Source organism: Streptomyces sp. LUP30, from assembly GCF_001746365.1.
Taxonomy (GTDB): Bacteria; Actinomycetota; Actinomycetes; order Streptomycetales; family Streptomycetaceae; genus Streptomyces.
On sequence record NZ_MJAJ01000019.1, the window covers coordinates 57,672 to 115,342 of the forward strand.

38 protein-coding genes and 4 pseudogenes (2 of these 42 cut by a window edge) are annotated in these 57,671 nt (G+C 70.7%); 20 read left to right on the forward strand and 22 right to left on the reverse strand.

Annotation, left to right across the window (positions count from 1 at the left end):
- The 3 genes from BG482_RS17890 to BG482_RS17900 form a co-directional block, all read left to right on the forward strand.
- A protein-coding gene (locus BG482_RS17890; protein WP_069770055.1) for a DUF2264 domain-containing protein crosses the window boundary here: on the forward strand, positions 1-1,311 show its 3' portion. 444 nt of this gene lie to the left of the window's left edge; only the last 1,311 of its 1,755 coding nucleotides appear in the window; its start codon lies beyond the left edge, outside the window; it ends in the stop codon at positions 1,309-1,311.
- Between the two features lie 180 nt (positions 1,312-1,491).
- A complete protein-coding gene (locus tag BG482_RS44015) occupies positions 1,492-1,863 on the forward strand; it encodes a VOC family protein (protein WP_069770056.1) in 372 nt (123 codons plus the stop codon).
- Between the two features lie 163 nt (positions 1,864-2,026).
- Entirely contained in the window at positions 2,027-2,818 is a 792-nt protein-coding gene (locus tag BG482_RS17900) for an isocitrate lyase/phosphoenolpyruvate mutase family protein (protein ID WP_069770057.1), read from the forward strand.
- Between the two features lie 7 nt (positions 2,819-2,825).
- On the opposite strand, the pseudogene BG482_RS45235 reads toward BG482_RS17900, so the two are convergent.
- From BG482_RS45235 to BG482_RS17930, 7 genes and pseudogenes are all read right to left on the reverse strand, one after another.
- Positions 2,826-3,055, reverse strand: a pseudogene (locus BG482_RS45235) (TetR-like C-terminal domain-containing protein); the annotation flags it as partial.
- A 1,009-nt stretch (positions 3,056-4,064) separates the two neighbouring features.
- On the reverse strand, positions 4,065-6,974 hold the full coding sequence (locus tag BG482_RS17905; protein ID WP_069770058.1) for a glycoside hydrolase family 2 TIM barrel-domain containing protein: 2,910 nt from the start codon (positions 6,972-6,974) through the stop codon (positions 4,065-4,067).
- Between the two features lie 12 nt (positions 6,975-6,986).
- Positions 6,987-7,883, reverse strand: a complete 897-nt coding sequence (locus BG482_RS17910) for a carbohydrate ABC transporter permease (protein ID WP_069770059.1) — start codon at positions 7,881-7,883, stop codon at positions 6,987-6,989.
- On the reverse strand, positions 7,880-8,845 hold the full coding sequence (locus BG482_RS17915) for a carbohydrate ABC transporter permease (RefSeq protein ID WP_069770060.1): 966 nt from the start codon (positions 8,843-8,845) through the stop codon (positions 7,880-7,882). The genes BG482_RS17910 and BG482_RS17915 overlap by 4 nt, the downstream gene beginning before the upstream one ends.
- A gap of 20 nt (positions 8,846-8,865) precedes the next feature.
- Positions 8,866-10,122, reverse strand: coding sequence for an ABC transporter substrate-binding protein (locus BG482_RS17920; protein ID WP_079141881.1), 1,257 nt, complete (start codon positions 10,120-10,122; stop codon positions 8,866-8,868).
- Between the two features lie 570 nt (positions 10,123-10,692).
- Positions 10,693-11,946, reverse strand: coding sequence for an ROK family protein (locus BG482_RS17925; protein WP_069770062.1), 1,254 nt, complete (start codon positions 11,944-11,946; stop codon positions 10,693-10,695).
- 149 nt (positions 11,947-12,095) lie between these two features.
- Positions 12,096-13,340, reverse strand: coding sequence for an FAD-binding protein (locus BG482_RS17930; RefSeq protein ID WP_069770063.1), 1,245 nt, complete (start codon positions 13,338-13,340; stop codon positions 12,096-12,098).
- 150 nt (positions 13,341-13,490) lie between these two features.
- Between BG482_RS17930 and BG482_RS17935 the strand changes: the two genes are divergently transcribed.
- Both BG482_RS17935 and BG482_RS17940 read left to right on the forward strand, forming a co-directional pair.
- On the forward strand, positions 13,491-14,810 hold the full coding sequence (locus BG482_RS17935; RefSeq protein WP_069770064.1) for a radical SAM protein: 1,320 nt from the start codon (positions 13,491-13,493) through the stop codon (positions 14,808-14,810).
- A gap of 526 nt (positions 14,811-15,336) precedes the next feature.
- Positions 15,337-16,824 carry a cellulose-binding domain-containing protein gene (locus BG482_RS17940; RefSeq protein ID WP_069770065.1) on the forward strand — a complete coding sequence of 496 codons (1,488 nt, stop codon included), beginning with the start codon at positions 15,337-15,339 and terminating at the stop codon, positions 16,822-16,824.
- A gap of 309 nt (positions 16,825-17,133) precedes the next feature.
- Here BG482_RS17940 and rox read toward each other — a convergent pair whose 3' ends face one another.
- A complete protein-coding gene (gene rox, locus BG482_RS17945) occupies positions 17,134-18,561 on the reverse strand; it encodes a rifampin monooxygenase (protein WP_069770066.1) in 1,428 nt (475 codons plus the stop codon).
- A 621-nt stretch (positions 18,562-19,182) separates the two neighbouring features.
- Here rox and rsgA point away from each other — a divergent pair.
- From rsgA to BG482_RS17960, 3 genes are all read left to right on the forward strand, one after another.
- Positions 19,183-20,307: a ribosome small subunit-dependent GTPase A gene (gene rsgA, locus BG482_RS17950; protein ID WP_069770067.1), complete on the forward strand. Its 1,125-nt coding sequence runs from the start codon at positions 19,183-19,185 to the stop codon at positions 20,305-20,307.
- Between the two features lie 487 nt (positions 20,308-20,794).
- The gene (locus BG482_RS17955; RefSeq protein WP_069770068.1) at positions 20,795-22,180 is read left to right on the forward strand and encodes a DNA-3-methyladenine glycosylase 2 family protein; all 1,386 of its coding nucleotides are present in this window, start codon (positions 20,795-20,797) and stop codon (positions 22,178-22,180) included.
- 185 nt (positions 22,181-22,365) lie between these two features.
- A complete protein-coding gene (locus BG482_RS17960) occupies positions 22,366-22,863 on the forward strand; it encodes a methylated-DNA--[protein]-cysteine S-methyltransferase (protein ID WP_069770115.1) in 498 nt (165 codons plus the stop codon).
- Between the two features lie 273 nt (positions 22,864-23,136).
- On the opposite strand, the gene BG482_RS17965 is transcribed toward BG482_RS17960, so the two are convergent.
- Together BG482_RS17965 and BG482_RS17970 are read right to left on the reverse strand one after the other, a co-directional pair.
- Positions 23,137-23,619: a DUF456 domain-containing protein gene (locus tag BG482_RS17965; RefSeq protein ID WP_069770069.1), complete on the reverse strand. Its 483-nt coding sequence runs from the start codon at positions 23,617-23,619 to the stop codon at positions 23,137-23,139.
- A gap of 84 nt (positions 23,620-23,703) precedes the next feature.
- Positions 23,704-24,687, reverse strand: coding sequence for a helix-turn-helix domain-containing protein (locus tag BG482_RS17970; protein ID WP_069770070.1), 984 nt, complete (start codon positions 24,685-24,687; stop codon positions 23,704-23,706).
- Between the two features lie 1,800 nt (positions 24,688-26,487).
- On the opposite strand from BG482_RS17970, the gene BG482_RS45240 reads away from it, so the two are divergent.
- On the forward strand, positions 26,488-27,705 hold the full coding sequence (locus tag BG482_RS45240) for a protein phosphatase 2C domain-containing protein (protein WP_370745814.1): 1,218 nt from the start codon (positions 26,488-26,490) through the stop codon (positions 27,703-27,705).
- 62 nt (positions 27,706-27,767) lie between these two features.
- A complete protein-coding gene (locus tag BG482_RS17980; protein ID WP_069770071.1) occupies positions 27,768-29,510 on the forward strand; it encodes a pyruvate dehydrogenase in 1,743 nt (580 codons plus the stop codon).
- A 930-nt stretch (positions 29,511-30,440) separates the two neighbouring features.
- On the opposite strand, the gene BG482_RS46190 is transcribed toward BG482_RS17980, so the two are convergent.
- Both BG482_RS46190 and BG482_RS46195 read right to left on the reverse strand, forming a co-directional pair.
- Positions 30,441-31,118, reverse strand: coding sequence for a hypothetical protein (locus BG482_RS46190; protein WP_370745819.1), 678 nt, complete (start codon positions 31,116-31,118; stop codon positions 30,441-30,443).
- 558 nt (positions 31,119-31,676) lie between these two features.
- Positions 31,677-31,814: pseudogene (locus BG482_RS46195) on the reverse strand (helix-turn-helix domain-containing protein); the annotation flags it as partial.
- Positions 31,815-32,085: 271 nt separating this feature from the next.
- Between BG482_RS46195 and BG482_RS17990 the strand changes: the two are divergent.
- The 3 genes from BG482_RS17990 to BG482_RS18000 all read left to right on the forward strand — a co-directional run bounded on the left by BG482_RS17990 (position 32,086) and on the right by BG482_RS18000 (position 35,140).
- Complete coding sequence (locus tag BG482_RS17990) at positions 32,086-32,727, forward strand: hypothetical protein (protein WP_069770073.1); 642 nt, start codon at positions 32,086-32,088, stop codon at positions 32,725-32,727.
- Between the two features lie 410 nt (positions 32,728-33,137).
- On the forward strand, positions 33,138-33,647 hold the full coding sequence (locus BG482_RS17995; protein WP_069770074.1) for a hypothetical protein: 510 nt from the start codon (positions 33,138-33,140) through the stop codon (positions 33,645-33,647).
- Positions 33,648-34,642: 995 nt separating this feature from the next.
- Complete coding sequence (locus tag BG482_RS18000; RefSeq protein ID WP_079141883.1) at positions 34,643-35,140, forward strand: ATP-binding protein; 498 nt, start codon at positions 34,643-34,645, stop codon at positions 35,138-35,140.
- A gap of 168 nt (positions 35,141-35,308) precedes the next feature.
- Here the strand turns inward: BG482_RS18000 and BG482_RS18005 are convergent, their stop codons facing one another.
- Both BG482_RS18005 and BG482_RS18010 read right to left on the reverse strand, forming a co-directional pair.
- Positions 35,309-36,361, reverse strand: a complete 1,053-nt coding sequence (locus BG482_RS18005) for a DUF2637 domain-containing protein (RefSeq protein WP_069770075.1) — start codon at positions 36,359-36,361, stop codon at positions 35,309-35,311.
- A 426-nt stretch (positions 36,362-36,787) separates the two neighbouring features.
- Positions 36,788-37,588 (reverse strand): (2Fe-2S)-binding protein, encoded by an 801-nt coding sequence (locus BG482_RS18010; protein ID WP_069770118.1) that lies wholly within the window; start codon positions 37,586-37,588, stop codon positions 36,788-36,790.
- Between the two features lie 315 nt (positions 37,589-37,903).
- Here BG482_RS18010 and BG482_RS18015 point away from each other — a divergent pair, with 315 nt between their 5' ends.
- On the forward strand, positions 37,904-38,881 hold the full coding sequence (locus BG482_RS18015) for a GntR family transcriptional regulator (protein WP_256096399.1): 978 nt from the start codon (positions 37,904-37,906) through the stop codon (positions 38,879-38,881).
- A gap of 243 nt (positions 38,882-39,124) precedes the next feature.
- Here the strand turns inward: BG482_RS18015 and BG482_RS18020 are convergent, their stop codons facing one another.
- The gene (locus BG482_RS18020; protein ID WP_069770076.1) at positions 39,125-39,910 is read right to left on the reverse strand and encodes a hypothetical protein; all 786 of its coding nucleotides are present in this window, start codon (positions 39,908-39,910) and stop codon (positions 39,125-39,127) included.
- Between the two features lie 172 nt (positions 39,911-40,082).
- Positions 40,083-41,828 (reverse strand): PucR family transcriptional regulator ligand-binding domain-containing protein, encoded by a 1,746-nt coding sequence (locus tag BG482_RS18025; protein WP_069770077.1) that lies wholly within the window; start codon positions 41,826-41,828, stop codon positions 40,083-40,085.
- Positions 41,829-42,214: 386 nt separating this feature from the next.
- Here BG482_RS18025 and BG482_RS18030 point away from each other — a divergent pair, with 386 nt between their 5' ends.
- The 6 genes and pseudogenes from BG482_RS18030 to BG482_RS45250 form a co-directional block, all read left to right on the forward strand.
- Positions 42,215-43,105, forward strand: a complete 891-nt coding sequence (locus BG482_RS18030; protein WP_069770078.1) for a xanthine dehydrogenase family protein subunit M — start codon at positions 42,215-42,217, stop codon at positions 43,103-43,105.
- Complete coding sequence (locus BG482_RS18035) at positions 43,105-43,710, forward strand: (2Fe-2S)-binding protein (RefSeq protein WP_069770079.1); 606 nt, start codon at positions 43,105-43,107, stop codon at positions 43,708-43,710. The genes BG482_RS18030 and BG482_RS18035 overlap by 1 nt, the downstream gene beginning before the upstream one ends.
- A 2-nt stretch (positions 43,711-43,712) precedes the next feature.
- On the forward strand, positions 43,713-46,145 hold the full coding sequence (locus tag BG482_RS18040; protein WP_069770080.1) for a xanthine dehydrogenase family protein molybdopterin-binding subunit: 2,433 nt from the start codon (positions 43,713-43,715) through the stop codon (positions 46,143-46,145).
- Positions 46,146-46,299: 154 nt separating this feature from the next.
- Positions 46,300-47,757 (forward strand): NCS2 family permease, encoded by a 1,458-nt coding sequence (locus BG482_RS18045; RefSeq protein WP_069770081.1) that lies wholly within the window; start codon positions 46,300-46,302, stop codon positions 47,755-47,757.
- Between the two features lie 57 nt (positions 47,758-47,814).
- Positions 47,815-47,988: pseudogene (locus BG482_RS46200) on the forward strand (XdhC family protein); the annotation flags it as partial.
- Positions 47,989-48,753: 765 nt separating this feature from the next.
- Positions 48,754-49,464 (forward strand): annotated as a pseudogene (locus BG482_RS45250) (XdhC family protein); the annotation flags it as partial.
- On the opposite strand, the gene BG482_RS18055 reads toward BG482_RS45250, so the two are convergent.
- The 6 genes from BG482_RS18055 to katG form a co-directional block, all read right to left on the reverse strand.
- On the reverse strand, positions 49,416-50,708 hold the full coding sequence (locus BG482_RS18055) for a lanthionine synthetase LanC family protein (RefSeq protein WP_069770083.1): 1,293 nt from the start codon (positions 50,706-50,708) through the stop codon (positions 49,416-49,418). The pseudogene BG482_RS45250 and the gene BG482_RS18055 overlap by 49 nt on opposite strands.
- Positions 50,709-50,743: 35 nt before the next feature.
- Positions 50,744-51,184 carry an SRPBCC family protein gene (locus BG482_RS18060; RefSeq protein ID WP_069770084.1) on the reverse strand — a complete coding sequence of 147 codons (441 nt, stop codon included), beginning with the start codon at positions 51,182-51,184 and terminating at the stop codon, positions 50,744-50,746.
- 133 nt (positions 51,185-51,317) lie between these two features.
- Positions 51,318-52,106 (reverse strand): polysaccharide deacetylase family protein, encoded by a 789-nt coding sequence (locus tag BG482_RS18065; protein ID WP_079141886.1) that lies wholly within the window; start codon positions 52,104-52,106, stop codon positions 51,318-51,320.
- A gap of 178 nt (positions 52,107-52,284) precedes the next feature.
- On the reverse strand, positions 52,285-53,733 hold the full coding sequence (locus tag BG482_RS18070; RefSeq protein ID WP_176741407.1) for a family 43 glycosylhydrolase: 1,449 nt from the start codon (positions 53,731-53,733) through the stop codon (positions 52,285-52,287).
- Positions 53,734-53,765: 32 nt separating this feature from the next.
- Positions 53,766-55,274 (reverse strand): family 43 glycosylhydrolase, encoded by a 1,509-nt coding sequence (locus tag BG482_RS18075; RefSeq protein ID WP_079141887.1) that lies wholly within the window; start codon positions 55,272-55,274, stop codon positions 53,766-53,768.
- A gap of 221 nt (positions 55,275-55,495) precedes the next feature.
- A protein-coding gene (katG, locus tag BG482_RS18080; RefSeq protein WP_069770087.1) for a catalase/peroxidase HPI crosses the window boundary here: on the reverse strand, positions 55,496-57,671 show its 3' portion. The gene runs 47 nt beyond the window's last position; 2,176 of the gene's 2,223 nt are visible here — the last part of the coding sequence; its start codon lies off the right edge, out of view; its stop codon occupies positions 55,496-55,498.

Consider the following 57,671-nt stretch of genomic DNA (forward strand, 5'->3'; position numbering starts at 1 on the left):
AACTGGGAGCTGTTCCCGGTCACTGTAGGCGGTTTCCTGGAGGCGGTCGGTCACCGGCAGGAGGCCTCCCGCAAGGCGATCGACCGCGGCCTGGAACGCATCGAGCAGTGGTATGTCGGGGACGGCTGGTACACCGACGGGCCCGGCCGTGCCCTCGACTACTACAACGGCTGGGCGATGCATCTCTACCCGGTCCTGCACGCCTGGCTGGCCGACGACCCTGATCTGCTCAGCCTCTACGGAGGCCGGCTCAAGACGCACCTTGCGGACTATGCGCGCCTGTTCGGCGGCGACGGAGCGCCCCTGCATCAGGGTCGCTCCCTCACCTACCGGTTCGCCACCACCGCGCCGCTGTGGCTGGGCGCCCTGACCGGCCACACCCCGCTGCCACCCGGCGAGACCCGCCGTCTGGCCTCGGGCGCGTTGAGGTACTTCCTGGAGCGGGACGCGGTCGACGATCAGGGACTGCTGACGCTCGGCTGGCACGGATCCGACGAGTCGGTTCTGCAGGGTTACTCGGGACCGGCCTCTCCCTACTGGGCGAGTAAGGGCTTCCTCGGCCTGCTGCTTCCGGCGGACCACCCGGTGTGGACTGCACAGGAGGAAGCAGGTCCTGCGGAACGGCAGAACGCGGTTACACCTGTTGCCGGCCCCAACTGGCTTCTGCAGTCGACGAGTTCCGACGGCCTGGTCCGCTTGCACAATCACGGAAGCGAGGACGTCCGTTACGACCCCTTCTACACGCGCTTCGCTTACTCCACGGTAACCCGGCCGTTGATCTCGCCGCCGGACAACTCCGTCACCGTCGGGGGTGATCCGCACCGCGCGGGCATCGTCCCTCTCGGGGTCGGGGAGGGCTGGGCGGCCTCACGCCATGCGCTGAGGTCCGGCGCCGACCTCACTAGCCTGGTGGTGGCCGAGGGCGCGGTGGAGGTTCGGGCGCATCTGGTGTCCGGCGCGGCCCCGGGGACGGCCGTACATGTCACGGGATGGGCGCCGGCGGAAGGCGGAAACGAACGGGCCGAGCTGGTGGGCGTGTACGGCCTGACGGGCGACTCCACGCTTTCGGGCGCCGTGGGAGCCGGCCCGACGCTCTTCGTGGCCCTGGCCCGCCTCACCGCCGAGCACAACCCCCTGGCCCTCGCCGAATACGTGTCCGTAGAGGTGAAGGGGGCGACCGTCGATGACTCCCACGACGTCCATGACCTGACTGTCCGCTGGTCGAGCGGCTCGGAGCAGCGCTTCCGCTTCGGCCGCACGGCCCCGGACGAGGGGTCGGCCACGGCATCGTGGTCGGTGGCGCCTCGGTGAGTCCCGTCGCGCAGGTCGGCCTCACGGGGGCCGACGCACATGCCGGACGGTGTGCCTTGAGACCCCCAGGAACTTCCGAGAAACGAGTGGTTGGTCCGTGCTGCACGGCACCGCGTGGGCGTCGGCGTCTCTCGAAGGATTCCCGTTGCGGTGCGTAACCGCTTCCACAAGAATCCACGCATGACTTCTGCCCTCCGGCATGTGACGATCGACTGTTCCGACGCCTACGCCCTCGGTAGCTTCTGGTCCGAGGTGCTCGGACTGTCTCTCCACCAGGACGACAAACCGGGCGACGAGGAAGCGCTGATCGAGGATGCGGGCCTGCTCTTCGTCACGGTCCCGGAGGTCAAGAGCCAGAAGAACCGGATCCACTTCGACCTGCAGCCGCAGGACCGTACCCGCGAGGAAGAGGTCAAGCGCCTGCTCGCCCTCGGCGCCGTCCTCGTCGACGACCACCGGAAACCCGACGGCACGGGGTGGGCGGTCCTGGCCGACCCGGAGGGGAACGAGTTCTGCGTGGAACGCAGTGCGGGGGAGCGGGCGGCCGGATGAGACAGGGCGGTGGTGCGGCACGGGAACGGACTGTGCGGCACGGATCACCCTGACAGACGGAGACGGAGACGGAGACGGATACGGAGACGGAGACGGAGCCGGACATCGGCCGACGGTGTCTGTTCGGCGTCCGCCGAACAGACCCGCGCCTACCGTGAGCGGCATGCCTGCACCCGGTGCGACCTTGAGCCCCTTCTCCGACCTTCACCACGCCGACGCTCCGCTTCTCCTGCCCAATGCCTGGGATCACGCTTCTGCCGTGGCCATGGCACGGCAGGGCTTCCCGGCGATCGGCACGACGAGTCTGGCCGTGGCCGCGGCGGTGGGACTGCCGGACGGAGCTGCCGCGACTCGGGACGAGACGCTGAAGCTGGCGCTGGTCCTTGGTTCACAACCTTTTCTGTTGTCGGTCGACGCTGAAAACGGTTTCAGTGAAGATCCGGGTGCGGTGGCCGAGTTCGCACGTCAGCTGGCGGCAGTGGGCGTGGTCGGTATCAACCTCGAAGACGGGATGGGAGCGGTCGATCGGCACGCTGCGAAGATCACGGCCGTCAAGTCAGCCGCACCCGGCTTGTTCGTCAACGCGCGCACGGACACGTACTGGCTCGGTGAACACGATGGAGGCGAAACGCTGTCCCGGCTCGACGCCTATCAACAGGCCGGTGCCGACGGTGTGTTCGTCCCCGGGCTGGCCGATGACCGGCAGATCGCCGCGCTCGTCGCCAGGCTCGACGTCCCACTCAACGTCTTCTACTCGCCGACCGGGCTCACGGTCTCCCAACTCGCCGACCTGGGCGTAGGCCGCATCAGCCTCGGCTCGTACCTTTACCGGCGGGCTCTCGGCGCGGCGCTGGAGGCCCTGGACGAAATCGGTGAGGGACGTCGTGTCGGCGGTCGTACGCCGACGTACCAGGAGACCCTGAGTCTCAGTGCCACCGCGCCGCCACGTTCCTGACGTGACGCTACTCCCCGGGCCCGGTCTCCCACGACCAATGGGTGAGTGCCATGTGCAGCGCGTCGACCGCGTTGTCCCACGACCGCTGCACGTCCCGCGGAGCGCCGAAGCCGCCGCCGGTTCCAGCAGGCAGTAGCCGTGAAACGTGCTTCGCATCAGGCGGACGGCATCGGTGAGGCCGGGCTCGGCGATGCCGTAGGCGCGGAGCATCCCGTAGGTGATCTCGCTGGTCCGACGTTCTCGAAACCGTTTTCGTCGACCAGCTCGGCGGCGGCCTCGACCAGGCGGTCGGTGGTGAGGCCGCCGCGTGGCCTGGGGACGGCCTTGTGTACTGGACCGACAGGGTTCAGCCAGGATCCTAGGGGTTCGCAGGTGGGAGGCCGGACGGCGCGAGGGGAACAGGCCCGGCATCGCGAACGGATCGCCGTAACGCCTGAGGCCTGGGGTGGGATGCGACCGCGCACAGCGAGTTGGGTGGGAGACTGTTCCCGGGGGACTCCCGTTGCGTATCCGGTTTCCCAGCCCTCCACGTCGGCGCAAGTCTGCGTAACCGGTTTCCCCAGCCCTCGTCTGCGCGAGCTTGTGTAACCGGATTCCCGCAGTTTTCCGCCCTCTCTATACCCGCGCAATCCTTCGCAACCGGTTGCTCCCCCCCAGCGGCCCCTGACGTCCGGCCAGCAACGCGTTTCCTCAGGTTCGCCGTCCCGGCAGCCCTATCGCCGGGCAGCGCCAAAGCCAGTAGGGATGCCGGGACCAGTTACACGGTGCGGAAGCCTGAGGGATCCGGCCGGCCCGCACAGCCACAGCCACGGCAACAGCCACGGTGACAGTTGTGTAATCGCTTTCACCCCGATGCAGTGCCCGAGGCTCCACCGCCACAGCAGCCGTGAGACGACGTACGCCAACGGGCCCCGCAGGAGCGAGATCGCCGAAGCGCCAGGGGATGCCGGTGTCGTGCCCGTGGCGCCGTGGCAGGCAGAACAGCGGCCGCGGGATACGCGACGACCGCGAGGGGAGCGGCCGTGGATGAGAACACGCGCAACTGCAGCTGGAGGCGCACAGGCACGGGACGCACCGGACAGAGTGGCGTTCGGGCCGTCGATTCAGACCGGTCGCATGACGTCGCCGGAAGGGTCGGCCAGGCCGTGTCGGTCAGACCTGGCCGACACGGCCTGGCCGACCGAACCATGCCGGCACAGGACGTGGTTCGGCCGCTGGGGTCAGTCGGTGGGGCCAGTCAGTGCGGTCAGTCGGTGGGCGTGAAGACGAAGGAGAACTGTGCGGGCGCCGCGTTCAGGAAGTGCTGCGGCAAGGGGCCCGGGCCGCAGGACTGGGAGCCGAGGCCGTGCTGACCGTGGTCGAGGTTGACCCACACCGTCTCGCCCGGGACCAGGTCGGTGCGGTGGGCGGCGGCGTCGAGCTGCTCGGTCGTCCAGCGCCGCGCGGTGAACCAGAACGCGGGGTCCCCGTCGATGCGCAGTCCGCCGAGTTGCGCCCAGCGGACGTCGGCACGGGCGCCGTTCTCCTGGGGGCGGACGTACGGCGTCTGCAGGTCGTCCACGGTCGACTGCCAGCGGCCGACCGCCGCCGCCGACCTGCTGTCGGGATACGCCTCGCCGGGGCCGCCCCCGAACCACGTCACCCGGTCGGCCTCGGACAGCCCGAAGCGGACGCCGAGACGGGGGAGCGGCACCGTCCAGTCGCCCTCGGGGGTCACGGAAACGGTCAGTCGTACGCGGTTTCCGTCCGACGTCCACCGATAGGCAGTCGACAGGCCCACCTCCCAGCCGGCCGGCGCCACTCGGGTCCGTACCGTCAGCGCGTCGTCGCCGACTTCGACCGCGTCCAGCCGGTGCCGCATCCGGTGCAGGCCCAGCCTGCGCCAGAGCAGACCGTGGCGGACGTCCGACTGCCAGGGCGCGCCGTCGTCGTTGTCGGTGGTCGCCCGCCACACGTCCAGGCGCAGCCCGGTCACCGTCACCGGGCCGAGGGTGCGCAGCTCGCCCGTGCGGATGTCGAAGGAGGCAGGGCCCAGGGTGACGAGTCGTTCTCCGGTGATCGGTGCGATCGCCGGACCGTGCGACGGCAAGGTCCTTGGCGTTGCCGCCACTTGGCCCCAGGCGACCACGTGTCCCGCGGCCGCCCACGCGGTGTCCGCGGCCAGCACGGCCTGGACGGTCCAGCCCGTCCCCGCACCGGCCGGGGCGCCGGACGGCGTTTCCGGCAGCTTGACGTCGGCCGACTCGCCGGCCGCGAGCGGCGGCACCGCGAGAGGCCCGGATCCGACGGTCTCGCCGTCCGCCTGGAAGGACCAGGTGAAGGCCAGCGCCGAGAGGTCGGCGAAGTCCTGCTTGTTGGTGACGCGGACCGTGCCCTCGGCGGTGGCGTCCAGGACGACCGGCTCGATCACCTTCTTGAACTCGACGAGACCGGGGGAGGGGGTGCGGTCGGGGAAGACGAGACCGTCGCAGACGAAGTTCCCGTCGTGCAGTTCCTCGCCGAAGTCGCCGCCGTAGGCGTAGCCCAGCCGAGGGTGCCGGACTCCGTGGTCGATCCACTCCCAGACGAAGGCGCCCTGGAGCCGTTCGTGGGCCTCGAAGATCCGCTGGTATTCGGCCAGCCCGCCGGGGCCGTTGCCCATGGCGTGGGCGTACTCGCAGAGGATGAAGGGGAGTCGACGTCGTCCGAGGGTGCCGCCGTCCAGACCCTGTCCGATCCGCTCGACCTCCTCGTGGGAGGCGTACATACGTGAATAGACGTCCGTGTCACGGCAGTTGAGGTCGCCCTCGTAGTGCACGAGACGCGAGGCGTCGCGGGCGTGGATCCAGTCGGCCATGGCGGTCAGACCGCGCCCGGTGCCGGCCTCGTTGCCCAGGGACCAGACGACGACCGACGGGTGGTTCTTGTCCCGTTCGACCATGCGGGCGGCGCGGTCGAGGAGTGCGGGGGTCCAGCGGTCGTCGTCTACGGGGTTGTCCCGCCAGTCCTGCTCGACGAAGCCGTGCGTCTCCAGGTCGCATTCGTCGATCACCCACAGCCCGTACTCGTCGCACAGGTCGAGGAAGGCCGGGTGCGGCGGGTAGTGCGAGGTGCGCACCGCGTTGACGTTGTGCCGCTTCATCAGCAGCACGTCCTCGCGCATCGTCTCCGGATCGAGGGCGCGGCCCGTCTCGGGGTGCCATTCGTGCCGGTTGACGCCCTTGAAGAGGATCGGGCGGCCGTTGACCTTGATCAGCCCGTCTGCCAGCTCGACGGTGCGGAAACCGATGCGCAGGGGCACACGCTCGCCCTCCGTCACCAGCTCGCCGTCGTACAGCGTGGGCGTCTCCGCCGTCCACGGCTGAACCGGTGCGGTAACCGCTTCCCCGGTTGCTACGTCCATGTTCAGGGCGGGCACGGTCACCCGCCCGTCGACATCGGAGTCGACGCGCAGGCAGCCCTCGCCCGTGACGTGGTCGTAGGAAGCGTGCACGAAGAAGTCGAGGACACTGCCCGCCGGACGGTGCAGCAACGTCACGTCACGGAAGATGCCGGGCAGCCACCACTGGTCCTGGTCCTCCAGATACGAGCCCGCCGACCACTGGTGGACCCGGACCGCGAGGACGTTCCCACTCGGCCTGAGCAGATGCCCGACCGCGAACTCGTGCGGCAGGCGGGACCCCTTGAACTCGCCGATGTCCGTGCCGTTCAGCCAGACCCGCGCACAGGACTCGACGCCGTCGAAACGGAGGACGAAACCGCCTTCAGAAACCTCGGGCCATCCGTCGGGGAGGTCGAAGACCCGCAGGTGGTCACCTGTCGGGTTCTCCGTGGGCACCCGGGGCGGGTCGACCGGGAAGGGGTAGAGATGGTTGGTGTACACGGGCGAACCGAAGGCGCCGTCTCCCTGCAGCACCCAGTGGCCGGGGACCGTGACCTCGGCCCAGTCCCCGGCGTCGTACCCCTCCTCGGCGAACGCGTCGTCCTCGGCGTCGGCCGTCGCCGACACGCGCAGCCGCCAGCGTCCGTTCAGCGACAGGGACTTCGCGTCCGAGGCCGCGTACCAGGCCCGGGGCGCAAGAGCCCCGACGCCCGGCGAGACGTCCTCGACGTAGTCGACGGGGGAGGTGCCCTCCGCCCGGGCCGAACGGGGAGAGGGGGAGGTGCGGAAAGACATCGGTCTCCTAGGTCAGCCCTTGATTCCGGTCTGCGCGATCCCCTGGACCAGCCAGCGCTGGAGGAAGAGGAACACGAACACCAGGGGCAGGATGGAAAACGCCGTGGCCATGAAGATCAGATGGAAGATGACGGTCTGGTTGGTCATGTAGTTGGAGAGCGCGACCTGGACCGTCCACGAACCCGGGTCCTGGCCGATGACCAGCGGCCACAGGAACGAGTTCCAGCCGTTGATGAACGTGATGGTCGCCATCGCGGCGAAGAAGTTCAGCGAGTTGGGCACCACGATGCGCCAGTACGCGCCCCAGTAGCCCAGTCCGTCCACCCGCGCCGCCTCCTCCAGCTCCTTGGGGAACCCCAGGAAATACTGCCGGAACAGAAAACACGTGAAACCGCTGAACAGTCCCGGGATGATCAGACCTCGGTAGGTGTCCACCCAGCCGAGCGACGACACCAGGACGAAGCTGGGGACGAATGTGACCGCCGTCGGGACCATCAGGGTGCCCAGGACGGCGTAGAAGACCTTGTTGGCGTGCCGGTACGGGATGCGGGCGAGTCCGTAGCCGGCGAGGGAGCACACCAGCAGGACGCCGACGGTGTGCAGGGTGGCCACGACCGCGGAGTTCCACAGGGACTGACCGAAGGGCACCGTCTCGTCGGTGAACAGTTCGCTGACGTTGCCCCACTGCAGGTGCGTGGGGAAGAACTTCCAGTTCTCTCCGGTGATCTCGGCGTCGGTGGAGAGGGCGTTGCGGATCAGCAGGTAGAACGGGATCAGGAAGAAGAAGCCGGCGATGCCGGTGGCGACGTAGAGGCCGGTGGAGCTCATCACCCCGCCACCGCGTCGGTCCCGGCGGGGCTTGTCCGGCGGCGGCGCGGCTTCCCCCACCTCGGGCAGTGTGGTCGTCACTTGGAATCCTCCCCCCTTCCGAAGCCCAGGAACTTGCCCTGGAGCAGGGTCACGGCGCAGATCAGCACGGTCAGGATGACCGCGCCCGCGCTGCCCGAACCGTAGTCCTGGCTCTCGCCCAGGGCCTTGTAGTACAGCTCGACGAGGGGCGGACGGCCCCAGGTGGTCTTCGACAGGAGGTTGTAGAACTCGTCGAAGGCCTGGTAGGCCGCGATCAGCAACAGCAGGATCACCGCGGTGGACGTGGCGCGCAGCTGCGGCAACGTGATGTAACGGAACGTCTGCCAGCCGGGCTTGGCGCCGTCGATGGCGGCCGCCTCGTACAGCTCACCCGGAATGTTCTGCAACGCCGCCAGGAACAGGATCATGTAGAAACCGGACTGCAGCCACAGCCGGGCCGAGACGATCACGACCCAGTACCAGGGCGGATTGGGGTCGACCAGCCAGGCGATGTTCTCGATCCCGAACCAGCCCAGGACCGTGTTCATCATGCCGAAGCGGACCCCGCTGAAGATGGACATCTTCCAGATCAGCGAGGCGGCCACGTAGCTGCACGCGGTCGGCAGGAAGAAGACCGACCGGAAGAACGCCCGCATGAAGCGCAGCCGGTTCACCAGCAGGGCCAGACCCAGCGAGAGTGCCCAGGTGGTGGGCACGATGAACGCGGCGAAGGCGGTGAAGGTGCCGAGGGAGCCGACGAAGTCGTCGTTCGTCAGCATGTACGTGTAGTTCTCGAAGCCGACGAACTTGTCAGGTGTGACGGTGAAGCGGGCCTCGAAGAAGCTGAGCCAGATGCTCCACAGGATCGGGGCGTAGACGAAGATCGCCAGGCCGATGAGGAACGGGCCGGTGAAGAGCCAGAAGTTGACGGTGGGGCTGCCCCGCAGTCCCCGCCGCGGCTTGGCCGGTGAGGCCTTCGCCCGGGCGGGGCGCGCGAGGTCGCGCGTCTCGGTCGTCGACATGTCGTGGTCCGTCCCGTGGCCTATCCGAACAGCTTCTTGAGTTCCCGGTTGACGGCCGTGTCGGCCTTGTCCAGCGCGGCCTCCGGGTCCATGTCCTTGCGGACCGCGTTGGCGAAGACGTCCTCGAGCGAGGTGATCATGGCCTGGGTCCAGCCGATGTTGTCGAAGTGCCCGAACTCGTTGAACAGCCGGACGCCCTCAGCCGCGTTGCCCGACTTGAGCTTGGTGGCGGTCTGCGCGATCGAGGTGCGCGGCGGAATGTGGAAGCCGAAGGACGTGGCCCACTCCTCCTGGTACTTCTTCTGATCGATCCACAGCCACTTGACGTACTCCTTGGCCGCGTCGACGTTCTTGCCCTTGGCGTTGACGAACATCGACCAGCCGCCGTTGTAGACCGACTGCTTGCCGGAGTCGACGGTCTTGGGGAAGGGGAAGACGCCCCAGTCGTCGCCGAGCGCCTTCTGGATGGCAGGCATCGCCCACATGCCGCAGAACTGGATCGCGCACAGGCCCTGGTTGAGCGAGGAGGGGTCCCAGGACGCGGTCGGCGCGCCGAGGAGAAGGTGGCCGCTGGTGAACAGCTTGCGCATCTTCTTGATGCCCTCGATGACGCCCGGGGTGTGGTAGGCGATCTGGTTCTTCTCGTCGAGGGTGTCGGCACCTGCCGACCAGATCATCGGGTTGACGACGCTGTGCAGGTCGTCGCCCATGTAGAGGCCCTTGACCTTGCCCGTGGTGAGCTTGGCGGCGGCCTCCATCAGCTCGTCGAGCGTGGTGGGGACCTGGACCTTGGCCTTCTCCAGCATCGACTTGCGGTAGAAGAAGAACTGCGGGTCGTCGATCATGCGGACGCCGTATATCTTGCCGTCGACCGTGTGCGACTTGATGTCGGCCGGGTTGAAGTCGCTCTTGACGGGTTCGATGATGTCCGTCAGATCCGCGACCTGACCGCTCTTGATCATCTGGATCTGCGGGTGGAACTCGAACAGGTCGGGCGCGCTCTTGGTGAGCAGAGTGGCGAAGAGCTTGCTCTCGAAGTCGGCGCTCGTGATCCACTGCGTGGTCACGTCGGCCTTGTCGTAGGCCTTCGCGTACTTCTTGATCGCCTGCTCGGTGCCCGGCTCGCCGTACGCGTGGAAGAACTGCGTCAGGCCGACGCCCGAACCCGACCCCCCGCTCCTGCCGTTGTTGCTGCCGCAGGCGGCGAGCGTGCCGGCCGCGGCCATGCCCGCCGCGGCCCGGAAGAGGGATCGGCGGGACCAGTTGCTGTTGCTCATTGCCGACATGGTGACGTCCTTGTCTCGAGTACGGCTGCGGCTCGACGGCTTCGGGGCCGGATGGCTCAAATGACGCTGCGGAGCGGGACGTTAACCTTCGGCTAAGGCTTCGGCAAGGGGTTGGACGAAGTCTGTTCGAAGCGTTGTGATCGGTTCGGCATGACGAACGGGCGGGTTCCCGGCGGGCGTCACGGGGGAGCGGCGCGAGGCGCGAACCGGGAGCAGGGCGAGGGGAGGTGAGGGCCACCGGTGTCAGGAGCCGGCGGCCCTCGGTCCAAAGGGGTGTTCCCCGGGCGAACTACCGCCCGGCCAGGACCTCGTGGGCCCCGGCGGATCCGTCCTGCCTCCCGGAGCGCGTCACCGTTGCCCCTCCGGACGGTCGGGAAGGCGATGCGTTCTCCGGTCTCACGTTCGAGCACTCCGACTGGTTCTTCCGGCTGTGCCGGCGGATGAGTGTCACGGCCGCCCTCGATGTGAACGCACACGCGCATGAGTGCTCCGTCCCGGTCGGCCGTGGCCGGACGTTCGGCGCGCCTGCCCTTCCGGCCGCGCTGTCGTGCGGACGGCCGCTCATCCGGACGGCGCCGTACGGTTGCGCGCGCCCGCGGACGCGACGCGTCTGACGTTTCGCTGGCCGACGGACTGCAACGCCCCTTCCAGCGCGAACGTCGCCGCGCCCAGGCAGGCCGGGTCGGTCGGAATCGGGCTGACGACGATCCGGTTGGCCGCCAGCGGCCGCTTCAGGGCATGCCGCGCCACCGCCTCGCGCACCTCCTCGAGGAGGGGCTCGCCGAGCCGGGCGGCGACCCAGCTGCTCAATACGACCACTTCGGGATTGAGCACGTTGATGAGGTTGGCGATGCCCGCGCCGAGGTAGCGAGCCGTCTCGCGGACGACCTCGACGGCCGTCGGCTCGTTCGCCGCGACCGCGACCGCCAGCGCGTCGATGGTGGCGGTCTGGTCGTCGGGATGCAACAGCGGGCTGTCCGGGAAGAGTTCACCGAGGTTCTGCATGATGCCGGGTGCGCCGACGTAGGCCTCCACGCAGCCGCGATTGCCGCAACGGCACAACCGGCCGTCCAGCACCAGGGTGGTGTGCCCCCATTCGCCGGCGCTGTTGCTCACCCCCCGGTGCAGTTCGCCGCCGAGCACCAGGCCGGCGCCGACGCCGGTCCCGAGGTTGACCACCACGGCGTCCCCGTGCCCCCGCGCCGCCCCGAACCACAGCTCGGCGACCGCGCCGGCCCGCAGCGGATTGTCCAAGTACAGCGGATACGCGATGTGTTCGGAGAGCAGATCGAGCAACGGCACGTCGTGCCAGTCCCAGTTGGGCGCGTACTCGGAGATGCCCGTCGCGCGGTCCACCTGACCCGGCACGCTCACCCCGACGCCGAGCACCCGCGCGGCCTCGACCCCGGCCTGCGCGACCACCGAACCGGCGGCCGCCGCGACATGACTCACCACTTGCTGCGGACGGCTCTCACCGGGCCGCATGTTCTCCTCGGCGCGCGCAAGCACGTTCAGCGCCAGATCGAACAGCTCGACATGGACGTACGTCTCCGCGATGTCCACGCCGATCAACGCGCCCCCCGACGCGTTGACGGCCACGAGTCCCCGGGGGCGGCCGCCCGCCGAGTCCTCGAACCCGACCTCGGTGATCATGCGGAGGTCGAGCAGCTCGCCGACCAGGGTGGCGACCGTGGCGAGCGAGAGACCGGTCGCGGCCGCGAGCTCCTGCCGGGAGGTGGGCGACGCGGCGATGATCTGGCGCAGCACCTCGTAGCGGTTCGCGGTGCGGATGTCCCGTGACGTGCCGCGCTTCATGGAACGTGCCCCCTCATCCCTGCCGTCCCTTCGGTGCCGGGCGGGCCGGCACTGCGACGGCTCCGGCGCCGCGCCAGGTTATGGCGTGCCGCAGGGTTCGACAAGGGGTTAGGAAAGGGGCTTTATAAAGTCGCCGGGCCCGTCGGGCGTCAGCCGCCGAGAACGTCCCGCACGAATGCGTTGCTGAACTTGCCGGCGGGATCCAGCACGCGTGTCAGGGCGGTGAAGTCGTCGATCCGGGGATAGCGGCCGCGCACCACGTCGGCGGGCAGCTGGAAGACCTTGCCCCAGTGGGGGCGCGGCTCGAACGGCTCCAGCGCCGCCTCCACGGCCCGCACCACCGGCAGCACCGCCGTCGTGTCCTCGATCCAGGTGAAGTGGAGGGCCACCGTGTCCCGGCCGTAGGAGGGGCTCAGCCACTGCCCGTCGGCCGCCACGGTCCGCACCTCGCAGATCTGCAGCACGGGGGCGACCGTCTGCCGGATGCCCTCGATCGCTTGCAGCGCCCGGACGGCATGCGGACGTGGCAGCAGATACTCGCTCTGCAACTCGTTTCCGCTGCTCGGGGTGAACTCTGCCCTGAAATGCGGCAGCCTCTCGTGCCACGGACCCGGCACCCCGAACTGCGCGGTGCAGTTCACGGCCGGCATCCCCGGCACCGGATGCAGGGCCTCCACGGCGGGCGCGGCCCATGGGAAGTCGGCGAGCGGCTCGTCCGTGCGCCGCTTCATCCACACCTGCCGAAACCCCGGCGCACCCCAGTCGGTGAACAGGCTGACGCTGTACGCCGCACCCGCGACCGTCTCGAAGTCGAGCCCCTCCAGAGGGAGTTCGGTGAAGAGGTGCTGTTCCACCTCGTAGGCCGGCTCCAGGTCGAGCGTGAGCGCGGTCACGACGCCGAGTGCGCCCAGGGACGTGACAGCACCGTCGAACCGCCGGTCGCCGCGCCCGACGACGACGGTGGAGCCGTCGGCGGTGACGATCTCCACCTCCCGCACCGAGGCGGCCAGCGGACCGTTCGCGACCCCGGACCCGTGTGTGCCGGTCGCCACCGACCCCGCGACCGAGATGTGCGGCAAGGAGGCCATGTTCGCCAGCGCGAGCCCGTGCTCGTGCACCCGGCGCGCCAGCTCGGCGTACCGGACACCGCCGCCGACCCGCACGGTGCGGGCCGACGCGTCGACGTCGATCTCACCGGTCAGACCGTCCAGCGACAGCAGCACCCCGTCGCCGCCCGGCTCGGCGATCTTGTTGAACGAGTGCCCGCTGCCGAGCGCCCGCACCCGGGTGCTGCCCGCGACCAGCGAGCGCAGCTCGTCGAGGGAGCGCGGGCGGTGCACTTCCTTCGCGGCGAAGACGATGTTGCCGGCCCAGTTGGTAACGGTTTCCGTCATGCGACTGCTCGCCCCTTCCGAGGAGATCGAGAACCCTCGGTTCCCAGGTGGAACCTACCCTGCCCGCAACACGAGGCCCCCCGCCCCCGCCTTCGCGTCGGCAGGGGCATACCGTGAGGAGTCGTACGCCTGAGCCGGGAGGAGAGTCGGATGGACAGCCGTACCGCGCTGGTCGAGGATCTGATGGAGCGGTTTCCGCATGTGCCGCGGGAGGCCGTCATCAAGGAGGACCTGCTGCGCGGAGGCCTGGCCTTCGATGCCTCGGCCCTCAGCGACAACGAGTCGGGGGAGGTCAAGCCCAAGTCGTACTTCATCTTCTCCTTCGACCACGGCACCCTGCCCGAGCTCGGCGAAGCCGCGCTGCGCCGCCCGCCGGAGGAGATCATCCTCACGGGTGGCCCCTACGACCTGCGGCGCACGGTCGTCTCCGTCCGGGTGAACCCCGCCTCGCCGTATCGCGTCGCGGCGGACGACGAGGGTCTCCTCGGCCTGTACCTCGACGGGCAGCGCATCGCCGACGTCGGGGTGCCGCCGATGCCCGAGTACTACCGGCACAAGCTCTCCAACGGGAAGTCCGTCATGGAGGTCGCCCCCACCATCCAGTGGGGTTACCTCATTTACCTGACCGTTTTCCGCGTGTGTCAGTACTTCGGCGCCAAGGAGGAGTGCCAGTACTGCGACATCAACCACAACTGGCGCCAGCACAAGGCGGCCGGGCGGCCCTACACGGGCGTGAAGGACGTCGAGGAGGTCCTCGAAGCCCTGGAGATCATCGACCGCTACGACACCCAGAAGGCCTCCACCGCCTATACGCTCACCGGCGGCGCGATCACCAAGACCGTCGCCGGCCGCGACGAGGCCGACTTCTACGGCCATTACGCCAAGGCCATCGAGGAGCGGTTCCCGGGCCGCTGGATCGGCAAGGTCGTCGCCCAGGCGCTGCCCCGAGACGACGTCCAGCGCTTCAAGGACTACGGGGTGCAGATCTACCACCCCAACTACGAGGTCTGGGACCGCAGGCTGTTCGAGCTGTACTGCCCGGGCAAGGAGCGCTACGTCGGCCGCGACGAGTGGCACAAGAGGATCCTCGACTCGGCGGAGATCTTCGGCGCCCGCAACGTCATCCCCAACTTCGTCGCGGGAGTCGAGATGGCCGAGCCCTTCGGCTTCGGGACCGTCGACGAGGCCATCGCCTCCACCACGGAGGGCCTGCGCTTCTTCATGTCGCACGGCATCACGCCCCGCTTCACCACCTGGTGCCCCGAGCCCACGACCCCGCTCGGCAAGGCCAACCCGCAGGGTGCGCCGCTGGAGTACCACATCCGGCTGCTGCAGGCCTACCGCGCCGCCATGGACGAGTTCGGCCTCTCCTCGCCGCCCGGCTACGGCCCGCCCGGACCCGGCCGTGCGGTCTTCTCGGTGAGCTCTTTCATGGACAGCCTTCCGGTGCAGGACGCGGCGACCGTATAGTCCCCGGACGTATGGTCCTGGAACCGCTTTCGAAGCAACCCGGGGGCAGGCGGCGCGAGTCGAGACGACTCGTCCGGAACGACTCGTCCGGAACGACCCGTTCGGGACGGTCGGTTCGAGACGGTCCGTCCGACCCGTTCGGGACGGTCGGTTCGAGACGGTCCGTCCGATCCGATCCGAGGCGGTCGGTTCGGGATGGTTCGTTCGAAACGATCCGAGGCCGTCGGTTCGGGATGGTTCGTTCGAAACGATCCTTTCGGGGACGGTCGCGTGCTGGACGTCCGCGAAACCGGTCTCGAAAGTTTGCGTCGACGTTGAGCACGAAGCGGTCCGCGTCCGTACAACAGGTCGGAGTGGCGGGCGCGGCCGCCTTCTGCGTTCCTGTCCTGCTGTCCTGACATGACATCTGAACAGGGTGCTTGTCAGTTGTGCGGGAAACGTGAAAAGCTCTGCCCCTGCCGCGAGGTTCCCCCCAACTCCATTGCCGTCGTGGTGAGTTGACCTTGCTTGTGGATGCAGGAGACCCATGCCCGACCTGCCGACCCCGAAGGACGCCGCCGAGGCCGCGCTGTTCTCCGAGTGCTGGGACGCCGTCCTGTCGTACGCGGACCTGTGCACGTCCGGTTCGACCGCGGCGAACCAGCTGGCCCGAGAGGCGTTCGCGCTCGGCATACGCGAGGCCCGCGCCGCCGAGGACGGCATCGCGCGAGGTGCCGGCCGCCGCTCGTCCCGGCTGCCCCGGATCCCCCTGTTGCTGACCGCCGTACGCACCACGGCGGCCGCCTGGGAAGCCCAGGGCCAAGGCCACAAACTCGACCCCGACCTGCGTCTGTGGCTGAACTCCGGCAAGGCCGCACGCTACGTGGGACCGCCCCTGAGTCGTCCCATCGCCCTGCGCGGCCTGCGCGACATGCAGGAACCCGACGCCGCCCTGCTGTGGCTGGCGGAGGTCGAGGCGCTGCCGCTGCACGCCGTCGTCCGCCGTCAGGGCCTGGACCCGACCGCCGCCGTGGAAGAGCTCAACGAAGTCCGAGGCCTGTTTCGAGACCGCTGTCACCGCAACCATCTCGACACGCCGATGGACGCGGAGTGCCGCAGCTACGTCCGGCTGTTGGACGCCGTCACCCGCTCGCCCGCCGCCGACACCCCGGCGGACCTCTCCCGGCACCTCGCCACGTGCGTGGAGTGCGCGGAGGCGGCAGCCTGTCTGCGCCTGCACGGGGGTGGGCTGCCCGCAGCCCTCGCGCAGGGCGTGATCGGGTGGGGCGGCCTCGCCTATCTGGAGCGCCGCCGGCGCGCCGCCGAGGTGCGCCTCGGCCCCGGACGCCCCGACACCTCGGACCCCGAAGGCGCGGCCGAACGAGCCGCCGCGAGCAAGGCGCGCGTACGGCGCAACGCACTGCTCACCGCCGCCGTCCTCGTCTCCGGGCTGGCGCTCGCCGTCTCGATGATGCCGGGCGACAGCGGCGGCGACACCATCGCCAAGAGCGGCCCCACGGACAGCAGTCCGGTGGCCGGGCCGGCCTCCGCCCTGCCGTCCGCCTCACCGTCCACCTCCGCCGCGCCGTCCTCGTCCGGCCCGGTGCCGTCCGCCGACGGCACCCCGTCGGCGGACGGCACCGGCGCCGCGGGCAAGCCCGATCCCGAGCCCCAGGGGACCTCCTCGTCCACCGCGGGCGCCGGGGGGAGCGAGTCCGAGGCGGCCTGCGAGGTCCGGTACGACCTGGTCAACCAGTGGCCGGACGGCTTCCAGGCCACCGTCACCGTCACAACCGCCGACGCCCTCGACTCCTGGCGCGTCGCCTGGTCCTTCCGGGACGGGCAGCGGGTGGACCAGATGTGGGACGCGAGCCTCGCCCAGAACGGCTCCCGCGTCACCGCGACCGCCGCCGACTACAACCGGACCGTCTCCGCGAACGGAACCCTCACCTTCGGGTTCCTCGCCTCCTGGCAGAAGAAGAACTCGGCGCCCTACGCCTTCGCCCTCAACGGAAAGACGTGCACGGCTTCTTGAGGCAGACAGCCGACCCAGGCCGCCCGGCCTGGATGAGGTACGGGAGCCGATGCCTGCCGGTGTCGTGAGGGCGACGGACAACCGGTCCGCCGGGCTTGCTCTCCTTGCCACTCTCAACCTATGGCGCGAGCCGGTCGGGCCGGTCGGCACGCGGTTGTCGTCCGGGCACGTCGTCCGGCCGGGTATGTCAACCGGGCGCGTGCTCCGGCCGGACACGAGTCCCGGCACCTGTTCCGGTCGGGAAGGTGGTCCGGTCGGGCACGTCGTCCGGCAGCCGTTCCGGTCGGGCATCGTAGGCGGGCATCCGGTTCAGACGGCGGCGGCGCCGAACCACTTCTCCATCCTGCCGGCCAGCTCCTGCTGGTCTTCGCCGACCCACGCGACGTGGCCGTCCGGTCGCAACAGAACCGCGGGTACGTCCAGCTCCTCGCTGACGTCGACGACGTGGTCGACCCGGTCCGCCCATCCCTGCACCGAGAGCCGGCCGGTCTGGTCGAGCAGCAGGCCACGGCCGGCGTGCATCAGCGGGTACAGGCGCCCCCGTTTCAGTTCCACGTCGCGCAGTCGCCGTCCGAGCAGTTCATGGCCCTCACCGAAGTCGTAGCGGATATCGACCGCGGTGATCATCCCGGTCACGTACCGGTTCACCTCCTCGAAATCCATCAGCGTGGACAAGAGCCTCCGCAGCGCGATCGCACCCGGGTGGGTCCCCAACAGCGTGATCTGTGCCCGGGTGTTGTCGAGGACGCGGGCGCCCACCGGGTGCCGTTCCTCCTCGTAGCTGTCCAACAGGCTTTCCGGAGCCCAGCCGTTCACCTCGGCGGCCAGTTTCCAGCCGAGGTTGAACGCGTCCTGGACGCCGAGGTTGAGCCCCTGGCCGCCGGTCGGCGGGTGGATGTGCGCCGCGTCGCCCGCGAGCAGCACGCGGCCCACCCGGTAGCGCTCGGCCTGCCTGGCAGCATCGCCGAACCGGGACAGCCAGCGGGGTGAATGCATGCCGAAATCGGTTTCCGCCACGGCCCGCAACTGTTTCCTGAACTCTTCCAGGGTCGGCGGGGTGGCGCGGTCCTCGGCCACGCCGTCGGCGGGCACCACCACGCGATACGTCCCGCCCTCGAGAGGGATGACGCCGAACCGCGACTGAGTGCCGCGGACCTCCTCGACGACGGCCGCGATCGTCGCCGGGTCCTCGGTCGCCTCCATCTCGCCCAGCAGCGTCTCGACCGTTGCGGGCGTGCCGGGGAAACCGACGCCGAGCAGCTTGCGCACGGTGCTGCGACCGCCGTCGCAGCCTACGAGATAGCGCGAGCGCAACCGCGTGCCGTCCGCCAGCTCGACGGTCACCTCGTCCTCGTCCTGCCCCAGCCCGACGACTTCACATCCGCGGCGGATCTCGGCGTCGAGTTCAAGGACTCGTTCGTTGAGCAGTCGCTCGGTGTCCGGCTGGGGGATGGCGAGGCCGTAGGGGTGAGCCGTGTCCAGCCGCTCCGGCCACGGTTTGGCGATACCGCCGAAGAAACCGCCTACCCGGAATTTCTCCGTACTCGCGAGGAACCGGTCCAGCAGACCGCGCTGGTCCATGATCTCGACGCTGCGCACGTGCAGGCCCTGGCCGCGGGACTCCCCGGTCGGCTCGGCCAATTTCTCCAGGACGACCGTTCGGACTCCGGCCAGCCGTAGTTCGGCAGCCAGCATCAACCCGGTCGGTCCACCGCCGACGATGACAACGTCGATCATCACAACCCCAGGGTTCGTAGATTCCTGCCTCGACCGGGAATTCTCGGTGATGACGGGGGCCTTGCGGCAAGCCCCTCAGTGCGCTATAGGTTGAGAGTGGCAAGGAGAGAATCACTTCCTTGCCTTTCTTTTTGTCGCCTGTCACGCCGGATGGACGGTGGCCGACGCAGCCGTGGCGACATCTCTGCCGTTACTGCGCTCCTCGCCTTCATCGCCTTTGTTGTATCGGCCGCTTTCGTTGCGATGTCCGCCTTCGCGGCCTTCGCGGCATCCGATGCATGTGCAGTCCGTGCCAGTTGCGCTTGCTGCCGACACCGGATCCACCTGCGGTTTCGTGAGTCGGAAAATGAGTGGCAAGCGGCTACTGCCGTCCTTATCCTGAGTGAGTCCTACGCGGGGCCGAGTCGGCCGCCGCGGTGAGCCGTGCGAGGAACAGGGGGTGTGACCGATGACTGTCGCCACGAGGGGCGCTGCGCGCAGCGACCAGACGTTCGTTCACTCCACCTCCGCGGTCTCCGGCTGACCGAATCATCCGCTCCGTTCCCTTCTGCTTGATGTACGTGAACGCTTTCACGTGCTGGAGCGGAGCGCTGCCGAGGCTGCCCCTGTGAAGGGTCTCCCTTGCATTTCTCTTCTTCATCGGTTTCTTCCCACCCTCTCGCCGCCTATGGCTGGGACGAGGGCTGGGAAACCGAGTTCATCCCCTATTCGGTGCATAATCTGCTGCCCGGCCGCGTGGTGCGCGTCGACCGAGGTCTGTGCGACGTCGTCACGGCGACCGGCGTCGTCCGCGCCGACACCGAGTTCGTCGTGCCCCGCGATCCGATGAAGGTCGTGTGCACGGGGGACTGGGTAGCCGTCGACCCCGGCGGCAGCGATCCGCGATACGTGCGAACCCTCCTCCCGCGCCGTACCGCCTTCGTGCGCTCCACCTCCTCCAAACGATCCGAGGGACAGATCCTCGCCGCGAACGTCGACCACGCCGTCGTCGCGATGTCCCTGGCCGTCGAACTGGACCTCGGCCGTGTCGAGCGGTTCCTGGCCCTGGCCTGGGAGTCCGGCGCCCAGCCCGTCGTCGTGCTCACCAAAGCCGATCTGGTGCCCGACCCGGTGGCGTTGTCCCACCTGGTCGAGGACGTGGTGGCCAGTGCGCCCGGCGTGCCCGTGCTGACCGTCTGCGCTCGGGAGGGAGAGGGCGTAGAGGAGTTGGCGGCACTCGTCGGGCGGGGCACCTCCGTGCTGCTCGGGGCGTCCGGCGCGGGCAAGTCCACACTCGCCAACGCCCTCGTCGGAGACGAGGTGATGGACGTCCAGGCCACCCGCGACATGGACGGCAAGGGACGGCACACGACCACCACCCGCAACCTGCTGCCGCTTCCCGGCGGTGGCGTGCTCATCGACACGCCTGGGCTGCGAGGCGTCGGACTCTGGGACGCCGGTGGAGGCGTCGGCCAGGTGTTCTCGGAGATCGAGGAGTTCGCCCGGGACTGCCGGTTCCACGACTGCGCGCACGACGCCGAGCCGGGGTGCGCCGTGCGGGCCGCCGTCGAGGACGGCGACCTGTCGCTGCGCAGACTGGAGAGTTACCGCAAACTCGTCCGGGAGAACCAGTGGATCGTCGCCAAGTCCGACGCACGCAGGCGCGCCGGCGTCCGTCAGGACTGGAAGCGCAGGCAGGCGGAGGGGCGTGCGGCAGGGGAGGCGAAGCGGGGCCGGGGGCCGTGGCGGCCTGCACCACCGCAGTAACCGTGCGACTGGCGGTTCGCTAGCCGTAGTTTGCTGCGTAACCGGTTACTCCTCGGGAAGCGGTTACGCCGCGAGTCTTGGTCGGTAACCGGTTTCATCCCGGGTCGCGACGGGCCTTCGTTGCGAAGGCGGTTTCTTTTGCGTAATCGGTTTCCCTTTGCGTGACCGGTTACGCGCCGTTTCGCCCCGCTCGTGTGGGCAGGGTGGCTCAGGTGGCTCAGTGGCCCGGACGGTTCGGACGGTTCGTGCGGCGCAGGCGGCTCACCCGGCTCAGGCCCTGCCCACGCCTATTCCGGCCTTCAGGGATGCATGCCTTTCGCCGCGCCCCGGCGGCAGACGGAACGGATGGCAAAGTGGCAGAGCGGTGTCGATCGGGCAGGTGTCGTGTCGATCAAGCGACGAGGCCGGCGGTTGCCTCTCCGACGTCACCAACGTCACGTCCGATTTCCGCTAGCAGGGTGTTCGTCGCGGGCTGAGACTGGGACCCATGACGGACCAGGAAACCCGCTACGAAGCGGTCCGCAGCAGGGATGCCCGGTTCGACGGCGAGTTCTTCTTCGCCGTCGAGACCACTGGGATCTACTGTCGGCCCAGCTGCCCGGCCGTGACGCCGAAACGTCACAACGTGCGGTTCTTCGCGACGGCCGCCGCCGCGCAGGGCTCGGGTTTCCGGGCCTGTCGGCGGTGTCGTCCGGACGCCGTGCCGGGGTCGGCGGAGTGGAACGCGCGGGCCGACGTCGTCGGTCGGGCCATGCGTCTGATCGGCGACGGAATCGTCGACCGGGAGGGTGTCGGCGGCCTGGCCGACCGGCTCGGCTACAGCGCCCGTCAGGTGCAGCGGCAGCTCACCGCCGAGCTCGGTGCGGGGCCGGTCGCGCTGGCCAGGGCGCAGCGCGCGCACACCGCGCGGGTCCTGCTGCAGACGACCGGACTGCCGGTCACCGAGATCGCCTTCGCCGCCGGGTTCGCGAGCGTGCGCCAGTTCAACGACACGGTCCGGGCCGTGTACGCGACGACCCCGACCGAGCTGCGGGCCGCCGTGCGCGCCCCGCATCGTACGGCCACGCCCTCGGCCGGGATACCGCTGCGACTCGCGCACCGGGGCCCGTACCACGCACAGGCCGTGTTCGACCTGCTGCAGCGTGAGGCCGTGGGCGGGGTGGAGGAGGTGAGCGGGCCGGTCGGCCGGCGCACTTACCGCCGTACGCTGCGGCTGCCGTACGGCACCGGGATCGTCGCTGTGGACGAGCGGGCGGGGGCCCCGGGCCGGCCGTCGGCCGTCCATCCCGGCGGGTGGCTCGACGCCCGGCTGCACCTCACCGACCCGCGTGACCTCACCACTGCGGTCCAGCGGCTGCGGCGGCTCTTCGACCTGGACGCCGACCCGTATGCCGTGGACGAGCGCCTCGGCGCCGATCCGCGGCTCGCCCCGCTGGTCGCCGCCCGCCCCGGGTTGCGGGCGCCGGGGGCGGCCGATCCGGAGGAGTACGCGGTGCGGGCGCTCGTCGGGCGGGTCCCGGCTGAGCGGCTCGTGCGCGCCTACGGCAAGGTTCTCGACGCCCCTTGCGGGACTCTCACCCATCTCTTCCCCGAGCCGGCGGTCCTGGCGGAGTCCGAGCCCGGCGGCCCGCTGGGGGCTCTCGTCGCCGCCCTCGCCGACGGCGCCCTACGCCTGGACCCGGGCGTCGACAGGGACGACGCGCAGGCCGCGCTGCTGGCCCTGCCCGGGCTGGACGCTGCGGCGGTCGCGGCGATCCGTGCCCGCGCGCTTGGCGACCCCGACGTCGCGCCGCCCGGCGCGGACGTCCCCGACACCTGGCGCCCTTGGCGCACGTACGCCCTGCACCATCTGCGCGCCGCGGAGGAACGATGACCGACCTGACGGACCTGACCGAGCCGACCGATCTCTCCCAGCCGACCGAGCCGACCGAGCTTTGCCGGCCGACCGAGCCGGCCGACCTTTCCCAGCCGACCGAGCTGACAGACCCTGTCGAGGTGTCGGAGCCGACCGAGCGGCCTCACCCGAAGGTGGGAGACCCGGGGGAGCGGGCGGAGGAGCTGACGGCGTACTGGACGAGGGTGGAGAGCCCGCTCGGCCCGCTGCTGCTCACCGCCGATCCCGACGGTGCGCTGACGTCCCTTTCCGTGCCCGGGCAGAAGGGCGGGCGGTCCGTGCGGGCGGACTGGCGTCACGATGTCGGGCCCTTCCGCTCGGCACGGGAGCAGCTCGACGCCTACTTCGCCGCCGACCTCGAGGAGTTCACGCTTCCCCTGCGCAGCGACGGCACCGCGTTCCGCGAGCGGGTGTGGGCCGCCCTGGACTCGGTCCCGTACGGGGCGACCACTACGTACGGTGAGGTCGCCGCTCGGGTCGGCGCCTCGCGGATGGCGGTACGAGCGGTGGGCGGCGCCGTCGGGGCCAACCCTTTGTTGATCGTGCGGCCCTGCCACCGGGTCATCGGTGCTGACGGCTCACTGACCGGATACGCGGGCGGTTTGGACCGCAAGGTGCGACTGCTGACCTTGGAAGGCGTGCTCCCGACACCGTCGCTCTGACGGCGGAGCCCGTTCCGAGTCTGCGGAGCCTGTTGCGAGTCTGCGGAGCCCGTTCCGAACCTGTCGACGGTCGGCACGGCCACCGCGGTCGCCACGGCCGTCCGGCGACTGTCGGCCACCAGGGACAGTCCGCCATCTGGAGCCCTCCACTCCTCGCGACCCGCGACCCGCGACCCGCGACCCGCCACCTGCGACCTGCGACCTGCGACTGTCCACGGCGGGCGCCTGTCGGGGCGTCCACCGGGACCGGGGCAATTGCTGCGTCGACGTCAGTCAGCCCCACAGTTCCGCCCCCAGCCACGCCCCCGCGATCAGGAGGCAGGTGAACAGTTCTGCCAGTACGCTCCAGCCGCCGGAGTGCATCGCTGTGCGAAGGGCTGCGCGGGCCTCGCCGTGGCGGCCGAGGCGGAGGCGTTCGGAGAGGTAGATGCCGCCCATGAAGCCCGGGATCGCGCCGAGCACGGGCAACAGGAGAAATCCGAGAAACGCGCCGACTCCCGCGTACACCGCCATCCGCGGGGTCGCGCCGCTCGCCCGCAGCCGGCGAGGAGGGAGGGCCCAGCGCAGCACCTGGGACAGAAACAGCGTTACCGTCGCCCCGACCAGCACGAACCAGGAGACCGGGCGCGGATCGTCCAGCGCCCACCACAGGACCGCGGCCCATACCAGCCACGATCCCGGGACGCCGGGCACCAGCACTCCACACAGGCCGAGCAGAATGACCAGCCCGACCAGCAGGAGTTCCCACACTCCCATCTGCCCAGCCTGCCCGAGCCGGAGACAACGCGCAGGTCAAGGCGTACGGCTGTACGGCCGTGAAAACGCCGGCAAGCGGTGTCGTCACCGTTCCCGGGTCACCCAGCCGCGTTCATAGGCGTGCCAGCCCAGTTGCAGCCGGGTCGTCGCTCCTGTCAGTTCCATCAGCCCCTTCACCCGGCGCTGCACGGTCCGCAGCCCCAGATCGAGCTGTTTGGCCGCGCTCGCGTCGGTCATCCCGGCCAGCAGTAGGGAGAGGATTTCCAGATCGGCGGCGTCGGGCGTGGCCGGGTCCCGCTCGGCGACCCCCGCCGTCCCCAGGCGCAGCGGGAGCGCCTCCCGCCACACCGACTCGAACAGCCCCGAGAGCAACTCGAGCAGCCCGCTGGCGTGCACCACCAGCGCGGCAGGCTCCGCGGAGCGGCCGGTCAGCGGCACCAGGGCGAGCGAACGGTCGGCGACCACCAGCTTCGTCGGCACGGCCTCCACCACTCGCACCTGCTCGTCCCGGGCGAGCGCGGCGGTCAGTTCCCGCATACCGTCCGGCTGGTCGAGCACGGCCCGCTCCAGCACCACGCGGTAGCGCACGCCGCGGGCCGCGGCCCGCTCCTCGGCGTCGTTCTCGCTGCTGGTCACGGCCACCGGAGAGCCGGTGACCAGCGCGCACACCTCGTCGCTCGCCCCGAGCTGAAGCTGCAGGAAGCGCTGGGCGACGGCGGCGGCGCCCGTCACCACCTCGACCAGGTCGTGGACCGCCGGTTCGGCGGCGGCCGCCCGGTACTCCTCGGCCAGCAGGGCGGCCGCCAGCTCCGCCTTGTCGAGCTCATGCCGCTGGTGGGTGAGCAGAGCGCCCAGGGCGACGCCCGGCGGCGCGGCGACCCAGCGTCCCGGCCGGCCCGAGGACTGAGCCGCGAGGCCGTGCCGTTCCAGTCGGCGCAGCGCACGTTCCGTTTCGTGCTCGCCCAGGGTCAGTCGGCGTGCGAGATCCGGCACGTCCGCGGCGCCCACCGACACCAGCGCCCGGTACGCCGACTCGTGCGCCTCGTCGAGTCCTATCGCTCCCAGCATGGGTGCCGTCCCTCCTCCTGACGTCCCGTGACTGGCGGACCGACGTCCCGTGAGTGGCGGGAAGCAGCCACGGCGTAAACCCGCCGCCGCACATCATCGCCGTACCGACGGTCACTCTGCCAATGTGTGGCCACGGCGGGAACACGTGATCATCCATCGATCATCCACGGTGGGGGTCCGGAAACGCCGTGCACACCCGGATCGGCCCGGCCGCCACGCCGTGCTCCGAGGACTGCGAGACGTGATCCGGGTTCGTGACGCGCAGGGGCGCAATAGGGGACTCGAGCCCTGGTCACCCGCGTCGCCGGGCGGTTCTCCCGTGGGGGGTGGAACCGCCCGGCGGCCACCGTCACGCCTCGCCCGGCACAGCCGCCGAGCGCTGAATGCATCCCCCGCAAAATCGTTCGACACCCGTGGCGTGGCGCATTTTCCGGATGCCCCGTTTTCATACGGCCCGTGCGGTGGACAATTGGCGGCATGAGCCAGCAGGGGGGAAGGCCCACCGGTCGCGAGGACGACTGGTGGCGGCAGCTGTACGAAGACGCCACCGAGGACACGGGGCCCGCGCCCGCCGCCGACTCCCTGGACGACCGCTTCGCCTCGGCTGCCGGAGCGGTGCGTTCTGCGGGCGGGACGGACGGCGCGCGCCCGGGCGACGGCGACCGCGTCGACCGCGCCGGCCCAGGCGCCCCGGAGGGCGAGCGGGGCCCGGACGGCATACGGGAGCCGGAGGGCGTGCGGGATCCGAGAGGCATGCGGGACCGGGACGGCATGCGGGGCCCGTCGGCCGGACGCCACGCGGACGGGGTGCAGGGCCCGCCCGTCAGGCGCTACCCGGACGGCGACGAGGCCGACTCGTCGACCCCGCGTGATGCGACGGCCGATGCGGTGGGCGACATGGGCGACGTGGGCGAAGTGGGGGGCGGTACGGCGGACGGCGAGGCCGGCTCCAGCGCCGTCGATCCGCTGCCGTCGCCGCGCGCCGAACGGTCCGGCTCCGGCGCACCGGCCGATTGGTGGACCTCGCAGGGCATGAGGTCGTCAGGGCCGCCCTCATCGTCGGAGGCCACCGTTCCGCAGCCGAGAAGCCGACCGTCCGCCGCGCCCGCCGTCCCCGGCGCGCCCGGCGCGGGGCGCGACTCCGGCGGGCGGAACACCGGCGTGACGGACAGCGGCTCGGGCAGCGCGCCGGCCGCCGCCCCCCGCGGCGCCTACCGAGGCGCCGGAGACGACGGTCCGGACGCCCGCGGCGATGCGTGGACCGACGCCAAGGAGGGTGCGGGCTGGGGCGCCCGGGCGGAACCACCGCCGGACGGGCCGCCCGACCCCGGGGACCTCCCGCCGGATCCCCTGGACTTCCCGCCCGGTCCGCTGCCGCCGGGGTTCGCCGAGCAGCCGATCCGGGACGCAGGCCCCACGGCCTCCAGGTCCTCCACGGCCTCTGGGTCCTCCACGCCCTCCGGGTCCTCCACGACCGACGGCGACACGTCGCCGCACGCGGCGTCCACCGGCGTCGAAGGACGAACGTCGCAACCACCCTCACCTGCAGCACCTCCCTCACTCCAGGGACCCCCCTCGCCCCTGCGCCCGCCCTCGGCGACCCCTCCGCCCGCGACGCAGACGACCCCCCGGTCCGAGCCCGCTGTCGCACCCGCCGTCCCAGCCCCGCCAGCCGCACCTGGCACCCCGGCCGCTCCTGCCGCCCAGACCGCGCCTGCGACACCAGCCGTACCCCCTGCGCCCGCCACACCTCCTGCTCCTGCGGTCTCGCCCGCGCCTGCAGTCCCCCCTGTCCCCGCCGTGGCGCCGCCTCCACCCCTGCAGCCGCCCGTACCGGCCCATGCCCCGCCGCCCCCGACGGCCCCCACCGCGTACGCCGACGGCCCGGCGCCCTCCTTCAGCCCGGCCGGTTCGTCGTCCGCCGCCGCCCCGGACCGCGGCCAGGGCAGCGCACCTGCTCCGATCCCCGCCTCGGCCCGCGCCCACGACCGGGCTGCCGAGCCCACTCCGCCCGACCACCCGCCCACCGTCCTCGCCTTCCCCGTTCTCCCCGCCTCCAAGGACTACGTCGGTTCCGGGCCGCCCACCTACGACGCCGAGCCCACCGCTCTCCCGGCCGCCGACCCGGACGAGTTGGACGATTTGGTCGCCGACACCGTCCTGGACGGCGCCCGGTACGGAGCCTGGGCGCTGCGGGCGGCGTCGGTGCGGGGCGACTCCGCCCGGTACCGCGGAGAGCCACGCCGGGACTCGTTGCTCACCGCCCGTTTCGGGACGGGCGAGCACGCGCTCATCCTGGTCGCGATGGCGACCGGCGCCAGGGCGACTCCGGGCGCGCATCGTGCGGCCGCCGAGGTGTGCCGGTGGATCGGGCGGGCCGTGGGCCGCAGCCATGTCCGGCTCGCCGAGGACATCAGGGCGGCCCGGCGCGGCGATCTGAAATCGGGTCTGCACCGGCTCACCGACCGCAGCCTCGGCCGGCTCCGTGCCAGCGCCGCGGAACAGGGGCTCGAGCCCGAGGAGTACGCGGCCACCCTGCGCTGTCTGCTGCTGCCCGCCGACCCCGACTGCCGCACGCGCGTGTTCTTCGGGGTAGGAGGCGGCGGACTGTTCCGGCTGCGCGGCGGCGTCTGGCGGGACATCGAACCGCAGGTCGGTGAGGTGGCCGGCGAGCCGGTCGTCGGCTTCGGGTCGCTGCCGGCCGAGACGCCCGAGGGCGACCGGCTCACCATGGACCTGGGCATCACCACGCCCCCCAACCCCTACGATCCCGACCCCGGGCCGCCCCGGGCTCCCTTCCGCTTCCGGGCGTCCGTAGCCCGCCCGGGTGACACGCTCTTGATGTGCACCGGCGGACTGGCGGACCCCCTGCGCGGGGAGCCGGGACTGTCCGCGCACCTGACGGGCCGCTGGTCGGACCCCGCCCCGCCCGGCCTCGCCGCCTTCCTCGCCGACACCCAGGTGAGGGTGAAGGGCTATGCGGACGACCGTACGGCCGCGGCCGTCTGGGAGGCGTGAGCGCGCCGCCGCGCCCACTGTGGAGGGATCGACCCGAGGAAACCGAAGGGGTGCGTCGATCCATGGCCAAGCAGAATGTCGCCGAGCAGTTCGTGGACATCCTCGCCCGTGCGGGTGTCAAGCGCCTCTACGGCGTCGTGGGGGACAGCCTCAACCCCGTGGTGGACGCGGTGCGACGCCATCCCGGCGTCGACTGGATCCACGTCCGCCACGAGGAGACGGCCGCGTTCGCCGCTGGCGCGGAGGCCCAGATCACCGGGAGGCTCGCCGCCTGCGCGGGCTCCTGCGGGCCCGGCAACCTCCACCTCATCAACGGCCTGTACGACGCGCACCGCTCCATGGCCCCGGTACTCGCCCTGGCCTCGCACATCCCCTCCAGCGAGATCGGCCTGGGCTACTTCCAGGAAACCCACCCGGATCACTTGTTCCGCGAATGCAGCCATTACTGCGAGCTGGTCTCCAACCCGAAACAGATGCCTCGGTTGCTGCACACCGCGATCCAGAACGCCGTCGGCCGCAGCGGCGTCAGCGTCGTGTCCCTGCCCGGTGACATCGCCGACCGGCCCGCGCCGGAGAAAGCCGTCGAAACCGCTCTCGTCACCGCACGCCCCGCTGTCCGACCCGGCGACGCCGAGATCGACGCACTCGTCGAGATGGTCGACGCGGCCGGCAAGGTCACTCTGTTCTGCGGCAGCGGAACAGCCGGGGCGCACGCCGAGGTGATGGAGTTCGCCGGGAAGATCAAGTCTCCGGTGGGGCACGCGTTGCGTGGAAAAGAATGGATTCAGTACGACAATCCGTACGACGTCGGGATGAGTGGTCTCCTCGGGTACGGCGCCGCCTACGAGGCCACCCACGAGTGCGATCTGCTGATCCTTCTCGGAACCGATTTCCCCTACAGCGCCTTCCTTCCCGACGACGTGAAGATCGCCCAGGTCGATGTGCGGCCTGAACACCTCGGCAGACGCTCGAAGTTGGACCTCGCCGTATGGGGTGACGTGCGCGAGACCCTGCGCTGCCTCATCCCGCGCGTGCGGGCCAAGGAGGACCGGCGCTTCCTCGACCGGATGTTGAAGAAACACGCCGAGGCGCTGGAGGGGGTCGTAAAGGCGTACACGCGGAAAGTCGAGAAACACGTTCCCATCCACCCGGAGTACGTGGCGTCCGTCCTCGACGAACTCGCCGACGACGACGCCGTGTTCACCGTCGACACCGGTATGTGCAACGTCTGGGCCGCGCGGTACCTCACGCCCAACGGCCGCCGTCGTGTCATCGGCTCCTTCTCCCACGGCTCCATGGCGAACGCGTTGCCCATGGCCATCGGCGCGCAGTTCACCGACCGCGGCCGCCAGGTCGTGTCGATGTCCGGCGACGGCGGTTTCTCCATGTTGATGGGCGACTTCCTGACCCTCGTCCAGTACGACCTGCCCGTGAAGGTCGTACTGTTCAACAACTCCTCACTCGGCATGGTGGAGTTGGAGATGCTGGTCGCGGGACTGCCCTCCTACGGCACGAGCAACAAGAACCCCGACTTCGCCGCGGTGGCACGTGCGTGTGGCGCCCACGGTGTGCGCGTCGAGAAACCCAAGCAGCTGGCCGGTGCGCTGAAGGACGCCTTCCGGCACAAGGGACCGGCCCTGGTCGATGTCGTCACCGACCCCCATGCCCTCTCCATTCCGCCGAAGATCAGCGCCGATATGGTGACCGGCTTCGCGCTGTCGGCCTCGAAGATCGTCCTCGACGGGGGAGTGGGGCGCATGCTGCAGATGGCTCGCTCCAACCTGCGCAACATGCCCCGCCCCTAGTGCTCCGACTGTAGATCGCTCTTGGACCGCTGGTGGCTACGCTTTCCGCGGTTTGCGTCGCTTGCCCAAGCTGGCGTGGGGCCTGTCCCGGGCCGGTGTCGTCGCGTCGAACTGGGCTTTGCTGGACACGGTCCGTGGTTCAGGCACGAGCGTGGTCGCGGTCGACCGCTACGGACTGCCGAGGCCCAGCCGACCGTGGGCCTGGTCTCGTCGTAGTGCGCAGCGAATCGTGCGACTGTGATGGTGGGCGTCCGGTAGTTCAGGCTGCGGACGTGTTCGAGGAACGTCACGGGCAGCGAGACGTGGTGGGTTTGTCCGTCGATGACGTCGTGTCCGGCTTCCATGACGTCGATCAGGACGTGGCCGGCGTCCAGACAGGTCACCACGTCTGCCTCGTCCGGCGCGCCGATGGGCCGTACGGCATCGCGGATCTCCGTTCGGCCGGCCGGAGCGGTTGTCGAGTTCGTCGTAGAAGCCCAGCAGTCCCAGCACTGCTTTCCCTTCGACGAGGCTTTCTCTCCGGCGAGCCGTTCCGTCCTGGCACAGCGGCTGGTGCGGGCGCCGTTGGTCATCGGTGTGCGAGGACAAACGATCATACGGTGGCCGCAGGTCACAGCGCAGACCTGCCCGTCGGCAGGAGGTGTACGAGGACTTGATGGACCGCATCGCGGGCAGGTTCGCCGGGGACGATCCTCGACGCCTCCTCGACGCCGAAGACGGCACCTGGTGCTGGGGCTGCTCGCGGACGGTCCCCGGTACCCCTGACGCCTTGGTCCGGGTCGCGGGATCACACCCTCTCAACCGACGGCGGTCAACGGGCGGCGGTGAACCGACGGCGGTCAACGGGCGGCGGTGAACCGAGGCGGTCAACGGGCGGGGCTGACCGGTGAGGTCGAACGGTGGGGCCGACCGGCGGGGCGGTAGGTGAGGTCAGTCGGTGACCGGGAGCCAGTGGCGGTCGCCGTCGTCCGAGCCGTACCAGTAGCGGGGCAGTCCCTTGATGCTGGTGGTGCGGAACGGGCGGCCGTGGTCGTCGATGCGGACCGTGCCGCTTCGTCCCTCGGAGGACCAGTCGAGTTCGAGGTACCAGCTGCAGTCGCAGCCTTCCGTCCGTGCCGTGACCAGGAGCACCTCAGGATGCTTGCTGGACACGCGGTAGGGCAGGCGCACCGCCGGGATCGGCGTGTCGACGTCGGCGCCGGCGACCGACCGCGCACGGGGGCGGTCCTGGTCGAGGTCGACCGCGAAGTAACGCTTGCTCAACGAGCCCCCGCAGCCAAGCTCCATCGCGTACACGGTGCCGGGCGCCGGGGTCGCGCGTCCGACGACCTGTACGCGTAACGCCGTCAACGTGACGGCGGAGGTCCTGCGTCCCTGCACCGTGATCTCCACGTTCGTCTCCCGCCCGTGCACAGCGCCCTGCGCCGATGCCCAGGGGCCGGCGTCCTGCGCCACCGGAGGCGGCGGGACCTGCGCGGGCGCCTTGTCGATGACGTAGTCATGACCGCAGCCCTGCGCCCAGATCTGCGAGTCGACGGTCAAAGTGAGCGGTTCACCCGAGGCGGGGGCCGTCGGGGCGCCGCCGGCGGCCGGGGCTGCCTCGGCCACGGGCGAGGTCCTGTCGGGATGGGAAGGGCGTGAGGACGAAGGCGAGGGGATGGCGGGCGCCGCAGAGGCGGGAGCCGGGTTCGGAGTCGGTGCGGAGGAGCGGCCAGGGACGGCTGCGGGGAAGGAGACGGCGGGGGACGCGGCGGAGCGGGCCGCGTCGTCCGGCTTCGAGGGGAGGTTGCCGCCCGGTAGTGCCGACAACGTGCCCAGGGTGGCGAGGAGCGCGCACGCGGCGCCGACGAGGACGGGAGTGCGGCGGCGGTACCAGCGGTCCGGCGGTACTTGCGGCGAAGCCGGTTTCTGAGTTGCCGTGACCGCCGAAGTCCCGACTTCCGCGTCCGCCGAGGCCCCGCATGCGTCGGGTGCCGGAGGTGGTGCAGGCGCGCCGCCTCTTTCCGCTGTTTCAGTAGTTGCTGCCGTTCCCGCTTGCTCCGGTGTTTCTGCGGCCGTGTCCCGCGGCCGCTGTCGTGCCGCCGCTGCTCGAAGCCACCGTCGGTGCAGTTCGAGGCGTTCCTCGGGCGTCGCACCGCAGAACTCCGCGAGTCGTTCGACCGGGGCGAAATCTTGTGGAAGCGCTTCCCCGGCGCAGTAGCGGTGCAGGGTCGAGGTGTTCATGCCCAGGTGGCGCGCGAGGGAGCCGTAGCTGCGCTCGGTGCGTCCCTTCAGTTCCGTCAGCAGCGACGCGAACTCCGTCATATCGCTCACACAGTCGTCGGTCGACACCGGTCCCCCGTGCTCGTCCGGCCCGGGCGGTCATCCCAGGCACTCGTATACCTGCACGTCAGATGGCCTGGGATGGTTCCACCACGGCCGATCGGGCGAAGACCGTTGCAGCGCGCCGGGGAACCGCCGATGCTCTTGGTGTCGCACCGACCAGGGCCGGAACCGACCGACCGGACCTGCGGCGACCACCCACACCCAGGCACCCACTCAGCACTCACTCAGCACTCACTCACGGGGGACACCCATGCCCAAGCGCATCCGAGCGGCCACACTCACCACGCTCACCGGACTCACCGCACTCACGGGCACGGGCCCCGCCTTCGGCGCCGTGCTCTCCCCACCGGCGGGTGTCGCGGCCTCACAGCGGCCGGGCTTCCTTTCGGCTGCGGACCTCCCAGCGCGCCCTCGTTCCTCCTGGCGGGCGGGCAAGGTCACTGCCGGCGCGTCGCCCGACGTGGAGACGGACCGCTGCCTCGGCATGGCACTGGGCGACGGCTCCAATTCCTGGTACCGCGACTTCCGGACCGACCTCGACACGAGCGCCCGTCAGGTCAGCGTCCAAGCGCCGAGCGTCAGCGCGGCGAAGGGCCGGTACTCGCGGATCACCCATGACATCAAGTCCTGCGCCGGGCGCATCGAGCAGGCCGACCCCGAGGTCGAGGCCACGCTCAAGGACTACGGGCAAATCGACATCGAGGAGGGGGCCCACGTCTACGGGCTGCACACCGAGACGTCCTGGGGCGCGACCGACATCCGGCTCCTCTCCGTCGGCCGGGACGGCACGAGGGTGACGGTCGTGGACTGGGGCCAGATGGGCGGCTTCGGCGACGCCCCGGTGAAGGCGTTCAAGAAGACGACCGTGACGGCCGTCGCCAAGCTCCGCTGACGGTTAGGCGGGCAGCACGGTCCCACCGGCCGCCGCCCCACACCACCGACACCACACACCACCATCCGTAGGACCCGTACGACCCGTAGGACCCGTAAGCCCTGCGGGCCGGCGCGACCGAGACTCCGCACGACCCGTACGGCCTGTCCCGTGCGACCCGTACCGCCTGTCCCGTGCGACCCGCGCGGCCAGCAGGATCCGTGCGAGATGCACAACCGGGCGAGACGTACGAACCGTGCACTTCACGAGCCACTGAGAAGAAGGGGCCGCCGCCTCTCCCGCCACGGGGGTCGGGAGAGGCGGCGGCCCCGCACGACCGCATCACGAGCAACCGCACGACCACGCAGTACACAGACCACAGACCACAGACAAGCACAGACGACCACACGAGAAACACGGGGAAAACGGACATGACGAACGACGTCAACAGCCCGGCCGGCACCATCGGTAAGAGCGCCGCTCGCCTGCGCACCACCCGCCGTACCGCCGTCGCCGCCGGCCTCGCGCTGGCCCTCGGACTCGGCGTGACGGCACAGGCGTCCGCCGGCGGCCCGCGCAGTGTCAGCGGCAAGTCGTCGGACAACATCACCCGCGTCGCCGACTTCTACGGCGCCTACATCGACGCGGTGACCGACGAGGGCGGTGGCGACCTCGCGGACGCCCTGCGCAAGCACTACCTCACGCCGGCCTTCCAGAAGGAACTGAACGCCTGGGAGGAAAGCAACCACGCCGACGGTGTTCTGCAGGCCCAGAACGTCCCGCTCGCCTGGAAGGTCACCGACAACGGCACCGCCGACTACACGGAGGCCGTGGTCACCCTTACGTGGAGCAGGAACCAGACCACCAAGCTCATCGTCGACGTGACCCGCGGCACCCACAAGATCTTCCACATCGGCACCAAGGGCATCAAGGGCAGCTAGTCGCCGGAAGCGGCGCGCGAGGAACCGCAGAGATCAGGCCAACCTCGCGGCCGCGGGAACCGAGAAGGCTGTGGGGACAGAGGGGGACCCGTGGTCAGGCAGTCGGGGTGCGTCCCGGACGCCAGACCAGGGGTCCCCCTCATCCGCCCCTGATTCGCGCGCCCCTGATCGCCCCTGATCCGCCCCTGATCGGGAAGGTGCTCTTCGAACCGCTCTTCGTCCCGCGGTGTTCGCCACACTCCTTCCGCGCATACGCCGAGGTCGGTAGGGGGCCCTCGGCAGACAGAACGATCCCCGGCGGTCAGCGGGCCACCCGGGTGTGTACGTCTCGGGGGTGCTGACGGCCAGGTCGGAGGCCACACCGAGCGACCGATGCACCGGCTCACCTCCGCTTGCGAAGGAGGCGAGCGTCGGAGCCGGTCGCGCGGGCGCGCGCTCTTCAGGGGTACGCCCGCGCCGTCGTGCGACGTGCTCGCCGTCCGGACGCCCGGGCCGGCGGCCGCCGACTCCGCAGCGGGGCGCCATTTCCGTCCGTCGGCCGGACCGCCGTGCCAACAGTCGTCCCGTCAACCGGAATCGGCACCTCGACCAGGGCTTTCCCTCTGCCCCCGGTGCCGAGCTCGGACGGGCACCGAGCCGGCCCGCGCGTCGAGCGGCGCGGCAACCGCTCGCCCGGCGACCGTCACACGACGCCGCCTGCGCCCCACCGGCCCCGGTGACGCACCAGCCGCACCACGTGCATGAGCTGGAACATCGTTCCCCGCCCACTCGCTCGCACCATCGTTCGACGATCGCCCCCGCCCGCCGCGCTCCGCCCCGGACCGGGCTGCCGACCCGCCGCACGCTGTCCGGAGCCCTTCGACCGCTCGTCCGAACATGGCCGAACACCTGGTCGTTGATGATTCGACATGACTGGCGTGGTGTCGACCGGGCAAGGATCCACGTGAACGTGTTCGAGCAGGAGGGGAACCGACATCGACACGCGGGCGGGGGTCATGGAGAGGCAGGCACGGAGAAGCGGTCCGACGGCGGTCGTGGGCGGCTCGGCGACGAGACGGACGGGGAAGGCCGGGGAGGACACGACCGGAGACGCGACAGATCAGGACGGGGCGTCACAGCTCAATCGTCGGCTCGGGCGGGCGGACCTGCGGGCGGTGCCCGAGGCGCGCCGGGCGCTGCGGGAGCTGTTGGAGGGGTGGGGCAAGCCCGGCCGGTCGGAGACGGCGGAACTGCTGACCAGCGAACTCGTCACCAACGCGCTGGTGCACACCGACGACGACGCGGTCCTGACGGCCACGGTCTCGTCGTCCGGTCTACGGGTCGAGGTGCGGGACTCCGTCGCCCGCCGCCCGCGACCGACCGCGCCGATCGCCGACGAGGGGACGCACGGGCGGGGTCTGGTCCTGGTCGAGTCCCTCGCGGACACATGGGGCGTACGGGCCCAGGGCGGCGGCAAAGTCGTCTGGTTCGAACTGGGCGCCGGAGCCGCTTGAGGCCCGCGAAGCTCGACGGTGGACGCAGCGGACGTGACGAAGTCGCGGCGGCGGATATCACGCGACCGACGTCGAGCGACGGACGGGAAGCGACGGACGGGAAGCGACGGACGGGAAGGGGGCGCGACCGTTACGGTCGCGCCCCCTTCCCGTCTAGCTGCCTGGCCGTCAGCCGAACTGCTGCTCCAGGTCCTTGAGCTTGCGCTCCAGGGAGTCGAGGCGCGGCAGCGCCATGGTGTCGTCCTCCGCCGTGAGGTCGACGGTCATCGATTCGGAGCCGTGGCGAACAGGCTGCAGGGAGGGCCGTGACCGCACGGGCAGCTGCTCGGCCGAGTTCGCTATGGCAGGCTCCGCGGGGACACGCTCGGCGGTGGCCCGCTCCAGGGCTGCCTGGGCCTCGACCTGACGGCCGCCGCCGCGGCCGGGGAAGCGGCCGTGGCCGCGGCTGATCGCCTTCAACTGCGCCCGCTCGACCCGCTGCTGCTCGCGACGACGCAGCTTGGTCTCCTCCTTGCGGGCCTTGTCCTCGCGGACCTCCTCGACGGCCTCGTCCAGGCTGCGCACGCCCTCGAGGAGCATCAGCGACCAGGCCTTGTAGGTCTCACGGGGGGCGCGAACCCAGCGCACGACGCGGATCTGCGGCAGCGGACGGGGCACGAGACCCTGCTCGCGCAGCGCCGCCCGGCGCGTCTGCTTCAAAGCCCGGTCGAAGAGCACGGCCGCGGAAAGGGACATGCCGGAGAAGAACTGCGGGGCGCCGTCGTGGCCCAGGCCGCGAGGCGCGTGAACCCAGTTGAACCAGGCCGCAGCCCCCGCGAACGTCCATACGAGTATCCGGGAGCCGAGTGCCGCGTCACCGTGGCTGGCCTCGCGGACCGCGAGCACGGAACAGAACATCGCCGCGCCGTCCAGGCCGAACGGCACCAGGTATTCCCAGCCGTTGGTGAGTCCGAGGTTCTGCTGGCCGAAGCCGACCAGGCCGTGGAACGAGAGTGCGGCGGCTACGGCCGCACAGCAGAACAGAAGGACATAGGAAGCGGTTCCGTATATGGCTTCCTTGCGCCTGCGGCGCTCCTCGGTGCGCTCCCACGAGTCGTCCGCGCTCGCGCTCGCCCCGGAGGAGCGCTTGCCGCGCGCGAGCACCGCCACCGCCGCCAGCATGCCCAGGAGCAGTACGGCGCCCGGAAGCAGCCAGTTCAGCGATATGTCGGTAAGTCTCATCTGGGGTCCCTTGCATTGGGATAGGGCGTAACGCCCGCCATAGTGGCCCAATCCCGCCGTCCCTCAGGGGGTTTCGGGGCAAGAGGCCGCCAAGGAGGTGCAAGGGGATGCCCAGGGCGACGTTCTGCTCGAACTGCCGCTTGAGGGGCGGGAGTTGAGTTCGAATAAGACTACCCGTAAGGGTGGTTCCACGGAAAGTTCCCGTGGCACGTGAGGAATATGTGAATCGCCTGTAACCGTACGGGAGTCTCGTTCGGGTGATCTTACGGGACGCACGATACGGCCCCGTCCTCGGGGTCGCCCTTGAGGGGCGGTCAGGAGTCGAACACAAGCACGGAGCGAGGGCGCGCGACGGAAGGGGCGGGTGACGGCTGAGGGTGGGGCGAGTAACCGGGTGAGAGAAAGCCGGCAACAGCTGAGGCGACGTCAACTGGCGGCGACCGCGGCCATCGTCAGCTTGGCGACGCGGTCGGCGTCGCGGGTGCGCGGGCAGGAGACGCACGTGTCGTCGGGGCGCACGGTGTAGAACATGCAGCAGCTTGCCCGGTCCCGGGTGGGCAGGGATTCGCCGTCGGGGCCGGTCAGCTCGCGGAAGGCGGCCGAGCCGACGTAGGGCCGCGTGGCCCCTGGTGGCAGCAGCTCCAGCTCTCGACGCGCCCGCTCGTGTTCATCACTGCCGAACAACTGGGCGACGTACCAGAGCCCCTCCACGACCTCGTCGGTCACCATGCCCCACAGGGCGCGGCCGCGCCGCCGGGTGTGCGGGCCGAAAGCGGCGAGCAGCGGTTCGTGGTGCTCGGCTATCGCCGCCCGGACCTCCGCCCGCAGGGCCTCCTCGTCCGGGACCACCTGGGCGCCGGGTGCGAGGGCCGCCGGGTCGCCCGGCAGGCAGGCGAAAGAGGAGGGCGCGCGGACGGCCATCCGCATGCCGTCGCCGGTGCGGTCGTACGAGACGTGCGTCACAGGAAGTCGGGGCACTCGTCGGTGCAGAAACCACGGGACGGTGATCAGCAGACAGGCGGGCCAGGCGTAACGGTGCAGTCCGAAGCCGGCCACCACGTCCGGCCGGGCCTTCCGGCCGTAGTCCCGGACGACCTGAGCGTCGTCCCAGGCCAGAAACGTTTCCAGGGCTGCGCCACCCTCGGCCAGCTCGGCTGCGGTGACCCATCCGCCGCCCCGGGGAAAGGGTTCGGTGGGCTCCAGCTCCGTGACGGTCAGGCTCGGCATGACCTGCGCCAGGCGGTCGTAGGCCTCGGCCGTGATCGACGGTGCTGTGGCCGACGGCCGTGTGGCCGAGGGTCGGGTCGTCAACGATGCCGTGGCCGACGGGGCTGGGGGCATGCCGGTACCGCCGTTTCGAGAGCGTTTACAGGTAAGCCTTACCTTACTCACTCTTTGCCGGGGGTTCCCGGGGGTCCCCGTGTCCGGCCGGGGAAGAGCCCCCCATTACCCCCAAAGCGGGGTGTGCGCCTAAGGTGCTTGACGGACGAGTAACAACCAGTCGTAATGACCCCAAGTACCGACAAGGCCGGAGGAGGCCCCGTGGAGTCGAGCGTGCAGGGCTCCACCGGCACGGAGACCCCGGCCGCGCCCGGGGCCGACGGCCGTGCCCGGGTGCCGGCACAGTCGCGCTCCGGCTCCGGCTCCGGCTCCGGCTCCGGCTCCGGCTCCGTCGAATATGGCGGGTACGGAGGCCGCGGTGCGGACGGAGGGTACGGCGAGGGCCCTGACCGGGAACGATGCGAGCCGGTGGACGCCGCACGCGGTGAGCACACGCACAGTGAGACCCCTTCCCTGGCTCTCGGCTTCACTCCAGCGGCAGCGGCAGGGGCAGAGGAATCGACAGGGGCAGGGGCAGCGACAGGGGCAGCGGCTTCCGGGCCTTCCCGCCCTGTGATCCAGCGGGCTTCGGTGCGCGGTCAGATACTCGACGCCCTGCGCACCGCGCTCGTCACCGGTGAACTGCTCCCGGGCGAGGTGTACTCCGCCCCGGTCCTCGGCGAACGCTTCGGCGTCTCCGCGACGCCCGTCCGCGAGGCGATGCAGCAGCTGGCGCAGGAAGGCGCCGTCGAGGTCGTTCCCAACCGGGGGTTCCGGGTGATCGTGCGGGGCGCGCGCGAGCTGGCCGAGCTCGCCGAGGTACGCGCCCTGATCGAAGTGCCCGTGATGCTGCGGCTCGCCCGTACGGTGCCCGGCGAGCGGTGGACGGAGCTGAGGCCCCTCGCCGAGGCGAGCGTCCGTGCGGCGGCCACCGGCTGCCGCGCCACGTACGCGGAGGCCGACCGGATCTTCCATCGGGCGCTGCTCGCCCTCTCCGGCAACGAGCAACTGGTCGCGATCGCCGACGATCTGCACAGAAGGTCGCAGTGGCCGCCGGCCGGCGGGCCGACACGGCGCGGGCGGGCGGACCTCGTCGCCGACGCTGCCGAGCACATGTCCCTGCTGGAGGCGCTGGCGGCGGGCGAGTTGGACGTGGTGCAGACACTGGCCCGGGAACACTTCGCAGGCTCGAGCGGCTGAACGTCCCCTCCCTCGATGCGGCTTGACGCCCGGCCTCCTCGATGCGGCTGAACGTCCCCCGGGCATGGCTGAACGTTCTGAGAGCCGGAAACCATGGGCTGTACAGCGGGAGATCCGCGGCGCCGGAGACCGGAGATCCGCGGAGCCGGAGGCGGAGACCGGAGACCCGCGGAGCCGGATGCGGAGACCGGAGACCCGCGGAGCCGGAGTGCGCTGGAGCCCAAGGCTGCTGGGGTCGCGGGATCACACGCCCGACGGGCTCGGCGTCGCCGGAGGAGTCAACTGCCGTGCCAGCCAGGTCGGTACGCCGCCCAGCAGCCGGAACAGCCGTCGCGCCTCCTCCCGCAGCCGCGAGGCCTCCGGTTCGACCTCCGCGTCGGCCAGTGACGCGAGCGCCGGAGCGGTGCCCACCAGGTAGCCCAACTCCTCCCGGATGCGCAGGGATTCGGCGAAGCCGTGCCGGGCCTCGGCCACCTCGCCGTCCCGCAGGGCGAGTCCGGCGAGATGACGCCAGGTGAAGGACAGCAGCAGGGAGTCCGAGTGCGCGGCGGCCGCCGTGTGGGCGCGCCGGTACGCGGCCCTCGCGGCCTGCGGGGAGCGCGAGATGTTCTCCGCGAGCAGGCCCCGGCGGAAGTCCAGCAACGCCCGGCCCGTCGCGTCCGGCGGGATCAGCGCCGCCGCCCGGCCCAGCGCGGCCCGCGCCTCGTCCACCCGGTCGCGCACCCCGTGCAGCGTGGCCGCGTAGGCAAGTTGCCCGCGTTCACAAGCGGCCGCGCCGCGCTCCTCGTCGTCGTGGGCCAGCGCCTCGGCCGTGCGCAGGGCGTCCTCGGCGTCCTGCCAGCCCTGCTCGGTGTAGAGGCACCGTTCGACCAGCAGCGCGGCTCGCTGGATCGCGCCCGCGGCCGTGTCGGGTGGGATCAGGGCCGCCGCGTCGGCCCAGCAGGCGCGCGAGCGCAGCCGCCATACCGCGGTCTGGAGGGGATCGTCACCTGAGGTCGTTCCGGTACCAGACATGGCGGAATGCGCCACGTTGCCCTCCCCGAGCGCGCCGTCGAGCTTTGAGTGGTGGCCGCATCTCAGCACGGATCGCGGCACCGGGCCAAGGGGGCGGGTGAAGGATTTCACAAAGTCGTGGGACTCCGTGACGTCCCAGGCGCACGCGAGCGGTCGGCAACGAGGGGCAACCGGTGTCCGGTTGACGTCAGCTCATGCGCAGGGCCAGGAAGAAGTCCAACTTGTCCTCCAGCCGCGACAGATCACGACTCGTCAACTGCTCGATCCGCCCGACCCGGTAACGCAGCGTGTTGACGTGCAGGTGGAGACGGGAGGCACACCGGGTCCAGGAACCGTCGCAGTCGAGGAACGCCTCCAGCGTCGGGATCAGTTCGGCGCGGTGGCGTCGGTCGTAGTCGCGCAGCGGGTCCAGGAGGCGGGCGGTGAACGCCCGGCGCACGTCGTCGGGGACGAACGGAAGCAGCAGGACGTGCGAGGCCAGCTCCTGGTGTCCCGCCGCGCAGACCCGGCCGGGGCGGGCCGCGGCCACCCGGCGCGCGTGTCGTGCCTCCTCCAGCGCCCCCCGCAGTCCTTCCGCGGAGTGCACGGCCGCGCTGACGCCCAGGGTGAGCCGGCCGTCGCCGTCGAGACCGGCCGACAGCGGCTCCCGTACGGCGGCCAGCAGCGCGTCGGCGAGGACGCCGGTCTCGGCGCCGTCGTGCTCGCCGGACATCGCGGGCAGCGGGACGAGGGCGATGGCCTCGTCACCCGTATGGGCGACGGCGATGCGATCGGACGGCTCGGGGCCGGTGGACAGGGGGTCGACCAGGATCTCTTCCAGCAGTGACTGGGCGACCGGGCCGGCCTCCGGGCCGCCGTCCTCCCACTCCACGCGGGCCACCACGACCTGCCAGTGCGGTGCTGCCCCCAGGCCCGGCAGCAGCACCGGAGCGGCGACCCGCAGGCGGGCCGCGATCTCCGCCGGAGCCGCGCCCGTCTGAACCAGCTCCAGCACCTCCTGCGCGAGCCGGCGGCGCACCGTGCGTGCCGCGTCCCGGCGGTCCCGTTCGACCGCGATGAGCTGGGTGACGCCCTGAAGCAGGTCGAGGCGCTCGTCCGCCCAGTCGCCGGCATCGGCCTCGACGGCCAGCAGCCAGTCCGACAGGACGCCCTCGCGCACGTCCCGCGCCCCCGGCCCGCTCGGCGCCCCCGCCGGACTCTGCGCGGTGCGCGGCGCCTGGAGGGACGAGGGGATCGGCGGGGTCTGCGGTGAGCGGCCGCTGCTGCGGATCGGGAACAGCGAGAACGTCGTCTGGCCCACGAGCACCCGGTGCGGACCGCGCCGGCCGGTGCGGACGGCGGCCAGCTGCTCCGCCGCGAGCTTGGCGCAGACGTCGGCCGGCAGGCCCGGCCCCGCGTTCTTCGGGCCCGCGATGAGCCGGCCGGTGGGGGACAGGAGCCAGGCGCGCAGGTCCAGGTCGGAGCCGAGCAGGTCCAGGACGACGTCCGGGCCGCCGCCGGCCGGGCCCGAGGTCATCATCCGGCGGTGCCGGTCGACCACGGCCGCGAGGTCTCCGGCGCGCTCGCCGGAGACCTGGCGGACGACGTGCTCGGTGATGGTCGCGAAGGCCACCGACTCGTGCACCGCGAACAGCGGGAGACGGTGCCGGGCACAGGCCGCGACCAGGTCCTCCGGGACGTCGCCCAGCTCCGCCTCGCCGGCTGCGAGCGCGGCCACGCCGGCCTGCACCAGGATCCGCACGAACGGCTCGGAGTCCGCCGCGTCCCGGCGCCAGGCCAGGCCCGTCAGCACCAGCTCGCCCCCGGAGAGGTAGCGGCTGGGGTCCCGCAGGTCGGTGGTCATGACCCCGCGCACCGTGCGGTCCAGCTCGTCCTCGCCGCCGAGGAGCCCGAGGCCCAGCGCATCGGTGTCCAAAAGTGCGCGCAGCCGCATCTCGTCGCCGCCGTTCTCTGTCTCGAAATCTACGATGAATCTTGAAGGATGTGACGGAAAAGGGGCCGCCGCCGCTCCCACCCCGAAGCCCGGGCGGCCACGGCGGAACGTCGGAAACCGCATTCTTTGCCTGCCAGGCTGTTTCCCGCGTTTCTGCAGGAAAACGAGGAGGTTACCGAGAACCTCTGTTCATACGAATCTACAAGATGCCCGGACGGACCAGCCAACTCCTTCATGGTTTCGGTGACTGACCCGGTCGGAGCAAGCCGCTGTGTACTGGCCTCACTCCACGTGAACAGCACATGAACGAGCCGGGCCCGCCGCACCCGATTCTGGCTCGATAGAGACGACTCACGAGACTCACGAGACCAAGAAGAGAGCCGGTCATGGACTTCCTTCGCCCCGCCAGCTGGGAGGAGGCGCTCGCCGCGAAGGCAGAGCACCCCACCGCTGTGCCGATTGCGGGCGGCACCGACGTGATGGTCGAGATCAACTTCGACCACCGCAGGCCCGAGTACCTGCTCGACCTCAACCGCATCGGTGACCTCTACGAGTGGGAGGTCGGCGAGGACAGCGTCCGGCTCGGGGCCTCCGTCCCGTACTCCCGGATCATGGAGAACCTGCGCGCCGAACTGCCGGGCCTCGCCCTCGCCTCGCACACCGTGGCCTCCCCGCAGATCCGCAACCGCGGCGGCGTCGGCGGCAACCTCGGCACCGCCTCCCCGGCGGGCGACGCCCACCCCGCCCTGCTCGCCGCCGGCGCCGAGGTCGAGGCGGAATCCGTGCGCGGTTCGCGGCGGATCCCGATCGACGCCTTCTACACCGGCGTGAAACGCAACGCACTCGCCCCCGACGAGTTGATCCGCGCCGTCCACGTCAAGAAGGCCGACGGCCCCCAGCAGTACTCCAAGGTCGGCACCCGCAACGCCATGGTCATCGCCGTCTGCGCCTTCGGCCTCGCCCTGCACCCCGAGACCCGGACCGTGCGCACCGGCATCGGCTCCGCCGCCCCCACCCCCGTCCGGGCCAGGACCGCCGAGGAGTTCCTGGACGCGGCACTCGAAGAAGACGGTTTCTGGGACAACGGAAAAATCATCACCCCCTCGGTCGCCAAGCAGTTCGCCGACCTGTGCGCCGCCGCCTGCAACCCCATCGACGACGTCCGGGGCACCGCGAGCTACCGCCGCCACGCGGTCGGCGTGATGGCCCGCCGGACGCTCACCTGGACCTGGGAGTCGTACCGCGGCGCCCGCCGCGCCTCGAAGGGAGCCGCGTGATGCGCGTCAACTTCACTGTCAACGGACGCCCGCAGGAAGCCGACGACGTGTGGGAGGGCGAGAGCCTGCTGTACGTGCTGCGCGAACGGCTCGGGCTCCCGGGATCGAAGAACGCCTGCGAGCAGGGCGAGTGCGGCTCGTGCACCGTCCGGCTGGACGGCGTCCCGGTGTGCTCGTGTCTGGTCGCCGCGGGCCAGGTGGAGGGCCGTGACGTCGTCACCGTCGAAGGACTCGCCGAGCACGCCCGGCAACGCGCCGAGCGCGACCGTTGCGAGACCGCTTCCTGCGGCGGTCAGGCCACCGACCCGGGGACCTCCCTCGACGAGGCTCGGGCGTGGCAGGCCAAGGGCTCCGACTCCCAGGCCGGCGAGGGCGGCGAACTCGCCCCGATCCAGCAGGCCTTCATCGACGCCGGCGCCGTCCAGTGCGGCTTCTGCACCCCGGGCCTCCTGGTCGCCGCCGACGAGATGCTCGAACACAACCCGAACCCGACCGACGCGGACATCCGCGAGGCGCTCTCGGGCAATCTGTGCCGCTGTACCGGTTACGAAAAAATCATGGACGCGGTCCGCCTGGCGGCCGCCCGACAGGGAGAGGCGGTCTGACGATGCCTTCCTCCCCCACTCCCGGCTTCGCCCGAGCGGGCGGCGCCAACACCAGCGCCCCTCTCGGCACCCCCGTCAAGGTCACCCAGGGCTCCCGGACCAGGGGCGGCGTCGGCGAGTCCACGCTGCGCCCGGACGGCACCCTCAAGGTCACCGGCGAGTTCGCGTACTCGTCCGACCTGTGGCACGAGGACATGCTCTGGGGCCAGATCCTGCGCTCCACGGTCGCGCACGCCGAGATCGTCTCCCTCGACACCTCCGAGGCGCTGGCCACCCCGGGCGTCTACGCCGTCATGACGTACGACGACCTGCCGACCGACGTGAAGAACTACGGTCTGGAGATCCAGGACACCCCCGTCCTGGCGCACGGCAAGGTGCGCCACCACGGAGAGCCGGTCGCGATCGTCGCCGCCGACCACCCCGAGACCGCCCGCCGCGCCGCCGCCAAGATCAAGGTGGAGTACCGCGAACTGCCCGTCATCACCGACGAGGCCTCCGCGACCGCCCCGGACGCCATCCTGATCCACGAGAAACGCGACGACCACCACATCGGCCACGTCCCGCATCCCAACATCGTCCACCGCCAGCCGATCGTGCGCGGCGACGCCGACGCGGCCGCCGGGCGGGCCGACGTCGTCGTCAGGGGCGAGTACACCTTCGGCATGCAGGACCAGGCCTTCCTCGGCCCCGAGTCCGGCCTCGCTGTGCCCGAGGAGGACGGCGGCGTCCACCTCTACATCGCCACCCAGTGGCTCCACTCCGACCTCCGCCAGATCGCCCCCGTTCTCGGCCTGCCCGAGAGCAAGGTGCGCATGACGCTGGCCGGCGTCGGCGGCGCGTTCGGCGGCCGCGAGGACCTGTCGATGCAGATCCACGCCTGTCTGCTGGCCCTGCGCACCGGAAAACCCGTCAAAATCGTTTACAACCGCTTCGAATCCTTCTTCGGCCATGTGCACCGCCACCCGGCCAAGCTGTACTACGAGCACGGCGCCACCCGCGACGGCAAGCTGACCCACGTCAAGTGCCGCATCGTCCTCGACGGCGGCGCCTACGCCTCCGCGTCGCCCGCCGTGGTCGGCAACGCCTCCTCGCTCGGCATCGGCCCCTACGTCGTCGACGACGTGGACATCGAGGCCATCGCCCTCTACACCAACAACCCGCCCTGCGGCGCGATGCGCGGCTTCGGCGCGGTCCAGGCGTGCTTCGCCTACGAGGCGCAGATGGACAAGGTGGCGAAGGAACTCGGCCTGGATCCGGTGGACTTCCGGCAGCGCAACGCGATGGAACAGGGAGCCCTCCTGCCGACCGGGCAGACGGTCGACTCCCCGGCGCCGGTCGCCGAACTCCTGCGCCGCGTCAAGGCGATGCCGCTGCCGCCGGAGCGCCAGTGGGAGAGCAGCGAGGGCGCGGACGTACGGCAGCTGCCCGGCGGTCTGTCCAACACCACGCACGGCGAGGGCGTCGTGCGGGGAGTCGGTTACGCGGTCGGCATCAAGAACGTCGGATTCTCCGAGGGGTTCGACGACTACTCGACCGCCAAGGTCCGCATGGAGGTCGTCGCCGGCGAGCCCGTAGCGACCGTCCACACGGCCATGGCGGAGGTCGGCCAGGGCGGAGTCACCGTCCACGCGCAGATCGCCCGCACCGAGTTGGGCGTCGCGCAGGTGACCATCCACCCGGCCAACACGGAGGTGGGCAGCGCCGGTTCGACCTCGGCCTCCCGGCAGACGTACGTCACCGGCGGCGCGGTCAAGAACTCCTGCGAGCTGGTGCGGGAGAAGGTCCTGGAGGTCGGCCGCCGCAGGTTCGGCGCCCAGCACCCGGCCTGGGCCACCGCCGAACTGCTCCTGGAAGGCGGCAAGGTCGTCACCGACGGCGGCGAGGTGCTCGCCGACCTCGTCGACGTGCTCGGCGACGAAGCCGTCGAGGTCGAGGCGCAGTGGCGGCACCGGCCGACCGAGCCCTTCGATCTGCGCACCGGTCAGGGCAACGGCCATGTCCAGTACTCCTTCGCCGCGCACCGCGCGGTCGTCGAGGTCGACACCGAACTGGGACTGGTGAAGGTCATCGAGCTGGCCTGCGCACAGGACGTCGGAAAGGCGCTGAATCCGCTTTCCGTGATCGGTCAGATCCAGGGCGGCACGACCCAGGGTCTGGGCGTGGCCGTCATGGAGGAGATCATCGTCGACCCGAAGACGGCGAAGGTCAGGAACCCCTCCTTCACGGACTACCTGATCCCCACGATCCTCGACACGCCGACCATCCCGGTCGACGTGCTCGAACTCGCCGACGACCACGCCCCCTACGGGCTCCGTGGCGTCGGCGAGGCCCCCACCCTGTCGTCCACTCCGGCCGTCCTGGCGGCGATCCGGAACGCGACCGGGCTGGAGCTCGACCGCACACCCGTACGTCCGGAGCACCTCACCGGAACGTGACCCCTCCCGGAGTCACGACCAGCAGTTCCCCGGGGGCCTCCGCCCCCGGGCCCCCTTGTTCGTCTCGGGCCGTCCCCCGGGTCGTCCATTCCCAAATCCCGCACCCGGCCGCAGACGCCACGCGGGTGTCCCTATGAACCTTGGGAGATGGCCCATGACCCAGCAGTCACTGGAGCCGAGGACCACAGCCGACGACGCGGGCGAAGGCTCCCGCGTCCCGGCCGGACGGTCCTGGCTCGACAGGTACTTCCACATATCCGGGCGGGGCTCCACGGTCGCCCGCGAAGTGCGCGGCGGCGTCACCACCTTCATGGCGATGGCGTACATCCTGCTGCTCAACCCTCTGATCCTGTCCGGCAAGGACGCGGCCGGAGACACCCTCGGCCAGAAGGCCCTGATCACCGCGACCGCTTTCGCAGCCGCTTTCACCACGTTGCTGATGGGCTTCTTCGGCAAGGTGCCTCTCGCGCTCGCCGCCGGCCTGTCCGTCTCCGGGGTGCTGTCCTCCCAGGTCGCTCCCCAGATGACCTGGCCGCAGGCGATGGGCATGTGCGTGATGTACGGCGTCGTCATCATGCTGCTGGTCGTCACCGGCCTGCGCGAGATGATCATGAACGCGATCCCGCTCGCCCTCAAGCACGGCATCACCATGGGCATCGGCCTGTTCATCGCGCTCATCGGTTTCTACAAGTCCGGCTTCGTGCACCAGGGCAAGGCGACCCCGGTCACCCTCGGCCCGGCGGGCGAACTCGCGGGCTGGCCCGTGCTGTTGTTCGCCGGCACCCTGCTGCTGATCTTCATGCTCCAGGCCCGGAACGTCCCCGGCGCCATCCTCATCGGCATCGTCGGCGGCACGGTCGTCGCGGCGGTCCTCAACGCGGCCGGCGTCGTCGGCCCCGGGCAGTGGGCGGGCGGCGCCCCCGAACTGCACGGCAGCGCCGTCTCGATGCCCGACTTCTCGCTCTTCGGGGACGTGCGGTTCGGCGGCTGGGGCGAGGTCGGCGCGATGACCGTCGGCATGATCGTCTTCACCCTCGTCCTCGCCGGGTTCTTCGACGCGATGGCCACCATCATCGGCGTCGGCACCGAGGCGGGGCTCGCCGACGACAAGGGCCGCATGCCGGGCCTGTCCAAGGCGCTGTTCATCGACGGCGCCGGCGGAGCCATCGGCGGCCTGGCGGGCGGCTCGGGCCAGACCGTGTTCATCGAATCGGCGACCGGAGTGGGCGAAGGAGCGCGCACCGGCCTCGCCTCGGTCGTCACCGGGACCTTCTTCGCGGCCTGCCTGTTCTTCACGCCGCTCACCGCGATCGTCCCGCAGGAGGTCGCCTCGGCCGCCCTGGTCGTCATCGGCGCGATGATGCTGATGAACGCCCGGCACGTCGACTGGGCCGATCGGGCAACCGCTGTCCCGGTGTTTCTGACGGTCGTCCTGATGCCGTTCACCTACACCATCACCACCGGTGTCGCCGCGGGCGTCATCTCCTACGTCGCCATCAAGGCGGCGCAGGGCAGGGCGCGGGAGATCGGCGCCTTCATGTGGGGCCTGACGGTGATCTTCCTCGTCTACTTCTGCCTCCACCCCATCGAGGGCTGGCTGGGCGTGCACTAGCCGCACCGCTCGACGGGCACCCGTCCTCCACCGGACCGCGATCAAGGAGACCGAGACATGCTGGACATCGCCGAGGAGCTCGACCGGTGGGTCGGACAGGGCCGTGACTTCGCCGTCGCCACGGTCGTGGCCGTCGGCGGCAGCGCGCCCCGCCGGCCGGGCGCCGCCCTCGCGGTGGACACCGACGGCACGGCGATCGGCTCGGTCTCGGGCGGCTGTGTGGAGGGCGCGGTCTACGAGCTGTGCCGACAGGCGCTGGAGGACGGCGAGCCCGTCCTGGAGCGTTTCGGCTACAGCGACGACGACGCCTTCGCCGTCGGCCTCACCTGCGGCGGGATCATCGACATCCTCGTCACACCGGTGCGGACCGGCGACCCGGTCCGCCCGGTGGTCGCGGCCGCCCTCAAGGCCGCCGCGACCGGCGCGGCGGCCGCCCTGGCGCGCGTGGTGAGCGGCCCGCCCGGCCTCGTGGGCCGCGCGCTGCTCGTCCGTTCGGACCGCGCTCCCGACAGCGGTTCCCTCGACAGCCGGTCTTTCGAAAACGGTTCCACGGAGGGCGGGCGTTTCGAAAGCGGTTCCGGAGGAGGTAGCGGGCGTTTCGAGAAAGGTTCGGGAGGGGGAAACAGTTTCGAGAGCGGTTTCCGCGACGGGCCTGCGCATAAGGGCGGTTCGGGAGGGGGAGACGGTTTCGAGAGCGGTTTCCGCGACGGGCCTGCGCACAGGGGCGCCTCCACGGATGGCCGCCGTTTCGAGAGCGGTTTCCCGGACCGGCACGCGCACGAGAGCGGTCCCGGAGAGGGCGGCGGTTTCGAGAGCGGTTTCCGTGAGGGTCTCGTTCCCGAGGGCCGTTCCGGAGAGGCAGGTCGTTTCGAGAGCGGTTTCCGCGACGGACGCGTTCATGAAAGCGGCGGCGCAGGGGACGGCCCGTTCGAGAACGGTTACCGTGACGGCCGCTCGCCCGACGCCCGTCCCCGCGGCCGCGGTTCTTGCGAGACCGGTTTCTACCAAGGCGGCTTCGGCGCCCACCCCGAGCTGGACCGTACGGTCGCGGCCGAGGCGCGGGCGTTTCTCGACGCCGGTCGCACCGGCACGCTGGAGATCGGCGAGCGGGGCTCACGCTGTGGCGCTCCGATCACCGTCCTGGTGGAGTCGTCCGTCCCCGCGCCGCGGATGATCGTGTTCGGGGCGATCGACTTCGCGGCGGCGCTGGTGCGGGTCGGCAAGTTCCTGAACTACCACGTGACGGTGTGCGACGCGCGCCCCGTCTTCGCCACCGCGGCCCGTTTCCCCGAGGCCGACGAGATCGTCGTCGAGTGGCCGCACGAGTACCTGGAGCACACGCGGGTGGACGCGCGGACCGTCCTGTGCGTCCTCACCCACGACGCGAAGTTCGACGTCCCGCTGCTGCAGCGGGCGTTGCGTCTGCCGGTCGCCTACGTCGGCGCGATGGGGTCGCGCCGCACCCACCTCGACCGCAACCGTCGCCTGCGTGAAGTGGGCGTCACCGAGCTGGAGTTGGCGCGACTGCGGTCACCCATCGGTCTCGATCTGGGTGCGCGTACGCCGGAGGAGACGGCGCTGTCGATCGCGGCGGAGATCGTCGCCGAGCGGCGTGGCGGCAGCGGAGTGTCGCTCACGGGCGCGCACACGCCGATCCATCACGACGTGGCGTCCTCGTCGGCTGGGCGGATCGGCTCGGTCGCCTGAGGCGCCGTCACGCGAACGGCGGGCTGATCGGGCCAGGCGAACGCGTAGCGGGGGTCGCCGCCCCTGCTCGACCGGACGTGGCGCAGCAGTTCGCGTGCGATGCCGGCGTTGCCCATGGCCCACCCGGTGTGCGGCTCGAGTTCGCTCGCGGCGGCCCGGTGTTCGACGTTGTGCCAGCGTGCGTCGTCGGCGTCCCGCGTCGCGCGGGAGGCGAGGTCCGAGACGAGGGTCCGGGCGAAGTCGGGGGAGTCGCCCTGCTCGGCGATCCGGTCGCAGGCCAGCGCCAGCACGCCCGCGGTTCCGCAGCAGCGGCCGTTGGTGTCCCAGAAGCCGGGTCGCATCCAGCGCGGCAGACCGGAGCGGGTCACGGTGTGCCAGCAGCGGTCGGCGAGGTCCGACCAGGACGGTTCGCCGAGGACGTGCCGCAGCATGCGGAAGACCTGGGCGTCGCCGGTCGGGCCGTGACACCAGCCGTAGCTGTGGCGCTCGACGACGTCGGGGCGGTGCTGCGGGTCTGAGTGCGGGACGAGGAAACCCTCCGGTCCGGCCTCGTCGCGGGAGACGACCTCCGCGACCGCGGCCCGTGCGAGGCCGACGAGATCCTCGCGGGCCGTCGCCGCTCCGACGACCGTGAGCGCGTACGCGATGCCGAGAGCGCCGTGCGCGAGGTGGTGCAGCCGTGGCTCGGCGCCGCTGCACCATTGCCAGGTCACGCCCGCCGCCGTCGGCTCGGCCGTGCGCGCGTACGGTTCCAGCGCGGCGAGCGCGGACTCGGCGTCGCCGCACAGCAGGGCGCCCAGGCCGATGCCCGCGTTGCCGCCCATCAGCTCGAAGAGGTCGCTCCAGCGCGTCCCGTCGAAACGGGAGCGCACCCGTGCCAGGGCGCGGTCCGCGGCGGCGTCGGCCGCGGGCGACCCGAGATCGCGGTGCACGGTGCGCAGCACGAGGGCGATGCCGGTGAGGCCGAAGTACAGGGAGTCGTCGGGGTGGTCGTCGACGGCGTCCGCGAGGCTGCGGGCGGCGCGCAGGGCGGTGTCGGCGTAGGCGTCGTCGCCGAAGTGCCGCCAGGCCTCGAGGAGTACGGGTATCACCCCGGCCGTTCCGTCGTAGAGCGTGGGCTCGACCTCGTGGTCCGAGGGCCTGACGGGCCAGCCGAGACCACCGCCGCCGGTGTCCCGTGCAGTGCTCCGCATCCCGCGCAGGGCGTCCACCGCGAGGGCCTCGGTCTCGTCCACGGTCGTCATGTCCTCGGCCTCACACGGTGGTGGGGCCGACCCGGTCACGGGGTGCGCAGGAGGCGGTTGGCCGCCCGGCCGAACACCGAGCGCGCCGTCGCCCCGACGAGCGGGTCGAAGACGGACGGCAGGAAACGCACGTCGAGCTCCTCGTGCCAGCACACGTGGGTCCGTCCGCCCGGTCCCGGCCGCACCTCGATCTCCGCCCAGCCCAGGACGACCCGGCCGCGTTTCTCCAGTCGGCAGCGGCCGGGCTCGTCGCGGGCCGGCGGCTGCCACACGGTCACCTCCATCCTGTCGTCGAAGGACAGCGGGCCGAGGCCCGACCGGGCCACGAAGACCGTGCCCTCGTGGGTGGGAGGGGGAGTCAGCACGGAAACACGGGTAAGCGGTACCACGTCGCCGTGCCGGGACCATTCCGTGAGGCGACGCCAGGCGTCGTCCGGAGAAAGCGGTACCGCGCGCTCGAGCTGGAAGATGACCACCCGGTGATCGTAGGCACGCGGAGCGGGCGGACGCGGCGACACCCTCCGACCCACGGATGCGCAACTGCCGACGTGGCCTCGGCGGCAACCGGGCCCTCGGCGGCAGGCCAGGCGTCAGCGGTGGACCGGGCTTTCAGCGGTAGACCTCTCCCGGCACCGCTTCCCCGGGCGCCAGCAACTGGGGCACCGTCACGAAGACGAATCCGCGCTCTTTCAGCGCGTCGATGATCCCGGGCACGGCCGGCACGGTTCCGTCGTAGAGGTCGTGCAGCAGGATGATGCCGTCCCGGTCGGCCTGTGCGAGGACCCGGCGCCGGATGAGCGCGGAGTCGGTCGTCGCGTAGTCCTTGGCGGTCACGGTCCACAGGACCTCGGCGAGGCCCAGTTCGCGGGAGATCTCGTGCACGGTCTTGTCCGTGCGGCCCTGCGGCGGCCGCATCAGGGTGGGGCGCCGACCTGTGAGGCGCTCTATCTCGTCGTTGGGACGCCGGAGTTCCTCGCGTATCTCCTCCGGTGTGATCTGCGTGAGGATCTTGTGGTCCCAGGTGTGGCTGGCCACCTCGTGTCCCTCGGCCGCCATGCGTCTGACGAGCTCCGGGTACTTCTCGATGTGTCTCTTGCCCAGCAGGAAAAAGGTTGCTGGAACCTGTTTCTCCTTCAGGACGTCCAGCAGCCGGGCGGAGTTCTCGCTGGGGCCCGCGTCGAAGGTGAGGGCGATGCACTTCACCTCCCGGCAGTCGACCGCGCCGTAGCGGGTGGCCTGGGAGGTGGCGCCGGGACGGGTGCGGGCGCTGCTCGGAAGTGTGGTGTCGGCGCCGGCGCAGCCCGTGACCGCGGCCGCCAGGCAGGCGGCCGCCGCCGAGACGGCGAGGGCACGCAACCGGGTCCCTTTGTTCTTCGTCTTGCTGGTCGGAAAAGGCATGCCGAGACTATACAGAGAGGGTATACACCCCATGTATAGTCTCGGCGTCGTGCCACCGTCATGCCGCCCGCACCGCGCGGGCATCAGCGCGGCGAGGGCTTCAGCGCGATGAGGGCATCAGCGCGGCGAGGGCGTCACCGCGGTGCAGGCCTCGCTCGGGCGCTGGAGGGCGGGCGCCTCACTGGGCGTAGAACGTCGCGTCCCCCTTGTCCGTCGTGGTGCTCGGCGTCTGCACGTACAGCAGGTAGTTGTAGTGGCGGATGTAGCGGCCCGCGCCGGTGTACGACTCGTACGAGATCCCCGCGGCGTCGGCGAGTCCGGCACGCTGGTAGAACGTCGCGTCGGAGGCGAAGGCCGAGGTGCCGTCGTTCTTCTCCAGCCACACCTCGGAGTTCTTCTGACGCAGGTAGTAGCCGGGGAAGTTGGTCGCCTCCAGGGAGACTGTTGCGGTCCCGGCGAGCCCGGTCACCACGCGGAACTGCGAGTCGGCGAGCGGGCTGACGTTCGCCTCGATGCGGGCGCGGTAGTCCCAGTGGCGGATGAACCGGTCCGGGTAGTTGTAGGAGGAGAAGCGCTTCGGGGTCACCCCGTCGGCCACCGGGATGCCGAAGTCGGGCGTGCCGTCGGCCTTCCAGTACACCTTCTGCACACGGGTGCGGCGGTTGGGGTCGTTCAGTGGGTCGCCGGTGATGTCCCGGTAGCTGCGGTCGTGGTAGACGAGGACGTCGGACCTGCCGTCCTCGGAGACGGTGAACGAGTTGTGGCCCGGCCCGTACTGCGAGGTCGCGGCGTTCGTCCCGAAGACCGGCTGCGTGCCCTTCGACCAGGACGCGGGGTTCGTCAGGTCGGCGGTCGCGGAGGCGGTCAGCATGCCCAGGCAGTAGTTGGCGTCGGTCGCGCTCGCTGAGTACGTCATGAACACCTTGCCGCCGTGCTGGATCACCGCCGGACCCTCGTTGACCTTGAAGCCCACGGTCTCCCAGGACAGCGTCGGCTGTGAGATCTCCGCCGGAGTGCCGGAGATCGTCCAGGGGTTGGCGAGCTTCGCGATGAACAGGCTGGTGTTGTTGTCCTCCGACGGGTTGCGCTGGGCCCAGGCGAGATAGCGGACGCCGTTCACGACGAACGTGGTGGAGTCGAGGGAGAAGCTCTCCCAGGTGGTCTTGATCTGGCCCTTCTCGGTCCAGGCCGCGGTGAGGGGGTTGGCGCCGGAGCCTTCGAGGACGTACATCCGGATCGCCCAGACGTCGCTGGTGGAGCCGGCGGCGAAGTACACGTACCACTTGCCGTCGATGAAGTGGATCTCCGGTGCCCAGATGTGGGCGCCCATGACCCCGCTGCTGTGCTTGGTCCAGATGGTGACCTCCTGGGCCGTGGACAGGCCCTGGATGGTCGTCGCCCGGCGCAGCACGATGCGGTCGTACTCGGGGACGGTGGCGGTGAAGTAGTAGTAACCGTCTGTGTGCTTGTAGATGTGCGGGTCGGCGCGCTTCTCGGCGATCGGGTTGGTGTACGTCACCGCGGGGGAGTCGGGCACGGCGGCCTGGGCGGGGGCGACCACGCAGGCGAGGACGGCCGCGAGGGCGACGAGGCCGGCCAGGATCAGCCGAACGGCGTTGCGTCTCAAGGGGGTTCTCCAGGGGGGAAGGGGTGCGGGGTTCAGGTGGTGGGCACGAGGCGCCACTGCTGGCAGGTGTTGTTCAGCCAGGTCCACTGCCGTACGTCGGCGCCGTCGGCGGTTGCGCAGTTCGCCACGTCGGCGACTTTCGCGCTGTTCTCGCCCACGAGGCGGACGTAGTCGCCGCTCGCGGTGAAGACGAGGCGGAAGCGCTGGCAGGCGTTGTTCAGCCATGGCCACTGGCGTAGGTCGGCACCGTCCGCGGTGGAGCAGTCGGCGGTGTCCATCACCCCGCCGGTGGCCACGTTCACCAGGCGGCTGGTGTCGTCGCCCCGGTCCTCGATCCGCCACTTCTGGTCGGCCCCGCCGTTGCAGGTCCACTGGAGGATGTTCGCGCCGTCGGCGGTCGAACCGCCGGACACGTCGAGGCACTTGCCGCTGTTGCGGTTGACGAGGGTGTACGACGTCGGGGTCGTCGCCGTCTCGCCGGACGGGCCGGGGAGTGCCGTGCCGAGCGCGACCGGGGCGCCGAAGTCCGGTGTGCCGTCGGCGTTCCAGGTGAACTTCTGGGCGCGGGTCGTCCGGCCGTTGCCGCAGCCGCCGCTCGCGGAGGAGTCGGCGTGGTAGACGATCCAGTTCTCGGTGCCGTCGGGTGAGGTGAAGAAGCCGTTGTGGCCCGGTCCGTAGACGCCGGCCGTGTCGTTGCGCTGGAACACGGGTGTCTGTTTCTTGGTCCAGGACGTGGGGCTGAGCGGGTCCGGGCCGGTCAGTTCCAGCAGGCCGAGCTTGTAGTCCGCGGTCTGGCAGTAACTCGCGGAGAACGTGAGAAACGTACGTCCGCCGTGGTAGAGCGGCTCAGGACCCTCGTTGACCGGTGCGCCCGAGGTCTCCCAGCTCAGTGTGGGGCTGGAAATGACGGTGAACGTGTTGCTGGACAGGGTGTACGGGTTGCTCATCGGGGCGATGACCAGGCTCTGTCTGCTCCCGTTCACGGAACCGCTTCCGACGAGGAACAGCTTTCCGTTCGCCTGCAGCACGCTGGCGTCGATCAGCCAGCCGCCGGGCGTGAGGTCGGAGCCGGTGAGGGAGCCCTTGTAGGTGTACGGGCCGAGCGGGTCGGCGCCCGCGCTCTCCAGGACATGGGTGCGCTGGGAGTCGCAGCAGGCGGTGCCGCCCTGACCGGCCGAGTAGTACAGGTACCAGCGGCCGTCGAAGCGGTGGATCTCCGGCGCCCAGATGTTGGTGTTGCGGGTCGCGGTGGTGTCCGACCAGACCTGCACGGTGGGCGCGGTGGCGAGTCCCGCGAGCGTGGGCGACTTGCGCATGCCGAGGACGCCCGTGAACGTCGTGGTGATCAGGTAGTAGTCGCCGTCGTAGTACTCCAGCCAGGGGTCGGCGCCCTTGGCCGACTTCAACGGGTTGGTGTACGGGCGGCCGTCGGCCGCGGACACCGGCTGGGTCGCCGTGACCAGGGCGACCAGGGCGATCAGGGCGACAAGGAGTGCCGACACGCAGGCGAGCGGGGATCTGCGGTGGTACATCCGAGGCATACGGGACCGTCCCTTGTCCGTGCAGCAGCCCGTTCAACCTTGTTCGTCATGTCGAACGAGGTTCGTAACTTCGGCCAGAAGATAAGGGGTGCGCATGTCCTGGTCAATGGTTTGGACAGTCGTGCAACGCGCCGGGGCGCCCGGCTCGGCCCTGTGGACCGAGCTGGACGCCCCGGGTGTCCGGTGCTGGTGGTGCGGGCGGCAGGTGCGCCGGGATCGGATCAGACGAGGTCGAACCGGTCCAGTTCGGAGACCTTGACCCAGGCCGCGACGAAGTCCTTCACGAACTTCTCCTTCGCGTCGTCGCCGGCGTAGACCTCCGCGAGGGCGCGCAGCTCGGAGTTCGAGCCGAAGACCAGGTCGGCGCGGGTGCCGGTCCACTTGACCTGGCCGGTGGCGGCGTCCCGGCCCTCGAAGAGGGTCTGGTCCGCGGACGTCGACGACCAGGTCGTGCCGAGGTCGAGCAGGTTGACGAAGAAGTCGTTCGTCAGCGTGCCGGGGGTGTCGGTGAAGACGCCGTGCGAGGACTGGGCGTGGTTCGCGCCCAGCACGCGCAGGCCGCCGACGAGGACGGTCGTCTCGGGCGCGCTCAGGTTCAGCAGGTTCGCCTTGTCGAGCAGCAGGAACTCGGCCGGCAGGCGGTTGCCCTTGCCGACGTAGTTGCGGAACCCGTCGGCGGTCGGCTCGAGCGCGGCGAACGACTCGACGTCCGTCTGCTCCTGCGAGGCGTCGACCCGGCCCGGCGTGAACGGGACCTCCACGTCGTGGCCCGCGTCCTTGGCGGCCTTCTCGACGGCGGCGGCGCCGCCGAGGACGATCAGGTCGGCCAGGGAGACCTTCTTCGCGCCGGAGTTGAACTCCGCCTGGACGCCCTCCAGTACGCGCAGCACCTGGGCCAGCTCGTCCGGGTTGTTGACCTCCCAGCCACGCTGCGGCTCCAGGCGGATGCGGGCGCCGTTGGCGCCGCCGCGCTTGTCGCTGCCGCGGAAGCTGGACGCCGACGCCCAGGCGGTGGACACCAGCTGAGAGACGCTCAGCCCGGAGGCGAGGAGCTTGACCTTGAGGGCCGCGATGTCCTCGGCGTCGATCGTCTCGCCCTCGGCCTGCGGCAGCGGGTCCTGCCACAGCAGGGTCTCCGCCGGGACCTCAGGGCCGAGGTACAGGGACTTCGGGCCCATGTCGCGGTGGGTCAGCTTGTACCAGGCGCGGGCGAAGGCGTCCGCGAACTGGTCGGGGTTCTCGTGGAAGCGACGCGAGATCTGCTCGTAGACCGGGTCGAAGCGCAGCGCCAGGTCGGTCGTCAGCATCGTCGGGGCGTGACGCTTGGACGGGTCGTGCGCGTCGGGGACGGTGCCGGCGCCCGCGCCGTCCTTGGCGACCCACTGCTTTGCGCCGGCCGGGCTCTCGGTCAGCTCCCACTCGAAGCCGAAGAGGTTGTCGAAGAAGCCGTTGCTCCACTGCGTCGGCGTAGAGGTCCAGGTGACCTCCAGACCGCTGGTGATGGTGTCGCCGCCCTTGCCGGTGCCGAAGCTGCTCTTCCAGCCGAGGCCCTGCTCGGCCAGCGAGGCGGCCTCGGGGTCGTCGCCGACGTGGTCCGCGGGGCCCGCGCCGTGCGTCTTGCCGAAGGTGTGACCGCCCGCGATCAGGGCGACCGTCTCCTCGTCGTTCATCGCCATCCGGCGGAACGTCTCGCGGATGTCGCGGGCCGAGGCCAGCGGGTCCGGGTTGCCGTTGGGGCCCTCGGGGTTGACGTAGATGAGGCCCATCTGGACGGCGCCGAGCGGGTTCTCCAGCTCACGGTCGCCGCTGTAGCGCTGGTCGTCGAGCCAGGTGGTCTCGGGACCCCAGTAGACGTCCTCCTCCGCCTCCCAGACGTCCTCGCGGCCGCCGGCGAAGCCGAAGGTGGTGAAGCCCATCTGCTCCAGAGCGACGTTGCCGGTGAGGATCATGAGGTCGGCCCACGAGATGGACTGGCCGTACTTCTTCTTGACCGGCCACAGCAGACGGCGGGCCTTGTCCAGGTTGGCGTTGTCCGGCCAGCTGTTGAGCGGGGCGAAGCGCTGCTGCCCGGCGCCGGCGCCGCCGCGGCCGTCGCTGATGCGGTAGGTGCCCGCGCTGTGCCAGGCCATGCGGATCATCAGCGGGCCGTAGTTGCCGAAGTCGGCGGGCCACCAGTCCTGCGAGGTGGTGAGCACCTCGGCGATGTCCTGCTTCACGGCGGCCAGGTCGAGCGCCTCGAACGCCGCGGCGTAGTCGAAGTCCTCGCCGAGCGGGTTCGCCACGGCCGGGTTCTTCGCGAGGATCTTCAGGTTGAGCCGCTCCGGCCACCACTGGCGGTTTCCGCCGCCCTGGGTCGGGTGCAGGGCGCGGTCGTGTGCGACCGGGCAGCCACCTGCC

What these genes read in the sequence shown, in the direction of transcription:
- BG482_RS17980 (WP_069770071.1), top strand. Translation starts at nt 27,768, where the DNA reads ATGGCCAAGCAGAATGTCGCCGAGCAGTTCGTGGACATCCTCGCCCGT.
- BG482_RS18030 (WP_069770078.1), top strand. Translation starts at nt 42,215, where the DNA reads ATGGACTTCCTTCGCCCCGCCAGCTGGGAGGAGGCGCTCGCCGCGAAG.
- BG482_RS17940 (WP_069770065.1), top strand. Translation starts at nt 15,337, where the DNA reads ATGCCCGACCTGCCGACCCCGAAGGACGCCGCCGAGGCCGCGCTGTTC.
- BG482_RS17900 (WP_069770057.1), top strand. Translation starts at nt 2,027, where the DNA reads ATGCCTGCACCCGGTGCGACCTTGAGCCCCTTCTCCGACCTTCACCAC.
- BG482_RS17990 (WP_069770073.1), top strand. Translation starts at nt 32,086, where the DNA reads ATGCCCAAGCGCATCCGAGCGGCCACACTCACCACGCTCACCGGACTC.
- BG482_RS18010 (WP_069770118.1), bottom strand. Translation starts at nt 37,588, where the DNA reads ATGCCGAGCCTGACCGTCACGGAGCTGGAGCCCACCGAACCCTTTCCC.
- BG482_RS44015 (WP_069770056.1), top strand. Translation starts at nt 1,492, where the DNA reads ATGACTTCTGCCCTCCGGCATGTGACGATCGACTGTTCCGACGCCTAC.
- BG482_RS17935 (WP_069770064.1), top strand. Translation starts at nt 13,491, where the DNA reads ATGGACAGCCGTACCGCGCTGGTCGAGGATCTGATGGAGCGGTTTCCG.
- rox (WP_069770066.1), bottom strand. Translation starts at nt 18,561, where the DNA reads ATGATCGACGTTGTCATCGTCGGCGGTGGACCGACCGGGTTGATGCTG.
- BG482_RS18075 (WP_079141887.1), bottom strand. Translation starts at nt 55,274, where the DNA reads ATGCCTCGGATGTACCACCGCAGATCCCCGCTCGCCTGCGTGTCGGCA.
- BG482_RS18025 (WP_069770077.1), bottom strand. Translation starts at nt 41,828, where the DNA reads ATGCGGCTGCGCGCACTTTTGGACACCGATGCGCTGGGCCTCGGGCTC.
- BG482_RS18005 (WP_069770075.1), bottom strand. Translation starts at nt 36,361, where the DNA reads ATGAGACTTACCGACATATCGCTGAACTGGCTGCTTCCGGGCGCCGTA.
- BG482_RS17970 (WP_069770070.1), bottom strand. Translation starts at nt 24,687, where the DNA reads ATGCTGGGAGCGATAGGACTCGACGAGGCGCACGAGTCGGCGTACCGG.
- BG482_RS17920 (WP_079141881.1), bottom strand. Translation starts at nt 10,122, where the DNA reads ATGAGCAACAGCAACTGGTCCCGCCGATCCCTCTTCCGGGCCGCGGCG.
- BG482_RS18000 (WP_079141883.1), top strand. Translation starts at nt 34,643, where the DNA reads ATGGAGAGGCAGGCACGGAGAAGCGGTCCGACGGCGGTCGTGGGCGGC.
- BG482_RS17930 (WP_069770063.1), bottom strand. Translation starts at nt 13,340, where the DNA reads ATGACGGAAACCGTTACCAACTGGGCCGGCAACATCGTCTTCGCCGCG.
- BG482_RS17995 (WP_069770074.1), top strand. Translation starts at nt 33,138, where the DNA reads ATGACGAACGACGTCAACAGCCCGGCCGGCACCATCGGTAAGAGCGCC.
- BG482_RS18065 (WP_079141886.1), bottom strand. Translation starts at nt 52,106, where the DNA reads ATGCCTTTTCCGACCAGCAAGACGAAGAACAAAGGGACCCGGTTGCGT.
- BG482_RS18045 (WP_069770081.1), top strand. Translation starts at nt 46,300, where the DNA reads ATGACCCAGCAGTCACTGGAGCCGAGGACCACAGCCGACGACGCGGGC.
- BG482_RS17905 (WP_069770058.1), bottom strand. Translation starts at nt 6,974, where the DNA reads ATGTCTTTCCGCACCTCCCCCTCTCCCCGTTCGGCCCGGGCGGAGGGC.
- BG482_RS18055 (WP_069770083.1), bottom strand. Translation starts at nt 50,708, where the DNA reads ATGACGACCGTGGACGAGACCGAGGCCCTCGCGGTGGACGCCCTGCGC.
- BG482_RS17915 (WP_069770060.1), bottom strand. Translation starts at nt 8,845, where the DNA reads ATGTCGACGACCGAGACGCGCGACCTCGCGCGCCCCGCCCGGGCGAAG.
- BG482_RS17965 (WP_069770069.1), bottom strand. Translation starts at nt 23,619, where the DNA reads ATGGGAGTGTGGGAACTCCTGCTGGTCGGGCTGGTCATTCTGCTCGGC.
- BG482_RS17955 (WP_069770068.1), top strand. Translation starts at nt 20,795, where the DNA reads ATGACGGACCAGGAAACCCGCTACGAAGCGGTCCGCAGCAGGGATGCC.
- BG482_RS18040 (WP_069770080.1), top strand. Translation starts at nt 43,713, where the DNA reads ATGCCTTCCTCCCCCACTCCCGGCTTCGCCCGAGCGGGCGGCGCCAAC.
- BG482_RS17925 (WP_069770062.1), bottom strand. Translation starts at nt 11,946, where the DNA reads ATGAAGCGCGGCACGTCACGGGACATCCGCACCGCGAACCGCTACGAG.
- BG482_RS18035 (WP_069770079.1), top strand. Translation starts at nt 43,105, where the DNA reads ATGCGCGTCAACTTCACTGTCAACGGACGCCCGCAGGAAGCCGACGAC.